Raw genomic sequence first — 47,177 nt, forward strand, 5'->3', positions numbered from 1 at the left:
GACCGTGACGAGCGGCATCCACCACATCACGCTGATTGCCCGCAAGGTCCAGGCGAATGTCGATTTTTATGTGGGCTTCCTCGGCCTCCATCTCGTGAAGCGGACCGGCGGCTACGAGGACCCCAATCAGTTGCATCTCTTTTACGGCGATGCCGCGGGCTCGCCGGGCTCGCTCGTCAGCTTCCTGATCTGGGAGGACGGCTCTCCCGGGCGTGTCGGCCACGGGCAGCCAAGCGAGATCGCCTTCGCCATTCCGCCGGAGAGTATCGGCTTCTGGCTGACGCGGGCCCTGCAGTTCAACTTCCAGACAACCGGACCGGCACAGGAATTCGGCGAGCCGGTCCTGAGATTGAAGGATCCGGATGGCGTGATCGTCAAGCTCGTCGGGACCAACGCCCTTTCTGAGCCGGCTCCGTGGGCGAGCCGCGACATTCCCGAAACGGACTCGATCCGGCGGTTGCGCGGAGCAACCGTGCTTACCGAAAAGCCGAAGGAAACGGCCCACTTTCTGCAGAACCATTTCGGCTACAGGGAAACGGCCGCGACGGAGACCATCCGCCGTCTCACCTCGTCGTCCGGAGACGTGGTCGACGTGCGCGATGCCGCCGGCTTCTGGAGCGCCGCCCCCGGCACCGGCACGATCGATCACATCGCTTTTCGCGCGCCTGACGAGGCGACGGTGCTTGCAGTGCGCGCCGATCTCGAGCAGGAGCATGCCGGCGCGACCAATGCGCATGACCGGAAATACTTCTTCTCCATTTATGTGCGCGAACCGGGCGGTTCGCTTTGCGAGTTCGCCACCGAAGGGCCCGGCTTCGCGGTCGACGAGCCTCCGGACGCGCTCGGCTCGACGCTGTTCCTGCCTCCGCATCTTGCGAAAGATGCCGCGGCCTTGGTCAAGCTGCCGCAATTCGCGCTGCCGGGCGAGCCGCGTCCGGCGCAGCGGGACCTGCCTTTCGTCCATCGCCTCTACTATCCGGAGAAGGCGAGTGACCGCACATTCGTGCTGCTGCACGGCAGTGGCGGCAATGAGATCGACATGCTGCCCTTCGGCCATCAGGTCGATCCGCATGCCACGCTGATGGGCGTGCGCGGCCGCAGCACCGAGGAAGGCTTTCCGCGCTGGTTCCGGCGCCTCTCGATGACGACCTTCGACCAAAGGGACATCCGCTCGGAGGCGGAAGCCTTCGTCGCCTTCGTCGAAGACGCGCGCCAAGGCTACGGGCTTGATCCGGACCGTACCGTGTTCATCGGATACTCGAACGGTGCGAACCTGCTGGCGGCCGTGATGCTGCTCCATCCGGGCGCGATCAGGAACGTCGTGCTGATGAGAGCCATGGCCGCGCTCGAGAACGCGCCGAAACCCGATCTCGCCGACACGAAAGTCCTGATGCTCACCGGCAAGGACGATCCTTACGGCAAGCATGCACCTGCGTTGAAGCTGGTTCTCGCGGAGGCCGGCGCGCAGCTCGAAGCCTTGGACATCGACACGCACCACGGAATCGGCGACGAGGACGTGGCGGCGATTCGCCGCTGGCTCGATGAAAACGGTCTTTAGAAGCCAGGAAAAGTTAGCTCGCCTTCGTCGTAGCGACGTGGGCGGCGAAGGCTTCGACGAAGCCGCGCAGTCGTTCGCGGGTGTCGTCGTCGGTCAATTGCCCGGCATCGTCGAAGAGCGTAGCCGCTTTCGGCACCATCAACCGCTTGCCCGACCAAAGCTGGGCGCCGAGGGTCCGCATCACTGAAAGCCAGGCGTTCTGGCTGAGAATCGTCCCGAAATTCCCGGAGGAAGCGCCGGCAAGCGCAAAGGGCCGGCCGCCGAACACCTTGCGGATATCGGCGGGCGGGCGACTAAGCCAGTCGATCGCGTTCTTGAAAACGCCAGGGATCGAATTGTTGTATTCCGGGGTGAACAGGATCACGCCATCCGCAGCGATGATCTTCTGCTTGAGCGCCGTTGCCGCGGCGGGGACGCCGCTCTCGGCCTCCACATCGCCATCGTAAAGCGGAATGCCGTGCAGGGTTGCCGTTTCAAATTCGACACCGTCGGGCGCGACCGCTTTCGCCGCATTCAGCAATCCCGTGTTGAACGACGCCTTCCGCAGACTGCCTGATATGCCGAGAAGCTTGGTCATCGATAAACACATCCTTTCACACACGCCGAATTCAATGAAAGAACTAGAAATGTGGAAAGAAAAGGAAAGCCGGAAATCGACCACGGCTTCCGCATATCGTAAACAACCGCCGCTATCCGAGCGGCTTCAATCTCGCCTCGATCTGAGCGCGTCGCGGCTCGAGGAAGGGCGGCAGCGACAGGCTTTCGCCGAGCGTCTCCATCGGCTCGTCGACTGCGAAACCGGGTCCGTCAGTGGCAATCTCGAACAGGATGCCGTTCGGCTCACGGAAATAGAGCGAGCGGAAATAGAAGCGCTCGACCTCACCGCTCGAAGGCAGGCGGAAATCGTTCAGCCGTTCCGTCCATTGATGCAGCGTGTCGATATCCGGCGCCCGGAAGGCGACATGGTGGACGGCGCCCGCTCCCTGGCGTGCGATCGGCAGGCCCGGCTGGACCGCCACGTGCAATTCGGCCGCCGGCCCGCCCTCGCCCATCGAGAAGACATGCACCTCTCCGACCCCGTCGGGTGACGGATAGCTGCGCACCTCAGTCATGTTCATCACATGCGTCAGCACGAGCGCGGTATTGGCGATGTTCGGCACGCTGATGGTGATCGGACCCAGGCCCTTGATCTGATGCCCGGCGGGTATCGGGCTCTTCTGCCAGGGATGCGAAGGCTGAAGCCCGCCATCGTCGACGAGCCGAAAGCGCTGACCTTCGCCGTCCTCGAAGTCGAGCGAAACCCGCCCGTCGATTTCGCCAACATCGCCCGACGTAACCTTCAGTTCATCGAAGCGCCGTTTCCACCACCGGACGGTTTCGGCGCTGCCGACGCGAAGGCCGGTGCGCGAGATGCTGTGCGTTCCCCGCCTCTCGGGCCCGACAGGCCAGTCGAAAAAGGTCAGGTCAGTGCCGGGCGTCGCCTGCCCGTCGGCGTAGAAGAGATGATAGGCGCTGGTGTCGTCTTGGTTGACGGTCTTCTTGACCAGCCGAAGCCCCAACGTTTTCGTGTAGAAGCGCAGGTTTTCGGGCGCGTTCGCAGTGATCGCAGTCAAATGATGGATACCGGTCAGTTGCAAGCTCATGAGTGCCTCCTAGATCACGATGATTTTAGGTCGGATCGGCCTAAAATCATGAACGTGATCGATTCTAATGGGTTAGCGCGGGATGCGGGCGGAAAACCGCGCACACTTTTCCTCATCCCGCGCTAAGCCAATGTTGCGGCGCCTTTACGCTTTCTGGGCGCGCGGCGCCGTGGGCGGGCATTTCGTTGAGCACAATATCAGCCCGAGCGGATTGTTTCTCAAAGAGCGGCGAGAGGACCGGAATGTTCACTTAGAGCGAACGATCGGGCGATATCCGACGCAGGTCCTCAAGATAGGTATTATCCGCCCGCGAAATGGCGAAAGCCTTCGGGTCGATTTCGGCGAAGATCAGCATTTCATCGGCCGAGTTCGCCCTTGCCAGAACCTGCCCGTCCGGCGAGGCAACGCGCGACAGCCCGGCAAATGAGAACAGCGCGTCGGAGCCGCAATGGTTGATGTAGGCGACGAAGACCTGGTTTTCGAAGGCGCGCGTCTGGATCATGTGTTCGGTGATGAAGGTGCCCGACCAGCCGGCCGGAAGCGCGGTCGGCACAATGACGGCGTCGGCACCTGCGAGGGCGAGCCGGCGCACGTTTTCCGGAAACTCGACATCGTAGCAGATCAGCATGCCGCAGGTGACGCCGCGATGCTCGAAGAGACGCGTCGACGGTTCGGACGGCGTGAAAAGCGAGCGCTCATAGTCGCCGTAGAGATGCGACTTGCGGTAGACCGTCGGGTGAGCATCGCCGTAGACGTGGACGGCGCTGTTATAGACGGCGCTGCCCTCCCGCTCGGCGAATCCCGCGATGATGGCGATGCGGGCCTGCCGCGAGATACGCTGCAGCTCTCGAACGATCGGCCCGTCGGCCGGCTCCGCGAGCGCCGCAATCGCCTCTCCCGCACCATAGCCGGTAATCCCGAGCTCGGGCGTGACGAGCAAAGTCGCACCCTTGCCGGCGGCCTCGCTCGCCGCCCACTCGATGCGGGCGAGATTGGCGGCAGGGTCGCCGCCAACGCTCCTCATCTGCAGGGCCGCGAGCTTCATCACTTTCCGTCCGATGACATGGCGCCGAGCAGCTTCGGCAGGTCGCCGAAGCGCGCGACGAGGCCGAAGATAATGGCGGCGGTGGTAACGAAGAGGATCGTCACCGAAGCCATGGTCGGCGTGTAACCGTAGCGCAGCGCGTTGAAGATCTTGATCGGCAGCGTCTCCATCGTGAAGCCGACGGTCATATAGGCGACGATATATTCGTTGAGCGAAAGCACGAAAGCAAAGGCGTAGCCGGAGACGATGTAGGGCAGAATCAAAGGCAGCACGATCGTGCGGAAGATTTTGCGATCATCCGCCCCCATCGTCGCAGCCGCCTCGACCAGCGAACGATCGATCGAGGTGAAGCCGAGCGATAGTGTTACGAGCGGCAGGGTGACGAAGAAGATCGCGTGGCTGACGACCGCCGTCCAGGGTTGGCCGTAGAAGCCGGCGGTCGCCCAGAAGGTCAGCAGGCCGAGCGCTGTAATGACCGGCGGCAGCGTGAAGGGGGCGACGCCGAGGAGCTGGAAGATGTTCGCCCAAGGCGCCACCCGTCGCCAGAGGAACCAGGCAAGCGGCAGCGCGATCGCGACGGCGAGTGCGGCCGAAAGAAGCGCGAGTGTGACCGAGGCGACAAGAGCGTTGCGCCACTCGGGGTTCAGGAAGATTTCGCCGTACCAGGAGGCCGAGAAGCCCTCCGGCGGAAAGGCGAGCGTCTGCTTCTGGTTGACCGAGACGCCGGCGACGACGATCAGCGGCAGGGCGAGAAAGAGGGCCACCACGAAGAAATAGAATTTGCGGAAAACGGAGGTCATGCCGCTTCTCCTTTCCGTCCCGCAATCACCGTCAGCGCCACCAGTCCGAGCGTCACAAGCACCAGGAACACCGCCATCGCCGCGGCAAACGGCATGTTGGACTGATAGATAGCCTGATCGGTGATCAGCACCGAAAGCGTCCAGTGCTGCGGACGGCCGAGCAGTTGCGGCAGGAGGTAGGAGCCGAGCGCGAAGATGAAGACCATGATCAGCGTCGCCGTGATCGTGTTGCGGAGCGCCGGCACCACGACCGTGAAGAAGGCCTTGAGGGGCGAGGCGCCGAGCGTGCGGGCGGCCTCCGTCAGCGTCGGGTCGAGGCGTACGAGCGCGGGGAAGAGCACCAGCACGGTATAGGGAAAGGCCTGGTACACCATGCCGGTCAGCACCGCCGCGAAGCTCGGCGTGAGCGCTTTCGCCTCACTCATGAGGCCGAGCGCGACGAGAATGTTGGTGATGCCGGCCGTGCGCGAGAACAGTGTCGACCAGGCGAAACCAATGATGACCTCGGAGAGAGAGAGCACCGAGAGAAGCGCCACGAGCCAAACCACCTGGACGCTGCGCGCCATGCGGGTCAAGAGATAGGTGAAAGGGAGCGCCAGCACGACGCAGCAGATCGCGACGGCGATCGCCAGCATGAGCGAGAAGCCCAGCACGCCCCCGAAGAAAGCCGAAAGAAAGCGGGCATAATTGTCGTAGACGAAGGCAGGCGTGTAGAAGCCGCCCTGCTGGCGCTGGAAGAAGCTGACGGCGATCATCGTGCCGAAGGGCACGACGAAGAAGATGGTGAGCATCGCCGCGGGGAAGAGAAGCGGCGAGTAGTCGCCGAGGGTCTGGGGCGGTTCGCGTCTCATTTGCTGAGCACCACGCAGCAATCCGGGGTAAGCGCAATGCCGACCTCCTGACCGACCGTGACTTCTGGCCGGGCCCGCGGCGTCGAAACAGCGACGATCTGGCGCCCTGCGACGTCGACAAAGGTCTCGATCGTGCCGCCGAGATCGCGCACGAAGGTGACCTTGCCGGAAAGCGCACCGGCACCGGGCGCCGTCAGGTGCACGTCCTCCGGGCGGATCGAAAGCGTCGCCTTCGCGGCACCCGGCGGCAGTTGCAGCCCCGGCACCGGCTGACCCAGCACGGTCACGTGGTTCAAGGTGTCCTGTTCCGCTTCGATCAAATTGGTCTGGCCGATGAAGTCGGCGACGAAACTGTCGGCCGGCCGACGATAGATTTCGATCGGCGAGGCGGCCTGGCGAATTTCGCCGCCGCTCATGACGACCACCGTATCGGCCATCGTCATCGCCTCGCGCTGGTCGTGGGTGACGACGATCGTGGTGATGCCGAGCTTCTGCTGCAATTGCCTGAGTTCCACCTGCATCGCCTCGCGCAGCTTCGCATCGAGCGCCGAAAGAGGCTCGTCGAGCAGGAAGAGCTTCGGCGAGATCGCCAGCGCCCGGGCGATCGCCACGCGCTGGCGCTGACCGCCGGAAAGCTTCGAGACCGGGCGGTCAGCATAGCCCGACAGATGGATCATCGACAGGAGCTCGTCGACCCGCTTTCTCTGGTCCTCCTTCGGCGCGCCGCGGATGCGCAAGGGGTAGGCGATGTTCTCGCCGACGGTCAGATGCGGGAAAAGCGCCAGCGACTGGAACACCATGCCGAGATTGCGCTTGTGCGTCGGCACGCGTGTAATGTCCTCGCCGTCGAGCCGTATGGCGCCCGAGGTTGGCAGGTCGAGTCCTGCGATCATGCGAAGCAGCGTGGTCTTGCCGCAGCCCGAGGGGCCCAGCATGCAGACGAATGTGCCATGCGGCACCGTGAGGTCGACGTCGTTTACGGCCCTGAAGGCCCCGAATTCCTTGACGACGCTTTGAAGGGCAAGTCCCGACATTTGTTCCCCGTCCTACAGCGCGCCCGCGTCTTCTCGGCCAGGGCGGCCGCTGTGATCTTTTGAATTGCTGCGTCGGCTCCGATTTCGAGAACCGTGCAGGAGCGCTTCGTGCGCAGCTTCCACCGGCCGGCGTTCTATCGGACACGCAACGGCCGCGGTAGTATCCTTGAACTCCCGTACAAGGTTATCCTTAAACCGTCAGCGGTTTAAGGGATATGTGTCAAACCGCGTTGATCCCGCTCCGCAAATCGGAGCGGGGTCCGGCCGGTGAACATCGTCAGCCGACGATCAACTCCGTCCACTTCTGGTTCAGCCAATCCGACTTCGTCTGATAGAGGTCGTAACGCGGAACGATCGGCTCGATATCGGAAGAGACGGCCGAAAATTCCTTGTCGGTCAGGTCGGTCGATTCCCGCTTGACCGTCGGCGAAGTGCCGACCTTGCGCGAGAGCGTCGCCTGGATCGAGGGCTGGCACATATAGTCGATGAAGATATGCGCCTCCTCGGCCTTTTGCGAGGCGCGCGAGAGCGCCCAGCAGCCGGAATCCTGGATGCCGCCTTCCTTCGGGAAGGTGGAGCGGACCGGATGCCCGTCGGCTGCGGCAAGACCGGTGACGTCGTGATAGTACTGGCCCATCGGAATTTCGCCGGACTTCAGCGCCTGCTCGAACTGCGCTTCGTCGCGGTACCAGAGGCGGACGTTCGGCTTTACCTCGGCGAGCTTCTCGAATGTTTTCAAGATGCCCTCTTCGGTGTCGAGCGCATTGGTGCCGCCCATGAAGGTCTTGGCGGTCACTTCGAGGAGGAACGAGTTGGAGACCAGCGCCAGCAGGCCGAGCTTGTCGGCATTCGCCGGATCCCAGAATGCCGCCCAGGAAGTCGGCGCTTCCTTGTAGACATTGGTGTTGGTCACCAGCGTGATGTACCACGAAACCGCCCCGACGCCGGCGACGCGGCCATCCGGATATTTGTTGACGAAGCGGTCGAGCAGGTTCGATGCGTTTTTGATCTTCGCCATGTCGATCGGCGTCCAGAGCTCGGTCGCCTGCCCTTTGAGCATCGCGACCTGCGACATCATCGAGACGTCGGCAGGCGCCTGGCCGGCTCGGGCCGCCTGCTCCAGCTGCACCAGCCAGGCCTCGCCGGTGGGCTCGGCGACGGATTCGACTGCGATGCCGGTTGCCTTGGTGAATTCCGGGAAGATGTTCTTGTCGAAGGAGTCCTTGAAGTAGCCGCCATAGACGCCGACCTTCAGCGACCTGTCCTGCGCCCGAAGCACCGTCGGCATCGCCAGCATCGATGCGCCGGCGAGCCCCGCACCGAGCAGCGTGCGGCGCTTGATGGAATTGATGTTCATTGCATGTCTCCTTTGTTTTGCGGTCGTTGCCGCGTTCCCTGTTCCAGTTGATTCTTTATGTCTTCTAGCCGCGATGGGCGGGATGAAGCGAGCCTCCGCCTCTGTTCCGCCCGCACGCTGCGATCGCTCCCGCCCGGTCCCGAGGACTCGGGCCTTATTATCGCGCTGCAATCGCTCGGTCGTCACGCAAGATCATGGACCTTCATGCTTCCCATCATGCCTTGCCGGCAACGGTGGGGCTGAAGACCATCAGGCTCAGGATCTCGAAGAGCACCTGGGCGCCGGCGTGAGCGGTGTTGGTCGTCGCGTCGTATTGCGGCGCCACCTCGACGACATCGCCGCCGACGAGATTGACGCCCTTGAGGCCGCGGATCAGTTCCAGCACCTCGCGAGTCGTGAGCCCGCCGACTTCCGGCGTGCCCGTGCCCGGCGCGAAACTCGGATCGAGGCTGTCAACGTCGAAGGAGAGATAGGTCGGACCGTCGCCGACGATCTTCTTCGCCTTCTCGATGATGGCGGGAATGCCGAGGCCCGTGACTTCCTCCGCATGGATCACGGTCATGCCCGACTCATAGGAGAACTCCCAGAGATACTCGGCCGCGCCGCGGATGCCGATCTGGATGACGCGGGTCGGGTCGAGCACGCCGTCGAGTACTGCATTGCGGAACGGCCCACCGTGGTGGAACTTGGTGAGATCGAAGGCGCCGCCGGTGTCGCAATGCGCATCGATATGGATCATGCCGACGGGCTCTTTTTTCCCGACGACCTTCAGAATCGGATGCGTGATCGAATGGTCGCCGCCGACGGAGAGCGGCACGACGCCTGCCTCGACGATCTGATCGATGCGCTTCTCGATGTCCTCGTGGCTGAGTTCCAGGCGGTAGCGGCTGCGGAAGGGAATGTCGCCGATATCGGCGACCCTGAGATCATGCACCGGCGCGCAGCCGAGAACATGGTTATAGGGACCGATGCGCTCGATCGCACGCAACGCCCGCGGTCCGAAACGCGAGCCCGGGCGGTTGGTGACGCCGAGATCCATGGGAATACCGACGATCGCTACCTGGAGATTGCCGAAGTCCGGGCTGTCGGCGTCGACCGGCATGTACGGGGCGCTCAGAAACGTCGGCACGCCGGCAAAGGGCGCGAGCCGCGTGCCGCTTTTCGTGAAGATCTTGTCCGCGACCTTGCGGAACGTCGGATCGAAGAGCTCGCCGCCATGGCTTTCGCCGTATTTCGCCCTCAAGTCGTTGAGCTTCTTCTCATCCCAAGCCATGCGCGGAATCTCCCGTGTCTACAGTGCGGAACGCGGAAAGCATGCGGTTTTCCGCCAATCCCGCTCTACTTGTTAGAATCGATCCGGGGCAGGCCCATGACACACCGCGGATCCTTATCTGCGGATTTTCGCAGAGCTGACATGGCGCGACCAAGTTCCCCGGGCATTCGTTTTAATTGGAGATATTAGGGACAAATCTTCTGGAAAATCAATTGACATTGTTATAGCGTTTCGCGTGAGAAAAATTCACATAGACGCCACCCCTCCGGAGCCCGTTCTTGTCGAGCCGCCTGCCCCCGCTGAACCCGCTGCGCGCCTTCGAAGCGACGGCTCGGCGCGGCTCCGTTTCCGCCGCGGCGCGCGAGCTCAACGTGACGCACGGCGCGATAAGCCACCAGATCAAAGCGCTCGAACAGTCCTTCAACGCACCGCTTTTCGAGCGCGGCGGCAAGCGGTTGAGGCTGACGCCCCAGGGCGCTTTGCTCTTGCCGGCGGTCACCCACGCCTTTGCCGAGATAGCCGCGGCCACGGCGGCGATGACGCGACCCGCAACGAGCGGCGAACTTCGGGTCACCTGCGTACCGGCACTGCTCTCCTTCTGGATGATCCCGCGCCTGCATCAATTCACCGAGCAGTTCCCCGACGTGCGGTTGAAGCTGATCGCCTCCAATGACGAGGCAAACCTCCATTCCCCCGATGTCGATGTCTGCCTGCTCTATGGAGACGGCAACTGGCAGGACTGCTGGGCGAGGCTCTGGAGCCGGCTCGAGCTCTTTCCCGTCGTCAGCCCGACGCTGCTCAACATGCGCCCTCTGCGCTCCATCCGTGATCTGCGCGACCACGTGATGCTGCACGGCGACGATGGTCGTGAGTGGAACACCTGGCTCACTGCCGCCGACGCGATTGATCTGCAGCGCGGCCGCCAACACTTTATGAGCGATGCGCGCCTGTCGACCGAGGCGGCTCTGCACAATCAGGGCGTCGCGCTCGGCGACACGATCACCGCCGGCAGTCTGATCGCCCGCGGCGAACTGATCGCACCCTTCGATCTGACCGTTCCGGCTAATGACGCGTTCTTCGTCGCCTGCCGCAATGAGGTCCGTGCGGCGCCGATCGTCCGCGTTTTCATCGACTGGCTCTTTGCCGCCCTTGAAAGCGACCCCATGCCGGAGCTGCAGATGTCGGCCCGCACCATCATCCGCAGCCGCGTGTCGAAACCGGAAGACACCGGCCGCAAGGCGCCGCAGACTTTCCAGCCCGTTTCCTCGCCACGCAGCCGGCGTCCCGAACGCCCGCAAAAACGCAAGGTCAAGCCATAAAGCGGGGACCGAAAATCCCGCGTCCCGTTCAACAACAGGAAATCCGCCATGCCGCATTTCAACCCCCTCGTCGAAAAGCTCTCGCCGCCGCCGGTTCCCTCGGTGCTTGCATGGGCGAAGGCCTATGATGGGGCAAAAGGTCCGTTGATCGATCTCTCACAGGCCGTTCCGGGCTATCCCCCCCATCCGGACATGCTCAAATGGCTGGGTGAAGCCGCGGCGTCGACTGAATATACGGGTTATGGTGCGATCGAAGGCGAGCCGGAATTGCGCACGGCCTATGCCGAACAGGTTGCGGCGCTCTACGACGCGGCGATCACCGCCGACAACATCCACATCACCTCCGGCTGCAACCAAGCCTTCATCGCAGCCGCGACGGCGATCGCCCGCGCGGGCGACACCGTCCTGATGACCAATCCTTACTACTTCAACCAGGAAACGACCTTGGCGATGCTCGGGATCAATGTCGAGCTGGCACCCCTCGACGCCGGCGCCGGCTTTCTGCCGGAAGTCGACACGGTCGCTTCCGCCCTCCGGCCGGGCATTCGCGCGCTCACCCTCGTCTCGCCCAACAATCCGACCGGCGCGGTCTATCCGCCGGAATTGCTCCAGCGCATCTACGAGCTGTGCCGGGCAAACGGTACCTGGCTGATCCTCGACGAAACCTATCGCGACTTCCTGCCGGATGCGGTTGCTGCGCCCCATGGCCTATTCCGGGCCCAATGGTGGCAGGACGGCTTCATCGCCCTCTACAGCTTCTCGAAATCCTTCTGCATCCCCGGCCATCGCCTCGGCGCGATCACCGCCGGCCCTGCGTTCATCGCGCAGGTCGCCAAGATTATGGACAACCTGCAGATCTGCGCGCCGCGCTCAGCGCAGGCCGCCGTCGCCAGGGCCATTCCGGCTCTGACCGACTGGCGTCTTGCGAACCGCGCCGAGATCGCCGCCCGCGCGAATGCCATGAGGGACGTCATGAGCCGCCTGCCGCAATGGAAGCTGCAGGCCGCCGGCGCCTATTTCGCCTACATCCGCCATCCCTTCCCCGACATTGACTCGCAATTCGTCGCCGAGAAGCTCGCGAAGCTCGCCGGCGTCATCTGCCTGCCGGGCGACTATTTCGGTGAAGGCCAGGAAAACTACCTGCGCTTCGCCTTTGCCAATGCCGACGTGCCGACGATCTTGAAGCTCGAGGAGCGGCTCGTAGGCTTTGCCCTGCCGGGTATCTAAGCGGGTTTAGCCTCTACGGGCGATCAGGATGCCGATCAGCACGATCGCGCCGCCGATCGCCTGCATCAGGCCTACAGGCTCGCTCAGCAAGACCCAGGCGAGCAGCGCAGCGACCACCGGCTGCAGCAGCAGCGTCAGCGAAGAAAAGGCCGGCGGCAGATAGGCGAGCGCATAGGTGATCGCCACCTGCCCGCCGGCATGGCTGACGAAGGCGAGACCGATGAGCATGGCCCAGCCGAAGGCGCTCGGCGGCAGCAAGGAGGGCTCGGTGAACAAGGCGAGCGGCAGCATGCAAACGGCCGCCGATGCCGTGCTCCAGAGCATGATGCGGTTGGTGCTGAAACGGCTTCGCAGTCGGCCTATGGCGAGAATGTAGCCAGCATAGAACATAGCAGCGATGATCGCGATGCCATCGCCGGCGAGATCGCCGCCGCCAAGCGCCGCCGGGCCGCCTTTCAGGACCACGACACCTATGATGGCGGTGGCGAGGCCAGCTACGAAGATACCGCTCACGGGCGAGCGGAACAGGACCCAGCTTGCAAGCGTCACGAAGACCGGTGCGACATTGGCAAGCAGCGTCGCGTTGGCGACGGACGTCATGGTGAGCGACAGGTGCCAGGCACCAAGATCGATGGCGAGAAAGATGCCAGGCAGGACGAGCAGAGCGTAGTCGGCGAGTCGCTGTGGAGGCTTGTCGGTAGCCGCACCGTTGCGGAGCTGAGACCAGACGACCAGCGGTATCAATGCCAGCGCCACACGCCAGAAAGCGGTCGCCATCGGCCCCACTTCCGAGAGCCTTACGAAGATCGGCGATCCGCCGATGGCGGCGCCGCCGATCAGCAGTGCGGCCATGGCAAGCGAGTTTTGCGAGGGGGCGGAGCTGACGGCTTGGGTCACGGCGGTATCCGATCGAAGGGGGGAACGCCGCGAGATCGACGGCGCCGTCAAGCGAGCTACCAGAATCGCAGAGTAAACGACAGTCGGATTTCGCCGCAAAGGTGCTGAAAACGGCCGCACGCCAAAAAGGTGCGGCCGTGCCCCGGAGACATTCTATCAGGCTGCGTCCGGCAGATGCACCGTCTTCACCTCCAGGAAATCCTCAAGGCCGAACATGCCGCCTTCCCGGCCATTGCCGGACTGCTTGTAGCCGCCGAAGGGGCTGCCATAGCGGTGCGGACCGCCATTGATGTGCACCATACCGGCACGCAGCCGCGCGGCCACCCTTTGCGCCCGCTCGGGATCGCCGGTCTGGACATAGGCCGCGAGCCCGTAATTGGTGTCGTTGGCGATCTCTATCGCCTCCTCCTCCGTGTCGAAGGGAATGATCGAAAGCACCGGACCGAACACTTCCTCGCGCGCGATCCGCATGGTATTGTTGACAGCGGCGAAGATCGTCGGTTTGACGAAGTAGCCGGTCTCGAAGCCTTCCGGCTTGCCCGGACCGCCGGCAAGCAGGATCGCCCCCTCGGCGACGCCCGCTTCGATCAGCGCCTGCACACGCTCGTATTGAATATGGCTGACGAGCGGCCCGATATGGGAGCCTTCCCTCGTCGGATCGCCAACTCTCGCCTCCCTGCCGACGCGCCGGGCGATCTCCACCACCTTGTCGTAGACGCTGCGTTCCAACAGCATGCGGGTGGGCGCATCGCAGGATTGGCCGGAATTGTTGAAGCATTCGAGAATGCTGGCGGTAACGCGTTCCTCGATATCGGCATCGGCGAAGACGATGTTCGGCGACTTGCCGCCGAGTTCGAGCGTAACGCGTTTGACCGTATCGGCGGCGTCCTTGCTGACGGCGATGCCGGCCCGCGTCGAACCGGTGAACGACATCATGTCGATGTCCTTGTGCTTCGAGAGCGCCGCCCCGGCATGGATGCCGTCGCCGTTGACGAGGTTGAAGACGCCGGCCGGGAAACCCGCCTCGTGGATCATCTCTGCGTAGAGCATGGCATTGAGCGGCGTGAACTCGCTCGGTTTCAGGACGCATGTGCAGCCGGTCGCAAGCACCGGCACCACCTTGAGCGCGATCTGGTTGACCGGCCAGTTCCACGGGGTGATGAGCCCGCAGACGCCGATCGGCTCGCGCAGAAGCGTGTCGCCGTTCGGCAATTTCTCGCGCAGCTTAAGGTTCTTCAGCGCATCGATATAGCCCTGCAGATGGCCGACACCGACATCGGCCTGCTGCTCGCGGCTCATCGTTTTCGGTGCGCCGAGCTCGGCGGTGATCGTATCGGCCATTTCGTCGTAGCGGCGCTTGTAGATCGCGAGCAGCTTTTCGAGCAGCGCCAGCCGTTCCTCGACGCTCGTCCGGCTGTAGCTTGCAAAAGCCTTCCTAGCGGCCGTAACCGCGCGGTCAATGTCTTCCGCTGTGCCGAGCGAGACGACCGCGATGGGTTTTTCGGTTGCCGGGTTGAGCACGTAGAGATCGTTTTGCGTGATCGGATCGACCCATTCGCCGTTGATATAGAATTTCCGCTTGTCGAGCATTCGCTCCTCCTTCCCGTCAAAGTGTCTTTTGCTTGTCAGTGAGCCAATCCTTGATGAGCTGCCGGTAACGTTCGCCGGAGAAGCTCTGGAAATGCCCGCCGTGGACTAGGCGCACAGGTATCTTCAAGAGGCGCTCCATCGATGAGAGATAGTGCTCCGCGTTGGAGTGGTAGGTGTCCTCGACGAGCGGCCCGTCGTAGAGTATGTCGCCGCTGAAAAGTACACCCGTCTTCCTCTCCCAGAGCGCGATGCCGCCAGGCGAATGTCCCGGCGTATGGATCACCTCGAAGACCCGGTCGCCGAGATCGATCGTGTCGCCGTCCTCGAGAATGCGCGTCGCCCCAGCACCTTTCACCGCATAGCACTCAGAACAATATGGTTCCGGCGGCAAGGCGTCGAAGATCTCGTCGGTGACGTAAGGATCGGCAAGCGTGTTCGCCCGCGTCGGATACGCCAGCAGATCGGCCTCTGCCGCATGGACGGCGCGGCACTCGAATTCGTGGTGACAGCCGATGTGATCGAAATGCGTATGGCTTGCGATGGCAATGAGGTCGCGTTCGGTGACGATGGGTACCCATCGCCTGAGCGACACCACGCCCATGCCGCTGTCCACCAGCATGTCGCGCTCGCGGCCGCGCACATGCCAGATGTTGCATCGATAGAATTCCTTGATGAAAGGCTCCGATATGGCGGTCACGTCGTCATCGAGACGCTTCACCGCATACCAGTCTTCCGGAGCAATCCGACGCATCGATCACGCATTCCCGCTTGCCGGGGGCAAGGCTACGACGTCGGCCGCACGCACCGCAAGGGGGATGATCTCCCCCTCGCCGACGTCGGCGGATTGCGGAAGATGCGCCACCAGCGTCCTGTCCGCCGCTCCCTGTGGCTCGAGATGGCAGCGGTAATGCGTACCGAAGAAGGCGCTGCCGACAACACGCGCATCGCCGAGGGCAATCAGCGGACCATCCGTCCTATCGGAAGTGCGGAAGTGTTCCGGTCGGATGGTGAGGGTGATCGCATCGCCGGCGTTCGGCGCTGCCGCGGGGAAATTCGCCGCCGGCAGGGCAATGTCTCCGAGCGAAGTCTCTACCTGCGCCGATCGGCCATCGGCCTCTCTGATACGTCCCGGCACGAAGTTGACTTCGCCCATGAAACCAGCCGAAAACAGCGATCTCGGGCGCATGTAGACCTCGGACGGCGGGCCGAAATCCTCGATCCGCCCCTGGTTCATCACGACGATCCTGTCGGCGATCGCCATCGCCTCCTCCTGATCATGGGTGACATGGACGAAGGTCGTGCCGACCCGCTTCTGGATCGCTTTCAGTTCATCCTGCATCTGGCGGCGGAGCTTGAGGTCCAGGGCTCCGAGCGGCTCGTCGAGAAGCAGGACGTCGGGGTCGACGGCGAGCGCCCTTGCAAGCGCCACGCGCTGGCGCTGGCCGCCGGAAAGCTCGTGCGGCCGCTTGCCCGCAGAGGCTTTGAGACCGACAAGCTCAAGGAAGCCGAGCGCTTTTTCGTTGCGCTCGACCTTGGCGAGCCCACGCATCCTCAGGCCGAAGCCGACATTATCGACGAGCCGCATGTGCGGAAACAGCGCATAGTCCTGGAACATCGTCGTGGTCGGCCGTTTGGCAGGCGGCACATAGGTCATGTCACGGCCACCGATGACGATGCGGCCGGCGCTCGGCGAGAGGAATCCGCCGAGGATGGAGAGCAGCGTGGTCTTGCCGCAGCCCGAGGGGCCGAGCAGCACGATGAACTCGCCTGCCCGAATGTCCAGCGTAACATTGTCGAGCGCGGTGAAGCCCCCGAACGTCTTGGTGACGTTCTCGATCGAGACGGGTGCGGTCATTGTTTCCTCGTCCTTCCGAACAGGAATAGTTCCAGGATCAGGAGCAGCGCCACCGAGACCAGAAACACAAGCGAACCGACGGCGTTGGTCTTGGGATTGAGGCCGGAGCGCAGCATGCTCCAGATCTCGACGGGAAGCGTCACGTCGAAACGCGAAAGCAGAAAGGCGATGATGAATTCGTCCCAACTGAAGGTGACCGACAGGAAGAAGGCGGCGAGAATCGACGGCATCAGCATTGGGGCGGTAACCAGCACCATCACTTTGAAGTCGTTGGCGCCGAGGTCGCGCGCGGCGCGCTCGATATTGATGTGGTGGTCGCCCATAGAGGCATAGATGATGGCGAAACAGAGCGGCAGGTTGATCACCACATGGCCGATCCCGACCGTCATGAGCGACAGCGGGACATTCAGCGCATTGAGCACGGCGAGCAGGCCGAGCGCGATGATCAGGTAACTGACGGTCATTGGTGCGATCAGCAACCCCCGCTGCAGCGCCGAGGCCGGCAACCTGTAGCGCGCGAGACCGTAAGCGGCGAGAAATCCGAGAAGGCAGGCGACGATAGAGGATGCGAGCGCGACCAGCAGCGAATTGCCGAGCGCCGCCATCAGTTTGCGGTCGGCAAAGACCGCCTCGTACCATTGCTTCGAGAAGCCGTTGAAGGGCGGCACGGGCAGCCTTCCGTCCTGGAAGGAGAAGAGCACCAGCACCACGACGGGCAGGAAGATGAAGGCGTAGGCGCCGACGAGATAGGTCCAGGAGAGGCTGCTAAGAAAGAGCCTGCGCATCGTCACGCCCTCTCGATCTTCAGCCAGCGGGCGCAAAGAACATAGGCGAGCGTAACCACCAGCATCAGGATGATGGAGAGCGCCGCAGCCATCGGAAAGTCCGCCCGCCGTCCGAGCTGCAGCATGATGATTTGCGGCAGAACCAGCTCATTGTTGCCGCCGAGGATCTGCGGCGTGACATAGTCGCCGATGCAGAGCACGAAAGTCAGGAAAGCACCGGTCATGATGCCCGGCAGTGTCAACGGCAGGACGACATGCCAGAAGGTCTGGAACGCATTGGCACCGAGATCGGCGGCGGCACGCCGGTAATTGGGAGAAAGCTGTATCAGGTTGGAATAGATCGTCAGCGTCAGCAGCATGACGAAGAAATGCACGAAGCCGAGCACGGTCGCGCTGCGCGTGCTGGCGATCTCGATCGGCTCGGCAACGACGCCGAGACCCATGAGAGCCTGGTTGATGACACCGTTCTTGGACAGGACGAGGAGCCACGAATAGGACCGCACGACATAGGAGGTCCAGAACGGCAGGATGGCGAGGATCAGCGCCATGCGCTGGAAGCGTCTCGGCACGCGTTCGGCGATGATCCAGGCGAGCGGATAGGCAAGCAGCACCGAGAGTACGGTGACGGTCAGCGTGATCTCGACCGAATTCGTCAGCCCTTTGAGGAAAGCGCTCTCAGAAAAGAAACGCAGGTAATTGTCGAGGCTCCAGACCCGGACGATCTCCCGCCCCTCGCGCTTCCAAAGGCTCATCGCCGCCATGAAGACGAAGGGGGCGACGAAGAAGGCGATGATCCACAGAAGCGCCGGGGCGACAAAGCCCCAGGCTCTCCGGCGATCGACGTCTTCAAGGGTGATGACTGTCATGAAGGCTCCATGCGGAGTTTAGCCCGCGACATCTGCAAACTCGACGCCCATCCTGACGATCAGGCGCTCGGGGCCTCGCGCGGGTATGCACACATCAGCGAGGGTCCCCACAGGAGAGGACCACCGGCGCATCCTATTGCTGCAGCATTTCGGTCCACGCATCCTGGAACTGCTGATCGAGTTCCGCGCTCGGGATCGGATAGAGCTGTGTCTTCTTGAGGTACTCCGCCTGATCGTCGAACCGCAGCGCCGTCTTCTGCGCCTCGGTCAGATGCGCCCCGGCCTTGCTGTTGGCAGGCATCGCCCAATAGCAGGAGGATGTCGCCAGCCGTGCCTGCCCTTCCGGACTGAGGATGTACTGCACGAATTTCAGTGCAAGCTCCTGCTTGCTGGAATCCTTCATCACGCCGATCGACTGCGCCCAGCGGACGGCACCCTGTTCCGGGATCGTCCAGTCGAGGTTCGGCTTGTCGGTGGAGAGGCCGGCCGTGAGCCACTCACCGCCGCCGACGAGAATGTCGACTTCGCCGGTCGCGAGCGCCGTCTGCGAGGAAACCACATCGCTCACCTGCTTGGACACGGCCCGCATCGCCGCGAGCTTTTCCTTGATCGCCGGCATGTCCGCCTCGGAGAGCTCGGCCGTCTTTTTGCCGAGTCCCAGCCCGACAAGGCCGATCACCGGCAGATAATAGTCATAGATGGCAACCCTGCCCTTGTATTTCTCGGACCACATGACCGACAGGTCCTGCATGTCCTCCGGATCGACCTTCGTCTTGTCGTAGGAGATGGTGTTGTAGCCGAACTTCTCGGTGACGGCGTAGGTCTTGCCGTCCTTCATGTTGTTGGCCTCCATCCGCACTTCCGGGAAGATGTCCGCGCTCGGCAGCCTGTCGGCCGGCATTTCCGCCAGGAGGTCGAGCTCGATCGCGCGATGGACATCGACTCCGTCGATCACCAGCACGTCCCAGTCACCGGGCCGCGATTGATCGAGGATCGACAGCGCCGCGCCGGTGCCCTCATAGACCTTGAAATTCACCTTGACGTCGTTGGCTTTCTCGAAGGGCTCGAGCAGCGCCGGATCCGTGTGGTCGCACCACACCAGCGCATTGAGCTCCTCCTGCGCAAAGGCCGGCACCGGAGCGGAGCTAATCGATGCGACCGTGACGGCAAGTGCCGCCGCCGAGGCGAGCAGACGGCGCGCGCCCGCGCCACCGTGGACTGACTTCATCATGCTGTTGCCCTCTGTTTGTGACGCTCGTCTTGGCGCCTTCGAAAAAAGATTGAATGAACTCATTTTTTAAGTCAATCTCAATTTTGAGGACATTCATAATTCCAGGAAACATTTCATGGCGGGCTTGCGAGCACGACAAAAGGCAGACCGGAATCGACGCATTTTGGAAGCGGCCACCGACCTCTTCCGCGAGGTCGGCTACGACAGCGCCCGCATCGAGGACATTGCGGAACGTGCGGAGGTCTCGGTCGGCACCTTCTACAACTATTATGAGAACAAGGGCGATATCCTGGTCGCGACCGTCTCGATGGAGGTCGAAGAAGTCCTGGCGGCCGGCAAAGCAATCGTGGACGACCCGCCGGCTTCGGTCCAACGGGCGCTCGATGCGTTGATCGGCCAGTATTACGGCCATTCGCTCGTCTATCTCAGCAAGGAAATGTGGCGCACGGCGATGGCGATTTCGATCCAGCAGCCGGCGAGCCCTTTCAGCAAGCGCTACACCGAACTCGACCGGCGGCTTTGCGATCAGGTCACAACCCTCATCCGCAAGCTGCAGTTGAAAGGCCTCGTCGCGCCGGACCTCGACACGCAGGCCGTCGGCGAGATGTTCTTCAACAATCTCAACATGGAGTTCACCGAGTTCGCCAAGGACGAGGCGATGTCGCTCGATGAGCTCAAGGCGCGTGTCGCGCGGCAAAATCGGCCGCTTGCCACATTGATCGTGAGCCGCTGATCCAGCCTTCAACGGGATGACAATGACGCATGATCAGACCCAAGCGGTGCTTGCCGCCGCCGACCGGCTCGTGGCCGCTTTCGCGCGCCACGACAGCCCTGCCTATTTCGCTGCCTTTGCTCCGGCGGCCACCTTCGTGTTCCACAACCTCGATCGGCCGTTGCTGAGCCGTGCCGAATACGAGGCGGAATGGGCTTTATGGGAGGAGCGTGACGGCTTCCGCGTCCTCGCCTGTCGGTCCAGCGACCGGCATGTCCAGATGCTCGGCGACGTCGCGATCTTCACGCACCGCGTCGAAACGGAGCTTGAATTCGCTGGCGAACCGACAACGACGAAAGAGCGGGAAACGATTGTGTTCGAGAAGACAGCAGCCGGAGAATGGCTGGCAGCGCATGAGCATTTGTCGCCGCTGCGCTGACCTCAGATCGCGCCGATGACGAGTGCGCAGACGAAACAAAAGGCGGCGGCCACCGCAATGGAATGGGGAATGAGCTTGGCCGATGGGCGCCGGGCCGGTTGAGGCCGGTAGACGGTGTAGCGGGATTGGGTCATCGCCTTGGTCGCGTTCATCTCATCTCTCCGCTGTTATGGCGTTGGCCTGTATCCATGTTCTCCTATATTCTCGATTGAGTTTGTAGATATTATTTTCTGCAGATCGCGCGAGGGATGAAAAATCCGTTTACGCCGGTGTTAATGGCTGTTGTTGCGCTCGCGCTCCTGCAGGTGGCGCGACCAGGTTTCGCTGAACCAGGGCTTCAGCAACGACACGTCGGCCGAGCGGTGCGAGCGGCTGAGCCCGCTGTCGGGCTCGACCAGGGTCCAGATCGTGAAGGCGGTTAGCTGATGCTTGCCGAAGGTCTGGATCAACGGGATATCGGCGGCATCGCGGCCGCGCGCGACGGGAATGCGGCCTGCTCGCCGGGCATTGTTCTTGGCATCGAACGTGTACCAGCGGCCACCCAGGAAGACCTCGAACCAGGCGTTGAAATCCATCGGCGCCGGAGTCTCCGGCATGCCGAGATCGGCCATGTAGCCGTTGACGTAACGGGCGGGCATGTTCATGCAGCGGCAAAGCGTGACGGCGAGATGCGCATAGTCGCGGTTGACGCCGAGCCGGTCCTCATGCGCTTCGAGTGCCGTGCACATCGCCTGCGCGTAGCCGTAGCTGAAGAGCAGCCGGTCGTGCACGTAATCGCAGATTGCCTGCACGCGCTGCCATCCCGCCGACACATCGCCGAAGAGCTTCCACGCCAGTGCACCGAGCCGGTCAGTCTCTCAATAGCGGCTGGCGCAGAGATAGGGCAGCACGGCCGGCGGAAGCCTCTCCACCGGCACCGCTTCGGCGAGCGGGTCGAAGGCGTCGAGCTTTCCCTCATCCCTGATCACGGCGTCGTAATCGAAGCGCGTTTCCCCCTCGGGCAGGATCATGCGCAGACAGACATTGCCGTGCGGATCGGTAACTTCCTCCATCGGGACGACGGGCGACGCCACTGGCCCGCGCTCGCGCACGACATCGTCGCGTCGTTCGGGCACAACTGAAAGATAGGTCATCATCGGGGTCGGCTGCGCACATTCGATACCGATTTGGTAACCGAAGCGAATGAACATGTTCCGACCTCCCCTGATGGGCGCGACGATCCGGCACTCTCCTTGCCGTGGCATCGGATGGCGTTTGGGCCCAGATGCCCCCGATCCGGATGCTCCCTCTTCGCCTCAACCCGCGATCTCGTCGAAGACCGGCCAGGAAGCCGCCACAGATGCCTGCGAATGGGAAACTCTAGCGCAACATCCACTGCAGCGGAATCGATCTCGAAGAGAAACGCGCGCCCGCCGCAACCGGGTGCGCCGAGCGCTGCTCGGAACGCTCAGGGAGCCTTCGCGGCGGTTACCAGCCGACCGCATCCTTGAACATGTACCACCAGGAGCCGATCGTCGAGTATTGCGCCCGGAACATCCTCCCGCCGGGGAACGGAAACCAGGGCAGCTTCGCAAAGACGTCGAAGCGGGTCGCGTCGCCGTCGATCGCTTCGGCAAGAATGCGGCCGAAGAGATGCGAACCCGTGACGCCGTGGCCGCTGTAGCCGTGCGCGAAATAGGTGTTGGCGCCGCTCCGGCCCATCTGCGGCACGCGCGTGAAGGAGAGTGCGAAGTTGCCGCTCCAGGCATAGTCGATCTTCACGCCCCTGAGGCGCGGGAACACCCTTTCCATATTGGGCCTGAGCTTGGCCGCGACGTCCGCCGGATCGGTACCGCCATAGACCGTGCCGCCGCCGAAGATCATGCGTTTGTCGGCGGAAAGCCGGAAATAGTCGAGGATATAGCGCACGTCCTCGACGCACATGTCGCTCGGGATCAGCGAATGGGCGAGTTCCTCGCCGAGTGGCGCTGTGGTGATGATCTGCGTCGAAACGGGCATGACGCGCGACACGAGCGCCGGCACCGCATCGCCGAGATAGGCGTTTCCGCAGAGCACGACGATGCGAGCGGAGACCTCGCCCTGATCCGTGTAGACTGTCGGCCGCGCCGCCTCGTGGTCAACACGCGTCACCGGCGATATCTCGTAGATGGTGCCGCCGAGGCTCTCAAAGGCCCGGGCCTCGCCGAGCGCCAGATTGAGTGGATGCATGTGGCCGCCGGTGGTGTCGAGCATGCCGCCGCAATAGGCCTCGGAATTGACGAGTTTGCGCAAGGCCTCGCGATCGAGAAGCTGGTGATCGTCCATTCCGTATTTGCGCCAGAGCGCCCGCTTTGCCTCGAGCTCCTTCATATGCGCGCCGGTATAGGCGGCGTAGATGTTCCCCGGCTTCAGGTCGCACTCGATCTGGTATTGGCTGACGAGCCGGCGGATGATCCGCCCGCCCTCCTGCACGAGGCCGCCGATGAAGCGCGCGGCATCCTCGCCGTAGCGGCGCTCAATCGTCGACAGGCTGGCATTAAGGCCGTTGACGATCTGGCCGCCATTGCGTCCCGAAGCGCCCCAACCCACCTGGGCGCCTTCGACCACGGTGACCTTGTAGCCCTTTTCGGCGAGATGAATGGCTGTCGACAGGCCGGAATAGCCGGCGCCGACGACGCAGATGTCGGTTTCGGTCCGGCCCTCAAGTTTAACGGGCGTGCGGATGATGTTGCGGGAGGCCGCGTAATAGCTTGTCGGATAGCGGCCGTCCCCGGCATAGGGTTTCTTCGCGCTTGCCATCATACGGTTTCCAGAGAGGCGCTGAGCCGTTCGGTCGGACTTTGCAGGCTGTCGAGCTGTCGGCAGCAGGAGGCATATCGCAAATCTTGCCCCTTGACCATGCGGCGCCCTGGCTGCCATATTGCTCAGATGTCAGACCAATTCTGGTCCCGGAGAACCGGATGCCTCAGCAGGATAGAGCGACGCTGCTACCCTTGCCGCCCCTCGATCGGGCGCAGCAGGTGATATCCGCGCTTGCCGACTACATCCAGGAAGCCGGCCTGAAACCGGGCGACCGGCTGCCGGCCGAACGCGAGTTGATGACGGCACTTGCCGTCGGACGCTCGACGGTTCGGGAAGTCCTCAGCCATTTCCAGGCACTCGGCGTCGTCGAGGCGCGCAAAGGCAGCGGCACCTATCTCCTGCGTGCTATTTCCGGCGCGACCATCCACATGCCGCTGGCGCTCGACACCGAGCATCTGCGCGACGCCCTCCTGCAGACGCTGGAAGTGCGTCGTGGTATCGAGGCCGAGGCCGGGATGGTGGCGGCTCGCCGTCGCACCGATGCCGACCTCATCAATATCGAGACGAAGCTCGACGAAATGGAACGCGTCCATCTCGCCAAGGGCACCTCCGGCCCGGAGGACCTCGCCTTTCATCTCGCGATCTACGACGCGACCCACAATCCGCTTTTCCGGCAACTGCTCGAGCAGATGCGTGAGGCCTTCGAGCGCTTCTGGGAGAAACCGTTCGACCGGCCGGATTTCGCGCGGCGATCCTTTCCGTTTCACCGCACGCTCTTCAACGCGATCGCTGCGCAGGATGCCGACGCCGCGCGCCAAGAAACACTGAAAATCCTCGCAATCGTCGAGGAAGACATCAAGGAAATGTCCAGATGAACGACGGCTTCGATCCGTTCGACAGAGCCTCCCTGATCGTCGCCCATGACGACGGCCACGCCTTCGATGCCGTCGTGCCGCCAATCGTCCAGACGTCGCTTTTCACGTTCAAGGACTATGATGAGATGATCGCCTCCTATCGGGGCGAGCGCGTGCGGCCGATCTATACGCGCGGCCTCAACCCTACGGTCCGGGCTTTCGAGGAGATGCTGGCCACGCTTGAAGGTGCGGAGGACGCGATCGGCTTTGCGAGCGGCATGTCGGCGATCTCCTCCACCGTCCTCTCCTTTGTCGAGCCGGGCGACCGGATCGTCGCGGTGAAGCATCTCTATCCCGATGCCTTCCGCCTGTTCGGCACGCATCTGAAGCGCATGCGGGTCGAAGTCACCTATGTCGACGGACGCGACGAGGAAGAGGTCGCCAAAGCGCTCCCCGGTGCCAAGCTCTTCTACATGGAAAGTCCAACGAGCTGGGTGATGGACACCCACGACGTGGCGGCGCTGACAGCGCTTGCCAAGAAGCAAGGGATCGTCACCGTCATCGACAATAGCTGGGCGAGCCCGGTGTTCCAGCAGCCGATTTCGCTCGGTGTCGATCTCGTCATCCATTCCGCCTCAAAATATCTGAGCGGCCATAGTGATGTCGTCGCTGGCGTCGTCGCCGGCTCGAAGGAATTGATCGGCCGTATTCGCTCGGAAGCCTATCCCTATCTCGGAGGCAAGCTCTCGCCTTTCGACGCCTGGCTGCTGATCCGCGGGCTTCGCACCCTGCCGATCCGGATGAAGGCGCATGAGCGCTCGGCGCTCGTCATCGCCCGGCGCTTGGCCGAGCATCCGCTCGTCGAAGCCGTCTGCCATCCCGGCCTCGGGAACAAGCTGCCGCCCGGCCTTTCGGGCACGTCGGGGCTCTTCTCCTTCGTCTTCCGCGAGAGCGTCGATATCCGCCGCTTCGCCGATCACCTCGAATTCTTCAAGCTTGGCGTCTCCTGGGGCGGTCATGAAAGCCTCGTCGTACCTGGCGAAGTCGTCCTCGCGCAGAAAGCTCAACCCAATTCCGCGGTCGCCTTCGGCATTTCTCCGCGGTCGGTACGGCTCCATGTCGGCCTGGAGGGAACGGAGGCCCTCTGGAGCGATCTCGAAGCGGCGATCGCCGCCGCTTCGCAAGGCTGACGAACAAGCAACCAGCGAGAACAAAAGGGAACAAAAAATGAGGAAACTGATCACAGCTACCCTGCTCGCCACGCTGATGGCCGGCAGCGCCCTTGCCGACACGAAGCTCCAGCTCGTCGAGGTCATCACCAGCCCTGAGCGGACCGAAACGCTGAAATCGATCGTTGCCAAATTCGAGGCGGCGAACCCCGGCACGACCGTCGAGATCATTTCGCTCCCCTGGGGCGAAGCCTTCCAGAAATTCGCGACCATGGTCTCCGCCGGCGAAATCCCGGACGTCATGGAGATGCCGGACACCTGGTTGTCGCTCTATGCCAATAACGGCATGCTCGAAAGCCTTGAGCCCTACCTCGCCAAGTGGGAACACACCTCGGGCCTCACCGAACGCGCGCTCGAGCTCGGCCGCGACGTCAACGACACCGCCTATATGCTGCCCTACGGCTTCTATCTTCGGGCGATGTTCTACAACAAGAAGCTGCTTTCGGAGGCCGGTGTCGCCGAGCCGCCGAAAACGATGGACGATTTCGTCAAGGCTTCCGAAGCGGTGTCCAAGCTCCCGGGCAAGGCCGGCTACTGCCTGCGCGGCGGCCCGGGCGGGCTCAACGGCTGGGTGATGTTCGCCGCGACGATGGCCGGCGACAACGAGTTCTTCAATGAGGACGGCACCTCGACGATGAACAGTGAGGGCTGGGTCAAGGGCCTTACCTGGGTCATCGACCTCTACAAGAAGGGACTGGCGCCCAAGGACAGCGTCAACTGGGGCTTCAATGAGATCGTCGCCGGCTTCTATAGCGGTACCTGTGCCTTCCTCGACCAGGACCCGGATGCGCTGATCGCGATCGCGGAGCGTATGAAGCCCGAAGACTTCGGCGTCACCACCATGCCCAAGGGCCCGAGCGGCAAGACCTTCCCCACGATCGGCTATGCCGGCTGGTCTATGCTGTCCGCCAGTCAGAACAAGGATCTCTCCTGGAAGCTGATCGAGACGCTTGAAGGGCCGGAGGGCAATATCGAGTGGAACAAGCGAACCGGCGCACTGCCGGTCCACAAGTCGGCCGAGAACGACCCCTTCTATTCGAGCCCGCAGTTCAAGGGCTGGTTCGATGAACTCGCCGACAAGGACGCCATTCCGACGGTCATGCCGACCTATCTCGAAGAGTTCGCCTTCTTCAAGGACTCGCTCGCGATCAAGACCAGCCAGGAGGCGCTTCTCGGCGACATCACGCCGGAAGAGCTCGCCAATCAATGGGCCGACTACCTGACCAAGGCTCAGCAGAAATATCTGGCGAGCAAGAAATAACGCCACAGAGGGCGGCGGCGTTCGCGCCGCCCCCTGCTCGACAGGGCGAAAGACAAGGCACGCCAAGCGCGACGAAGAGGAACTCCGATCGATGGACTATGCCGTACGCCCGGGTCTGCCGGCGGTCCGCCCGCCGCTGATGAAGCGCATCGCGGATGCCTCTGCTCCCTATCTCTACACCGCGCCGGCACTGATCCTGATCGTCACGGTGATGCTGGTGCCGCTGGTGCTCGGCGTCTCCTATGCTTTCCGCGACGTCCAGCTCCTCAATCCCTTTTCCGGCGCCTTCATTGGGCTGGATCATTTCCGGGCTCTCTCTCAGGACGAGGCCTTCTTCCGCTCGCTCAGAAACACCCTCTGGTGGACCGGTGCATCGGTTCTTCTGCAGTTCGCCTTCGGCCTCGTCCTGGCGCTGCTGCTCGATAAGCCGTTTCGCGGCCGTGCGATCGCTCAGGCCCTCGTTTTCCTACCCTGGGCGGTTCCGAGCTTCCTTGCCGGCCTCAACTGGGCCTGGCTCTTCAACCCCGTCGTCGGACCGTTGCCGCATTGGCTCTACGCGCTCGGGATCATGAGCCAGCCGGCCAACATCCTCTCCGATCCGCAGCTTGCCATGTGGGGGCCGATCGTCGCCAATATCTGGTGGGGCATTCCCTTCTTCGCGATCACGCTCCTGGCCGCGCTGCAGGCGATCCCGCGCGACCTCTACGAAGCCGCGAGCATCGACGGAGCGGGAGCGTTCCAGCGCTTCCTCTCGATCACGCTTCCCTTCCTGGCGCCGACGATCGCGATCACCATTCTGCTCCGTACCGTATGGATCTCGAACTTCGCCGATCTCATCATCGTCATGACCAATGGCGGCCCGGCCGATAGGACCCAGATTGTCGCCAGCTACATCTTCACCCAGGCGTTCAAGCGGCTCGACTTCGGCTATGCCTCGGCGGTCGCGCTGGTGTTGCTCGCACTGCTCCTCGCCTATTCGCTGCTGATCGTCATCTTGAGACAGTGGCTCCTGAGCAAGGATTGAACCGATGCGCGTAAAGCCAGCCCTCCTCACCATGGCGCACCGCCTGGCGATCCTCGCCTATATTGCCTTCGCGCTCTTTCCGCTCTTCTGGCTGCTAAAAGTGGCGGTGACGCCGAACGACCTGCTCTATTCCGAGGGAATCCGCCTCTGGCCGTCGAGGGCGAGCCTCGAACATTTCGATTTCGTGCTCAGGCACAGCGCCTTCCCGGTCTTCTTCCGCAATAGCCTGATCGTCTCCGGCTCGACCGCCGTCGTGGTGACGATCCTTGCTTCGCTCTCCGGCTATGCGCTCTCGCGTTTCCGATTCCGTGGCAAATACTGGCTGGTCACGCTGATGCTGCTGACCCAGATGTTCCCCCTGGTGATGCTGGTTGCCCCGATTTTCAAGATCCTCTCGCCACTGGGGCTCACCAACAGCTTGACCGGACTCGTCATCGTCTACACCGCCTTCAACGTGCCCTTTGCAACGTTCCTAATGCAGTCCTTCTTCGACGGCATTCCGAGGGATCTCGAAGAGGCGGCGATGATCGATGGGGCCACGCAATTCGTCGCCTTCCGCCAGATCATCCTCCCGCTGACGTTGCCCGGCATCGCCGCGACCCTCGGTTTCGTCTTCACCGCCGCCTGGAGCGAACTGCTCTTCTCGCTGATGCTCATCTCCGGCAACGAGCAGGCGACCTTCCCGGTCGGGCTTCTGTCCTTCGTCTCGAAATTCTCGGTCGACTTCGGTCAGATGATGGCTGCCGGCGTGCTCGCGCTGATCCCGGCCTGCCTCTTCTTCCTGCTCATTCAACGCTATCTCGTCCAGGGCCTCACGGCCGGTGCGGTCAAAGGCTGAGGATCACGCTATGGCTTCCATCGATATCGCCAATATCCAGAAATCCTACGGCGTCCACCCGGTTCTGCATGACGTCGACCTCAATATCCGCGACGGCGAATTCGTCGTGCTCGTCGGCCCCTCCGGCTGCGGCAAGTCGACCCTCCTGCGCATGATCGCGGGGCTCGAAAGCGTCACTGCCGGAGAAATCCGCATTGCCGGCAAACGGGTGAACGAGCTTGCGCCGAAGGACCGCGACATCGCCATGGTGTTCCAGTCCTATGCGCTCTATCCGCATATGTCCGTCGCAAAGAATATGAGCTACAGCCTTCGACTGAGGAAGACGCCGAAAGAGAGGATTACGGCCGTGGTCGTAGGCGCTGCAGCCAAGCTCGGTCTCGAGCCGCTCATGGAGCGCCGTCCACGCGCACTTTCCGGCGGCCAACGCCAACGCGTCGCCATGGGCCGCGCCATCGTGCGCCAGCCGAAGGCGTTCCTCTTCGACGAGCCACTGTCGAACCTCGATGCGCGCTTGCGCGAACAGATGCGCGCCGAGATCAAGAAACTGCACAAGGACTTGGGCGCGACATCGATTTATGTCACGCACGACCAGATCGAGGCCATGACGCTTGCCGATCGCATCGTCGCCATGAACGCCGGTGTGGTGCAGCAGGTGGGAAGCCCGCTCGATCTCTATGATCGTCCCGCCAATCTCTTCGTCGCCGGCTTCATCGGCTCGCCCGGCATGAACTTCTTCGAGGGAACGTATCATGGCGGCGCCACGCCTCTTTTCGAGATCGAGGGCGGGGTGCATATTCCACTCGACGCGCCCGCGCCCCTTCCCGAAGGCGCCGCCGCCACGCTCGGCATTCGTCCGGAACACGTTGTGCTTGCCGGCCACGGGCCGCAAACGCTTCTCGCTACCGTCGATCTGGTCGAGCCGACCGGCTTCGGCATCATCCTGCACCTGTCACTCGGGCGGGCCGGCTTCAAGGCCTTTACCAACGACCGCTCGTTCCTCACGGCTTCCGGCACGATCCCCGTTCGTTTCCCCACGCACCAACTGCATTTCTTCGATGGCGAAGGCAGACGCGTCTGACGCCGCCCGGAAGACCGCTGCCCGGCGCCTACTTCGAAGAGGCGATTGACTTCTCTCCCCCGAGGACTAGCTTCTTCTTTGTCGCAAGTATCAACCGCCTCGGCGCGCCAATCCTCGAGAGAAGCAAGCACCGCCAACGCCACCATTTGACGATATTCTTCCTTTGCCCCGCGCCGAGCGAAATTGAGGAAGTATGATGCGAAACCTTGTTGTTGCCCTGTCTTTTTCGGCACTCGTTCTCTGTCCGGCCGCGGGCCTTGCCCAGGAGGGCGATGCCGAAGCCGGCGCCACCGTCTTCAAGAAATGCGCGACCTGTCACGTTGTCGACAAGGACCAGAACAAGGTCGGACCGTCGCTCCAGGGCGTCATCGGCAGAACGGCCGGAACTCACCCGGATTTCAAGTACTCGCAAGCCATGGTCGAGGCGGGTAAGGGCGGCCTCGTCTGGGACGACGCGACGTTGAGCGACTATCTCCGTAATCCCAAGGCCAAGGTCAAGGGCACCAAGATGGTCTTCCCCGGCCTCAAGAAGGACGAGGAGATCGCCAACGTGATTGCCTATCTCAAACAACACCCGAAATAGGAGCTACCCTCGGGATGGGAGAAATCCACGCCTTCCCGATGATTTGCCAGTATTTTCCGTTCGTGCAATAATTGTGATCGGAACGCTGCGGATTGCGCATTCGTCTCACGGCCGATCATGGCGAGGAGGGGACAGAAAATGGCCGTGGTTGTAATTCTGGTTCTGTTGGCCGTCGGATCGGTGTTGTTCCATTTGTTGAGTCCTTGGTGGTGGACACCAATCGCCTCCAACTGGAATTACATAGACAATACCATCATCATAACATTCTGGATCACCGGCATCGCCTTCACCGCCGTCGTCCTGTTCATGGCCTATTGCGTGCTGCGCTTCCGCCACCGACCCGGCAACACCGCGGCCTACGAGCCCGAGAACAAGAAGCTCGAAGGTTGGCTGGCGACGAGCACGACGCTTGGCGTCGCCGCAATGCTGGCGCCTGGCCTGTTCGTCTGGAACCAGTTCATCACCGTGCCGCAGGATGCAGCGGAAGTGGAAGTCATCGGCCAGCAATGGCTGTGGAGCTTCCGCCTCCCTGGCGCAGACGGAAAGCTCGGAACGACGGAGACGCGCAATATCGCGCCTGAAAATTCGCTCGGCCTCAATCGGAACGACACCGCCAGCCTCGACGACGTCATCATCGAGGGCGGCGAGCTTCACCTTCCTGTCGGCAAACCGGTCAAGGTCGTGCTCCGGTCCGTCGATGTGCTGCACGACTTTTACGTGCCGGAGTTTCGCGCCAAGATGGATATGATCCCCGGCATGGTGACCTACTTCTGGCTCACCCCGACGCGGACGGGAACCTTTGAAATCCTTTGCGCGGAACTCTGCGGCGTCGGCCATCCGCAGATGCGCGGCACCGTCGTGGTCGACACCGAGGAAGACTATCAGACCTGGCTCGCCGAGCAGCAGACCTTTTCGCAACTATCCGCATCGTCCGAAACAAGCCCGGCGGCAACTGCGATTACCGCCTCAGCGGCGCAGTAGGAGGCGCCGTGGAGTAGCAACCTGGGAGGGCATATGATGGTCGACGTCCGGTCCGGTATTGGCGAGGCGCTCCCGCCTCCCGAAGTCGAGGATGTTGAGCTTTATCATCCGCATAGCTGGTGGACGCGCTACGTCTTCAGCCAGGACGCGAAAATTATCGCCATCCAATATGCGACAACCGCGATCGCGATCGGCATGGTGGCGCTGGTTCTGTCCTGGTTGATGCGCCTTCAACTCGGCTTTCCCGGCACATTCCAACTGATCGATGCCGAGGCCTACTATCAGTTCATCACCATGCATGGGATGATCATGGTGATCTACCTGCTCACGGCGCTCTTCCTCGGCGGTTTCGGCAATTACCTCATCCCCTTGATGGTCGGCGCCCGCGACATGGTGTTCCCCTATGCCAATATGCTGAGCTACTGGATCTACCTGCTGGCGGTCCTCGTGCTCGTCGCGAGCTTCTTTGCACCCGGCGGGCCCACCGGCGCCGGCTGGACGCTCTATCCGCCGCAGGCGGTGCTCTCCGGCACGCCGGGCGGAAAGGATTGGGGCATCATCCTAATGCTCTCGTCGCTGATCATCTTCATCATCGGCTTCACCATGGGCGGCCTCAACTATGTCGTCACCGTGCTTCAGGGCCGCACCCGCGGCATGACGCTGATGCGGATGCCCTTGACGGTCTGGGGCATCTTCACCGCGACCGTCATGGCGCTGCTCGCCTTCCCTGCCCTTTTCGTCGCTTGCGTGATGATGCTCTTCGACCGGCTGCTCGGCACGAGCTTCTTCATGCCGGCGATCGTCGAAATGGGCGAGCAACTGCAGCATGGCGGCGGCAGTCCGATCTTGTTCCAGCATCTTTTCTGGTTCTTCGGCCACCCGGAAGTCTACATCGTCGCGCTGCCCGCTTTCGGCATCGTCTCCGACCTCATCAGCACGCATGCGCGCAAGAACATCTTCGGTTATCGGATGATGGTCTGGGCGATCGTGATCATCGGCGGCCTCTCCTTCATCGTCTGGGCCCACCACATGTATGTGAGCGGGATGAACCCGTATTTCGGTTTCTTCTTCGCCACCACGACGCTGATCATCGCGGTGCCGACTGCGATCAAGGTCTACAACTGGGTGCTGACGCTCTGGCGCGGCAACATCCATCTAACCTTGCCGATGCTCTTCGCGCTCGCCTTCATCGTCACCTTCGTCAATGGCGGGTTGACGGGACTCTTCCTTGGCAATGTCGTCGTCGACGTTCCGCTCTCCGACACGATGTTCGTCGTCGCGCATTTCCACATGGTCATGGGCGTCGCACCGATCATGGTCATCTTCGGCGCCATCTATCACTGGTACCCGAAGATCACCGGGCGCATGCTCAACGAAGTGCTCGGCCAGATTCATTTCTGGGTCACCTTCATCGGCGCCTATGCGATCTTCTTCCCCATGCACTATGTGGGCCTCGTCGGCGTGCCGCGCCGCTACTACGAACTGGGCGAGATGGCCTTCGTGGCAGACTCCGTCCACAGCCTCAACGCCTTCATCAGCGTCATGGCGCTGATCGTCGGCGCGGCGCAGATCGTCTTTCTCTTCAATCTCGTCTGGAGCCTGCGCCATGGCCGAGAGGCCGGCGGCAATCCCTGGCGTGCGACGACGCTCGAGTGGCAGACGCCCGAGACGCCGCCGCCCCACGGCAATTGGGGCAAGGAATTGCCGGTCGTCTATCGCTGGGCCTATGACTACAGCGTCCCGGGCGCTCCGGAAGACTTCATCCCCCAGAACCAGCCGTCGCCGGGCCGCGTCAGCCATGAGGCGGCCTCATGAGCGTCGTCGTGCTCTTTCTGGCGACGGTCGCCGCCGTCATCGTCTGGTGGCTTGCCGGGCAGCGCGTGACTTCGCGGCCGTGGCTGGAAGTCGGCCACGCCCATGATCGTCGCAGCGGCGCCCCGATGCCCCCGGCGAAGGTCGGTCTCGGCGTCTTTCTCGCCGTCGTCGGCGCACTCTTCTCGCTTGCCATCAGCGCCTATTTCATGCGCATGACCTCCTCGGATTGGGGAGCACTTCCCTTGCCCGGCTTTCTCTGGGTCAACACGGGCATCCTCACAGCCGGCAGTATCGCCCTGCACTGGACGAAGGTGGAGGCGGAGCGGCGGCACGACGAAGCGGCGCGAACGGGTCTCCTCGCAGCCTTGGCGGCGGGCCTTGCATTTCTCGCCGGTCAACTTTTCGCCTGGCGTATCCTTTCGGGCGCCGGATATCTCCTGGCCGACAATCCCGCCAACAGCTTTTTCTATATGCTCACCGGCATGCACGGCCTGCATATCCTCGGCGGACTCCTTGCGCTCGGTCGAGTAACCGCGCGCGCCTGGAACACGCCCTTCGACCGCAGACTGCGCCTGTCGATCGAACTTTGTGCCGTCTACTGGCATTTCATGCTGATCGTCTGGCTGGTTCTCTTCGCTCTCTTTGCCGGCTGGGCCAGCGACGTCATCGATTTCTGCCGCCAACTGCTGACATAGGAACGCTGAACATGTCTGCACCGATCAAGAACCCCGCAGCAGAAACGCTCCCTCGCCCGCCCGGCTTGGCGGGGCTGGCGGCGGACTGGGCCTCGGACCAGCGCACCTTCAAGAACGTCTCCTGGGGAAAGGCCATGATGTGGATCTTTCTCTTGAGCGACACCTTCGTCTTCGGCTGCTTCCTGCTCGCCTACATGGCGGCGCGGATGGCGACCACCGTTCCATGGCCGAACCCGAGCGAGGTCTTCGCCCTCGAGATCGGCGGAACGCACCTGCCGCTGATCCTGATCGCCATCATGACATTTGTTCTCATCTCCTCGAGCGGCACCATGGCCATGGCCGTCAACTACGGCTATCGCCGCGACCGGCGGAAAACCGCGGCGCTCATGTTGCTGACCGCCCTTTTCGGCGCCACCTTCGTCGGCATGCAGGCCTTCGAATGGTCGAAACTGATTGCCGAGGGTGTCCGGCCCTGGGGCAACCCTTGGGGGGCGGCGCAATTCGGCTCCTCCTTCTTCATGATCACCGGTTTTCATGGCACCCACGTCACCTTCGGGGTGATCTTCCTGTTGATCGTCGCGCGCAAAGTCTGGCGCGGCGATTTCGATACCGAGCGGCGCGGCTTCTTCACCAGCCGCAAGGGCCGCTACGAGATCGTCGAGATCACCGGCCTCTACTGGCACTTCGTCGACCTGGTTTGGGTCTTCATCTTCGCATTCTTCTATCTGTGGTGAGGAGGGCATCATGGCTCACGCGGAGGTCCATGCGGCACAACATTCGGTGCATACGGAACAACAGCAGCATCCGATCAAGCTCTACCTCCTGGTCTGGGGTCTGCTCTTCGTCCTCAGCGCCTTTTCGTACCTCGTCGATTACTTCGGATTGCAGGGCTATCTCCGCTGGTCTCTGATCCTGATCTTCATGATGCTGAAGGCCGGCCTCATCGTCGCCGTGTTCATGCACATGGCCTGGGAGCGCCTGGCGCTGATCTATGCCATCATCCTGCCTCCGCTTCTGGTCCTGGTCTTCGTGGCGCTAATGGTGTCGGAGTCGAACTATATCCTCTTCACGCGCCAACTTTTCTTCGCAGGCGGCGAGTAAAAAGCCGCCGCCGAAGGTCGCGTTCCGGCGACACGGTCTGCGGCTGCCTGCCTCGTCGACGAAAAGCCTGTTCTTCGCCGTCGCGCGGGATGGATTTTCTCGTGATATCAGCTAGATGAACGTTCACGTGACCGCGGCCCTCCCCATCCGCGGACCGCATCATTCTGGTCGTGCAGCACGATGATTATGTCGTAGACAGGCTCAAGTCGCGGCGCCGCAGGCTCTAATATCCGGCTTCAAAACTAAACCAGGGTCGCAATCAATGGCAGAGTTTCCGCAAAGGGCGAAGGTCGTAATCGTAGGACTGGGTGGCATCGTCGGCGCATCGGTCGCCCACCACCTGATCGAGCGTGGCTGGGACGATATCGTCGGTATCGACAAATCCGGCATCCCGACCGACATCGGCTCCACGGCGCATGCCTCGGACTTCTGCTATACGACGAGCCACGACTATCTTTCGGTCTGGACGACGCAATATTCGATCGAATTCTTCGACAAGATGGGCCATTACGCCCGCATCGGCGGCCTGGAAGTCGCACGCACCGGCGACGACGCCTGGATGGAGGAGATCAAGCGCAAGCTTTCCTCCGCCAAGGCCTTCGGCACCCGCGCGCACTATGTCTCGCCGGCCGAAATCAAGAAGTTGTTCCCGCTGATCGAGGAAGATCAAGTGATGGGCGGCATGTTCGATCCGGATGCCGGCCTTGTCGTCCCGCGCTCGCAGACGGTCGCCGGCAAGCTGGTCGATGCGGCGGAAAAGTCCGGCAAGCTGCAGATCTTCGGCAATACGCCGGCAACTTCGCTCCTCGTCGAAAACGGCCGCATCAAAGGTGTCGTCACCCATCGGGGCACGATCATGGCCGACCATGTCGTCGTCTGCGCCGGCATCTGGGGCCGCCTGATCGCCGAAATGGTCGGCGAAGACCTGCCGGTCATGCCGGTCGACCATCCGCTCACCTTCTTCGGCCCCTACAACGAATTCGAAGGCACCGGCAAGGAAATCGGCTGGCCGCTGCTGCGCGACCAGGGCAACTCGGCCTATATGCGCGACACCGGCGACCCGAAGACCACCGAAGGCGGCCAGATCGAGTGGGGCTATTACGAGACCACCAATCCGCGCCTCTGCCATCCGCGCGACATTCTCGAAAAGCACGAGGCACGCCTGTCGCCCTCTCAGCGCGACCTCGAGATGGAGCAGATCATCGAGCCCCTCGAGCGCGCCATGGAACTGACGCCGATCCTCGGCGAGCTTGGCTATAACGAGGGCCACTCCTTCAACGGGCTCCTGCAGGTATCGGCCGCCGGCGGACCCTCCTGCGGCGAGAGCCAGAAGGTCCGCGGCCTCTGGTACTGCGTCGCCATCTGGGTGAAGGACGGCCCGGGCTACGGCAAGCTGATCGCCGACTGGATGACGGATGGGCGCACCCATACCGACCATGCCTCGATCGACTACGCCCGCTTCTACCCGCACCAGCTTGAAGAGAAGTTCATCGAGGAGCGCTGCTTCGAGGCGGCGCAGAAGATCTACTTCCCGGCCGTGCATCCGCGCGAGCCCTATGCGGGCGGCCGCAACGTCAAGCGCTCGCCCTTCTACGAGCGCGAGAAGGAGCTCGGTGGCTACTTCATGGAACTCGGCGGCTGGGAGCGCGCGCACGGCTATGCCGCCAACGAGCACCTCCTGGAAAAATACGGCAACCGCGTTCCGGTGCGCGAGAACGAGTGGGACAACCGCCATTTCTGGCGCGTTTCCAACGCCGAGCATCTGGCGATGAGCGAGGATTGCGGCATCGTCAACCTCTCGCACTTCCACATGGTCGACATCGAAGGTCCGGACCATGTCGAGCTTCTCGAGTGGCTTTGCGCCGCCAAGATCGGCGGAGACGGCAATATCGGCAAGGGCATCTACACCCACTTCCTCGATGACGAGGGCATGGTGCGGGCCGACTTCACCGTCTTCCGCATGGCCGACCGCTGCCGTCTCGTGAACGGCGCCGATGCCGGTCCGCGCGACTTCCACTACATGCGCCGTGTCGCGGAAGACCGGGGCCTCGACGTCACCATCACGGACGTTTCGGAGCAGTTCATCACCATCGGCATCTGGGGCCCCAATGCCCGCGAAACGCTGAAGAAGGTGGTTGCCGATCCGGCCGGCCTCGATCCTGAGAACTTCCCCTTCGCCGCGATCAAGCAGATCGAGATCGCCGGCAAGCCGGTCTCCGCCTTCCGCATCTCCTACGTCGGCGAGCAGGGCTGGGAACTGCACATGAAGTACGAGGACGGCCTCACCGTTTGGGATGCGCTGCGCGCAACGGGCGTCATGGCCTTCGGCGTCGAGACTTATGCGAACTCCCGCCGCATGGAAAAGAGCCTGCGGCTGCAGAACGCGGATCTTCTCACCCATTACAACCTCATCGAGGCCGACCTTGCCCGTCCGAAGGTCAAGGAAGCGGACTTCCGCGGCAAGGCGAAGCATCTGGAGTACAAGGCGCGCGAGCACCAGCCCGCCATGCTCTGCACGCTCGTCATGACGGAGAACACCGACAGGAACGGCGTGAAGCGGTACCCGGTCGGCACCCTGCCGGTCATGGACCCGGAGACCGGCGAGGTCCTGGTCGACGAACTCGGCCGCCGCTCCTACACCACTTCCATCGCCTACGGCCCGACGATCGGCAAGAACATCGCGCTCGCCTATCTGCCCTGGTCCTATTGCCAGGTCGGCCGCAAGCTGCAGGTCGAGTATTTCGCCGAGACCTACCCGGTCGAAGTTGCCGGAGTGGGCTACAAGCCGCTCTACGATCCGGAGAACCTCAAGCCCCGCACGTGATGACAAGGCCTTGACCTATTGACTGCAGGTGAGCCCGCTCAGACCGAGTGGGCTCACTTCATTTTCGCCCGCCATCCGGCAAACGACTGAGAGAAGCCCGTCGCCGTCACACGCGCATAGCGATCGATTTACTTCTCGGCCTCGGCTGAAGCCTTTGCGGCTTCCGCTTCACCAAGTGCCGCGGCGCACTCCTCGCAACAGACTTCTACCGTCTTGCCGCCAAGTTTCACCTTAATACTCTGCTGATCGAGCTCGCAGTCGCAAGCTGCACAGGTCCTCTGGGTCATCGTTTCATTCCTCGTCCGTGATTTTGCTTCGACCACCGCAGAAAACCACGGCGCTGCCCGCGGCGCTGTCAGATTTTTTAGCAATATGAAAGGCGTTAGCGCGGGATGAGGAAAACTGTGCGCGGTTTTCCGCCCGCATCCCGCGCCAACTTATTAGAATCGATCACGTTCATGATTTTAGGTCGGTTCGACCTAATATCATCGTGATCTAGCGAAGACGAAGGCTGCGTTGAAACTCGGCCGGCGTACGTCCATAGGCTTGCTTGAAGGAGGAGCTGAAATGACTATGGCTGGAAAAGCCGAGCTCCAACCCGAGCGCGGTAAGATCATGGTGGGAGCCAAGCAGATCGAGCGCCCGCGCCAGCCGCAGGCGCAACTGGTAGCGGTAAAGAGGCATTGCCTCGACCTGTTGAAAGACCTGGGTGAGATAGACCGGTGAGACGCCAACCTCCCTTGCGACCTCCCCCAGCGTCCAGCGGCGGGCAAGATCGCTCGATAGCACGAGTTTGGCCCGGTCCACCAACTTTTCTCGGCCGTAGGTACCGGCCGCACCATGCGACGTCCGCTCCCCGAGAGAGCGCCGGATGAGCGTGAGCGTGAGCGTTTCGGCTTCGAGGGGCTCGGCAATACCCCGACCGAGGCTGTAACGCAAAAGAGCAACGAGCGCCTGGGCGCGCGCGTCGATGCGCCGGCGCTGGCGCTTGAAGGATACACCCGAGCCGGAACGCAACTGCTCCTTCGGCGCGAGCTCGGACAGCACCTCTTCGCCAACCTTTACGTCGAGACACGCATCTCCGCCCGCGACCGGGTGGCTGATGCGATATCCTTCGCCGCCATTGAAGAAAATCACCTGATTGGGCTCGGCCACCGCGTCGCTCCTACCCACATGGCGCATAAAAACGCCGCGATAAGGATAAGCCAGGCTCGTCGAATGCGCGCTTTCTTCAGCGCTCCGGTGGGCACATGCCCCGTTGCAGATGACGTCCCGAAGTCTGACGGTCGATGTTGAAAGAATTGTCTGACACGAAAACTGGGACATTCCGATCCTACAAGTCGCGTTTGTAGAAGTCGTTATATGCTTCCGCACGAGACAGGCCAATGTCCTTGAGCTGATAGTCCGAGAGTTCGAGCAGGTCCAAGCGACCGCGCCGCGTGTCCATCCATCGAGCAAGGCGCGCGAGCAATCGCATGGGCAGGCCGCGCCCTTCGAGCGGCGTGAACGCGGTGATCCTGCGCTGCGGCCCAATCAATTCCGTCGCGACATAAGCTTGGCTGCCTGAGATCGGCCTATTGTCCGTCATCGTATCATCTCCTCTCTTGCCATTTGCATGAGAAGAAATTGACGCAAAGCCATGAGTGGCGCTGTCAGATTATTTAGGGATCATCGCCGCAACGGACACAGCAGGTGAGAAGTCATCGCGCCTACGGGCGATCGCCGGCGTCAGCGGCGATAAGTGACTTTCAACGGTCGCTTGGTGGAGCGCATTGTGCCTACTTAACCGGCCAAGAGCTCGCGCCTCTCGGGCTGCCGTCACGCCGATCTGCAGCACGCCTGGTCTTGCTGAGCACTTTCGATGGTTGATCGCAGCAACCGCAGGATGTATATGATGTCCGTTGTCATCGTTCCATTGTGAGGCGCAAGTGCACCTCACAGGTGGCGAGTGGACCTGCTGCCGCTTGAGCCTCAGACGCAGGTCATGCCACTTCAAACTTGCAATACTGCGATGAGGCTCGGAAGCTCGGCTCTCCGTAGGAAGGCGAGCGACAGAAACGGCGACGTCAGCCGGTCCGGCCGCAGATATATGGCATACAGTTTGCAATCCCGGACGTCGGAGGTATCGGGGCCGTTCTCATAAAAACCAGGAGCATGCCATGACCACCCGAAGGACAATGCTCTCCGTCACATTTGCGACTATAGCCGCCATTTCGACTGGCTGCGCCACGGAACAGAACCAACGCGGCTTGGGCGGTGCTTTGATAGGGGCCGGAACGGGCGCGGTCGCAGGCCAGCTAATCGGCCGAGACACGACGAGCACCGTCGTAGGTGCGGCTGGCGGAGCTCTCGTCGGTGCAGCGGTTGGAACTGCAACGACCCCGGCTCACAGCCGTGGCAACTGCAGATACAGGCAACCGGACGGCACTATCATTATCGCGCGGTGCTGATTCACCAGTCCGGTCGGCCTTGTCGTCTTGACCTGCTTGCGTGCGTCCGCCCCATCGCGCGCGTGAATTGCGCCGACCACGATCGGCAACGTCGTCGGGGAGGTTTCCAAGGCGCGACGGCGCCGGGTGGCGATATCGGCGCGCGCATTCTCCTGCTGCCGTTGCGGACCTTCACCTCTCCGCTCCTTGGAAACAGGCAAGGTCAGTCAGCGAGAACAAAACAGCGTACGAAAAGTCGAACCGTGACAGAACCCGCGGCAATACTCAAAAGCGGGAAACTCCCGCGAAAGGCGAATACGGCGGCGGAGAAGGTGAAGAAGGCTTGACCACGTCTTGCGGCGGCCTTTGAGGAGCCGCGTAGTTCTCCAATCGTGCGTTCTTCCGAAGGTCATCCTAGCATTTTTCATGCCCCGGGGCCGGAACTTGATACGGAGCCCTCGCATTCTTCGTAACGACGAGCGAAGGAGGGCAAGGTGAAAACGGCGTTGGCGGTATTTGGCGGTTTCATACTTGCCCTCGCGTTATTCCTGAGCGGTGCGGCTGTCGGAATTTTGTTCTTCACCGGCAAGCCAGCGCGCGAGGCGCGGCTGGACATGAATCAGTCGGAAATATGGACCAGGAATCCGCGAGCAGTAAACACGGCGACCCAGCGATTCGAGCGGCTCCCCGCCCGCTCGGCGGCAACTGATCTCACGGCTTCGAGAGAACCTGGGGTGGCCGCAACGGGAAACGAGGCCGAGGAGGAACACCCTTCGGAGCCCTTGGACACGATGGCCACCGCGTCGATTCAAACGACGCCCAGCGAGGAGCAACCGAGGTTGCCGACCAGGCCACCTGCTGACCCCGACGCTTCCGGAGAACGCGAAGTAACTGCATTGGGCAGAGACGCCGAGGGGGAGCGCTTTTCGGAACCGTTGGACACGACCGTTACTTCCTCGACGCAACGGGCGCCCAACGATGAGGAGCCGACCTTATCGACCGAGCGGACTGCCCATGTGGAATGGTGTGCGAAACGGTATCGGTCTTACCGTCCAGGCGACAACAGCTACACGCCCTTCACTGGCGGCCGGCGGACCTGCATCTCACCCTACATCGATGCAGACCAGGTCCAGTCCGAGCATGCTTTGCCGCAACCAAGCGACAGCTATGCGGGGGGTGCCGGCGCCCCTTCAACCCGCACGGAAGATCTCTGGGCCGACACGCGGGCAGGCACGAATCTGGCGCCGGAACACATCAGCTATTGTTTCAGCAGATACCGATCGTACCGCCCCGAGGACAATAGTTACCAGCCCTTTAGCGGCGGACCGCGCAGACAATGCCGGTGACGAGGTAAGGTGGCACGCTCTGAGAAGAGATACCCGCACAGAATACACGGAATGCTCGTATCGACCGCTGCCGTTGACGCCGCCATGGACCGCCGCAAAAGTGCGACGGCATCGGGAAGCATGGGGTATTGCGCGGGGGGTAAAAAGCAAAGGCCCGCGTTGTTTGCGGGCCTTGAGTTTGGTTGCGGGGGGCCTGATTGCACAGAGACTTGTAATTTCATGTGTCTTTATGCGTTCAACGGGCAAACCAGTTTCCGGAGCGGACATTGCTTCGAATCCGCTGAATGACACGACTCGACCCGTTGCAGTCGTTCGCCACTAGTCGATGGACGTCTGCAAAGGGCGGGGAGCTGAAGTCACAGGTATCGTTGGCCGACCATGCGCTGTGAAACCGCGACGATCACGTAGTCGGCCCTGTGACACAGCCGGGGGACACCGGTAAATTTCGATAGGGCTACCGCTAACCACGCTGCGCGCTATCGCGAATATGTTCTTGCAGAATAGTCTTCAGGTCGGTGAACGTGCGAAGGCCGAGGTGCCGCGCCAGCCGCTGAACCGTACTCACCGAGACATTGCATCGTCTGGCGATCGTTGCGGCGCTCTCGAAGGCTGCCGTTTTGGGGCGATCGATGACCTCTCGCGCCACTCGCTCGAGAGTGCCCGGAAAGGTGATCTGCCGCTGGGCGATTTCGCACTTCAACTTCTGGAGGGTTTTCAAACGATTGCTTTGGGGTTCTTCCATTGCCCGTTTCTCACGTCATCGAGGGTGTGGATCGTGTCTGTTTGACAATCTGCAGGTGCCGCGAGCGTTTGCAGGCGGCACCTGCAAAATATCTTAGCGGCTGATCGTCGCCTGAAGCGCGTCAATCGAGGACTGGATCCCCGCCTCAGTGGACATGGTGAAGTCCTCCATCTGGAGGCTGACCCAGCCGTTGTAGCCGCACATGCGGACGACGGAGAAGAATTCCTTCCACCATTGCAGGTCACGGCCGGCGCCGACGGCAACATAGTTCCAGCTACGATTGGCGACGTCGGTGACCTCCTTCAGTTCGAGCAGGCCGTTCACATCCGCCAGGCCGCGTTCGATGCGGGTGTCCTTGCCGTGGCAATGGTGAATTGCCGAACCCAGCGCGCGGGCGGAGGCGATCGGATCCGCCCCCATCCAGATCAGATGCGAGGGGTCGAGGTTCATCCCGACCGTCGAGCCGACCTCATTGCGCAGGCGGAACAGTGTCTCGGGGTTCCAAACAAGCATTGCCGAGAAGTTCTCAAGCGCGTACTTCTCGACGCCGACCTCCTTGGCTAGCCCCACAAGATCGTGCCAGAGCGGGAAGGCGCGATCCTCCCACTGGTAGCGGTCGCGCTCGGGCATCTCGTCGGGCCAGCTCTTGGTATAGACGAGCCAGTTGGGGACTACGTCGCCAGCCGCGGCTTCAGGCAGACCGGACATGGTCACGATGGTCTTGACGCCGATCTCGCCGGCGAGGCGGATCGTGTCCTTCATCTCTTGCAGGTGGCGTTTGCCCATCTCGCCCGGATCGAGCGGATTGGCCGAGCAATTGAGGGCCGCGATCTCAAGGCCGCGCGCCTCGATCTCCCTCAGCTTCGCCCTCAGTAGCGCTTTGTCTGCCAGGAGCTCGTCGGCCCGGAAATGTGGCGCCCGCGACCAGCCGCCGCCGGTCATCTCGATACCCTCGACGCCGAGTTTGACGGATTTGTCGAGCATCTCCGTGAAGGAGAGATTGCCCATGACATCTGTGCAAATCGAAAGTTTCATCTTGTCTCTGTCCAAAAAAGGGGGGCGCACTGCGGTGCGCCCCAGTTGGGGAGGAGCTACTTGAAATCGACCCAGGCGGAGCCCGCGTCGGCCGAGCGGACGCAGTTCTCCAGCCAGCGGACACCTTCGGTGCCGGCCTTGATGCCCGGGTAGTGATGGGTTTTCAGAAAGGCTTCGTCGCCGCGGTTCTTGGCGTCGATCGCCTGCGCGATCCATAGGTAGATGTTCGACCAACTATCGCCGAGGCCTTCGGTGTGCAGCGCGCCCATGCGATCGATGGCAAGGCTTTCCTCCTCGAGGTAGGGCATACCGTGATGGAGGGTGCGGTTCGGCTCGCCCTGCACTTCGTAGATCAACTGATCGGGACGGCTGTCGGACCATTCGACGGAGGCCTTGGAGCCGACGAATCGATAGCGCTGGCTGCCCATGTTGCCCGCGTCCACGGACGAGACCCAGAGGCGGCCGCGCGCCCCGTTGTCGTAGTGCATCAGCACCGTGGCATGGTCCTCAAGCGGTGCGCGGGTCGGGATAAACGCCTTGCGATCGCAGAGCAGCTTCTCGATCTTCATATGCGGCAGCACGATCTCGGAGAGGTAGTAGAGATGCGTGCCGATATCGCCGAGGACGAAGGTGGGGCCGGCGGTCTTCGGATTGGTGCGCCATCTAACGGCCTCGCCCGCGCCAACATCGTCGCCCGCATTGAAGCCGTGGGTATATTGCATGTCGACAATGCGGATATCGCCGAGCATGCCCTTGTTGACCATGGCCGCCATCTGGTGAACCAGAGGGTGGCCGGTGAAGCCGTAGGTCACGCCGACGATCAGGCCCCTTTCCGCGGCAAGCTTTTCGATCTCCTCGCATTCCGCCACGGTGAAGAACAGCGGCTTTTCGCAGATCACGTGCAGGCCGGCCTCAAGGCACGCCTTGGCGATCTCGTAATGAGTGAAGTTCGGCGTGGCGATCGAGACCACCTCGACGCCGTCGGGGCGCCCGGCCTCGCCCGCGATCAGGTCCTGATAAGTGGGATAGCAGCGGTCCGCCTCGACGCCGAGCTTCACGCCGAAGTCTCGGCCTCGCTCCGCGTCGAGGTCGAAGGCGCCGGCGAGCAGTTGGTAAGTACCGTCCCTGAGTGCTCCGGTGCGGTGCTCGTAGCCCACCTGACCGGTGCGGCCGCCACCGACCATTCCCCAGCGGAGCGGACGGGAAATCGTTCTTTCTCCGTTGATCATCTGATTGTCTTTCCTGACATGACCGACCGATTCATTCCGCCGCCATGGCGGTCGGAGGTCCGTAAAGGCTGGGTTTCGCTATCATGTTGATTGATTCAAGGCCGCCGCTGGCCACGGCTCGCAAGGCGGCATCAGCCACCAGCGTAGCGGCGTAGCCGTCCCAGGTGGACGGACCGGTCGCGGTGCCCTCCGAGGCGGCCACGCTCCATTCCCGGAACTCCTGGTCGTAAGCCTCGATGAAGCGCTCGCGCCAATCCTCGGGGATCGCCTGGCGGATGCCGTTCGAATCCGAAATCACGGTTGCCGGACGGTTCGGCAGCGCGGCGACGCCCTCCTCGCAGCTGACCTCGCCGCGGATGTCGGAGCCATAGGCGATGTTGACCGAAATCTCGACGTCGACCAGCGCGCCCGAAGCCATGTGCAACAGCACGAAGACCGGATCGGGCAACTCGCCACCACGCGAGGACCGCCGCGGCACGCGCACCTCGACCCCAGAGACTTCGTCCGACAGGAGCCAGCGGGCGATGTCTGCGTCATGCACCAGCGTGTCGTTCAGCGGCATCTCCGAAGTGTAGAGGCCCTCGGGCACTGAGGCGTTGCGATGCACGGAATGGAAGATCAGCGGCGAGCCAAGTTTTCCGCCGTCGATCACCGCCTTGAGGCGGCGATAATCGGCATCGAAACGGCGCATGAAGCCCACCTGCACAACTCGCCGGCCAAAGGCCACTTCCGCCTCCATCACGCGCAGCGCGGCGGCCTCGGACGTCACCAGGGGCTTTTCGCAGAACACGGGCTTGCCGGCGGCGATGCAGGCGAGCAGTTGCTCCTCGTGCGCCGGCCCCCAAGAGCAGATGACCACCGCCTGCACTTTTTCCGAAGAGATCAATGCCGTGGGGGTGGCGAACACCTCCGCCCCTTCGGGGGCGGCGGCAGCGGCGCGGGCCTGGTCGATGTCGGTGACCCCCACGACCTCAACGCCGGACAGGACTTGCGTAAGGCGGCGGATAACGCTGGCCCGGCTAATAGGGAGGCAAATCGCTCGCGAGCTGAACGAACGCTCGGACCGAAATCCGTAGTCTCATGCGCAGGCCGGAGCTCACACATCGAGCTGGCAGAACCAAACGAAGCGACCTCCCGCCGCTTTGGCAGGTGGGCACCAAGAGGAGAAATCTGATGCGCGCTGTTCCTTACGCCCGTTACTCAACTGATCTTCAACGACCTGAGTCGGTTGAGGATCAATTCCGCGTCTGTCGGGATCTGATCGCACGTCAAAAATGGGAGGAGGTCGGCACTTACCACGACGCGGCTATCTCCGGTGACAATATGATACTTCGTCCGGGTATCCAGCAGCTCATAATGGATGCAAAACGCGGCAAGTTCGACGTCGTCGTGGCAGAGGCTCTCGATCGTATCAGCCGCGATCAAGCAGATTTGGCCAACCTGTTCAAGTTACTGAAGTTCCACGATGTGGCGATGCACACTTTGAGTGAAGGCGCCATCACCCCAATGCACGTTGGCTTTAAGGGCACAATGAACGCCATCTTTCTGGACGATCTCGTCGCAAAGATACGTCGGGGGTTACGAGGCCGAGTTGTAAGTGGATACTCAGGCGGAGGGAATTGCTACGGGTACAACGTAATCAGGCACCTGTCAGGCACAGGCGATCTCCTCTGCGGAGAGCGTGAAATCAACGAAGAGCAAGCAAACATTATTCGGAGGATATTTCGCGAATTCTCTGCCGGCGTATCGCCTACAGAGATTGCCCGCCGACTGAATGACGAGCGGATACCCGGCCCACGAGGAACAAGCTGGTCTGACGGCACAATTCGCGGACAGGGGGGACGGGGGACGGGTATATTGAATAATGAAATGTATCTGGGGCGCAGGATCTGGAATCGCTTACGCTACATCAAAGATCCCGAGACCGGTAAGCGCGTCTCCCGAAAAAACCCGCCGGGGGAGTGGGTAGTCTCAGAAGTCCCCGAACTTAGAATCGTGGATGACGATCTCTGGCAAGCAGTGAAGGAACGACAACGAGAGATCGCTGAGCGCATGGCGAACAATATTGCAGGCGTTCGCGCGTATCATGCGCAAAACAAGCTCAACGCGGCGCGGCGACCCAAGTCGTTGCTCTCCGGGTTAATCATTTGCGGCTGCTGTGGTGGACCCTTTTCACTACGTGGGGGCGGCCGGTACGCGTGTTCAAACCACATCAGTAAACGCACCTGCACAAACTCCCGGAGCATTCCACGCGAGGTGTTGGAGCGGCGAGTTCTGATCGGAATCAAGGACCAATTAATGGACGAAGGCGCCGTCGCAGAGGCGGTACGCGCTTGTGAGGTCGAGACCAACCGCCTGAGACAAGAAGGACGAGCTCATAGCGCAAGTTGGGAAAGAGAGATGGCAATGGTAAAGACGCAAATAGGCCACGTGTTGGAGGCGGTTGCAGACGGGATGCATCACATCTCATTAAAGGAAAAATTGACATCCTTGGAGACTCGCAGAGACGAACTCGCCGAATACCTTACTCAAGTAGAAGTATCGTATACGGTACGGAATATTCCTCAGAACGCCAGCAAGATTTATGCATCGAAAGTCGAGCGGCTTTTAGATGCCCTACACCAGCCTGAGGAGCAGTCGGCCGCAAGAGAGGCAATTCGTTATCTAATCGAGAAGATTGTTCTTACCCCGGGGCCTAATCGCGGCGATATGGACGCTGTGATGTACGGCGACTTGGGCACGATCCTAGGCTGGACGAGCCTACAACCTATTGAAAAGCCGCCAGAAACAGGTTTCATGGCACTGAGGAGAATGACGGTGTCTGAATCAGTGGTTGCGGGGGCAGGATTT

At 62.1% G+C, this 47,177-nt stretch carries 45 protein-coding genes and 1 pseudogene; 21 read left to right on the top strand and 25 right to left on the bottom strand.

All coding sequences use genetic code 11. The annotated features are described in order from the left end of the window. Positions 1-4: 4 nt before the first annotated feature. A complete protein-coding gene (locus tag AYK65_RS12465) occupies positions 5-1,558 on the top strand; it encodes a VOC family protein (protein ID WP_026618129.1) in 1,554 nt (517 codons plus the stop codon). Between the two features lie 13 nt (positions 1,559-1,571). On the opposite strand, the gene AYK65_RS12470 is transcribed toward AYK65_RS12465, so the two are convergent. The 8 genes from AYK65_RS12470 to speB all read right to left on the bottom strand — a co-directional run bounded on the left by AYK65_RS12470 (position 1,572) and on the right by speB (position 9,561). Next, positions 1,572-2,135: an NADPH-dependent FMN reductase gene (locus AYK65_RS12470; protein ID WP_046119689.1), complete on the bottom strand. Its 564-nt coding sequence runs from the start codon at positions 2,133-2,135 to the stop codon at positions 1,572-1,574. 112 nt (positions 2,136-2,247) lie between these two features. Beyond that, complete coding sequence (locus tag AYK65_RS12475) at positions 2,248-3,201, bottom strand: ring-cleaving dioxygenase (protein ID WP_081158545.1); 954 nt, start codon at positions 3,199-3,201, stop codon at positions 2,248-2,250. A 250-nt stretch (positions 3,202-3,451) separates the two neighbouring features. Then, entirely contained in the window at positions 3,452-4,249 is a 798-nt protein-coding gene (locus tag AYK65_RS12480) for a carbon-nitrogen hydrolase family protein (protein ID WP_081158547.1), read from the bottom strand. Continuing rightward, a complete protein-coding gene (locus tag AYK65_RS12485) occupies positions 4,246-5,046 on the bottom strand; it encodes an ABC transporter permease (protein ID WP_081158549.1) in 801 nt (266 codons plus the stop codon). The genes AYK65_RS12480 and AYK65_RS12485 overlap by 4 nt, the downstream gene beginning before the upstream one ends. Then, positions 5,043-5,897, bottom strand: a complete 855-nt coding sequence (locus tag AYK65_RS12490; RefSeq protein WP_026618134.1) for an ABC transporter permease — start codon at positions 5,895-5,897, stop codon at positions 5,043-5,045. Before AYK65_RS12490 ends, AYK65_RS12485 begins: the two co-directional genes overlap by 4 nt. Next, positions 5,894-6,931 (bottom strand): ABC transporter ATP-binding protein, encoded by a 1,038-nt coding sequence (locus AYK65_RS12495; RefSeq protein ID WP_046119686.1) that lies wholly within the window; start codon positions 6,929-6,931, stop codon positions 5,894-5,896. Before AYK65_RS12495 ends, AYK65_RS12490 begins: the two co-directional genes overlap by 4 nt. 277 nt (positions 6,932-7,208) lie before the next feature. Continuing rightward, positions 7,209-8,288 (bottom strand): ABC transporter substrate-binding protein, encoded by a 1,080-nt coding sequence (locus tag AYK65_RS12500; RefSeq protein ID WP_046119685.1) that lies wholly within the window; start codon positions 8,286-8,288, stop codon positions 7,209-7,211. Positions 8,289-8,502: 214 nt separating this feature from the next. Then, positions 8,503-9,561, bottom strand: coding sequence for an agmatinase (gene speB / locus AYK65_RS12505; protein ID WP_046119684.1), 1,059 nt, complete (start codon positions 9,559-9,561; stop codon positions 8,503-8,505). Positions 9,562-9,839: 278 nt separating this feature from the next. Here speB and AYK65_RS12510 point away from each other — a divergent pair, with 278 nt between their 5' ends. Together AYK65_RS12510 and AYK65_RS12515 are read left to right on the top strand one after the other, a co-directional pair. Further along, complete coding sequence (locus AYK65_RS12510) at positions 9,840-10,880, top strand: LysR substrate-binding domain-containing protein (protein WP_046119683.1); 1,041 nt, start codon at positions 9,840-9,842, stop codon at positions 10,878-10,880. Between the two features lie 48 nt (positions 10,881-10,928). Next, positions 10,929-12,107: an aminotransferase gene (locus AYK65_RS12515; protein WP_081158551.1), complete on the top strand. Its 1,179-nt coding sequence runs from the start codon at positions 10,929-10,931 to the stop codon at positions 12,105-12,107. Positions 12,108-12,113: 6 nt separating this feature from the next. Here AYK65_RS12515 and AYK65_RS12520 read toward each other — a convergent pair whose 3' ends face one another. From AYK65_RS12520 to AYK65_RS12550, 7 genes are all read right to left on the bottom strand, one after another. Beyond that, entirely contained in the window at positions 12,114-13,004 is an 891-nt protein-coding gene (locus tag AYK65_RS12520) for a DMT family transporter (RefSeq protein ID WP_420810244.1), read from the bottom strand. A 156-nt stretch (positions 13,005-13,160) separates the two neighbouring features. Further along, the gene (locus AYK65_RS12525; RefSeq protein ID WP_081158555.1) at positions 13,161-14,594 is read right to left on the bottom strand and encodes an aldehyde dehydrogenase family protein; all 1,434 of its coding nucleotides are present in this window, start codon (positions 14,592-14,594) and stop codon (positions 13,161-13,163) included. A gap of 16 nt (positions 14,595-14,610) precedes the next feature. Continuing rightward, positions 14,611-15,345 (bottom strand): MBL fold metallo-hydrolase, encoded by a 735-nt coding sequence (locus AYK65_RS12530; RefSeq protein ID WP_046119680.1) that lies wholly within the window; start codon positions 15,343-15,345, stop codon positions 14,611-14,613. 3 nt (positions 15,346-15,348) lie between these two features. Further along, positions 15,349-16,449 (bottom strand): ABC transporter ATP-binding protein, encoded by a 1,101-nt coding sequence (locus tag AYK65_RS12535; RefSeq protein ID WP_046119679.1) that lies wholly within the window; start codon positions 16,447-16,449, stop codon positions 15,349-15,351. Then, on the bottom strand, positions 16,446-17,234 hold the full coding sequence (locus AYK65_RS12540; RefSeq protein ID WP_139793173.1) for an ABC transporter permease: 789 nt from the start codon (positions 17,232-17,234) through the stop codon (positions 16,446-16,448). Before AYK65_RS12540 ends, AYK65_RS12535 begins: the two co-directional genes overlap by 4 nt. A 2-nt stretch (positions 17,235-17,236) precedes the next feature. Beyond that, positions 17,237-18,100 (bottom strand): ABC transporter permease, encoded by an 864-nt coding sequence (locus AYK65_RS12545; RefSeq protein WP_026618145.1) that lies wholly within the window; start codon positions 18,098-18,100, stop codon positions 17,237-17,239. A gap of 133 nt (positions 18,101-18,233) precedes the next feature. Next, positions 18,234-19,328, bottom strand: a complete 1,095-nt coding sequence (locus AYK65_RS12550) for an ABC transporter substrate-binding protein (RefSeq protein ID WP_026618146.1) — start codon at positions 19,326-19,328, stop codon at positions 18,234-18,236. Positions 19,329-19,446: 118 nt separating this feature from the next. On the opposite strand from AYK65_RS12550, the gene AYK65_RS12555 reads away from it, so the two are divergent. Next, positions 19,447-20,064, top strand: a complete 618-nt coding sequence (locus AYK65_RS12555) for a TetR/AcrR family transcriptional regulator (RefSeq protein ID WP_046119677.1) — start codon at positions 19,447-19,449, stop codon at positions 20,062-20,064. Between the two features lie 22 nt (positions 20,065-20,086). After that, the gene (locus tag AYK65_RS12560) at positions 20,087-20,482 is read left to right on the top strand and encodes a YybH family protein (protein ID WP_026618148.1); all 396 of its coding nucleotides are present in this window, start codon (positions 20,087-20,089) and stop codon (positions 20,480-20,482) included. A 2-nt stretch (positions 20,483-20,484) separates the two neighbouring features. On the opposite strand, the gene AYK65_RS32370 is transcribed toward AYK65_RS12560, so the two are convergent. The 3 genes and pseudogenes from AYK65_RS32370 to AYK65_RS12570 form a co-directional block, all read right to left on the bottom strand. Next, entirely contained in the window at positions 20,485-20,634 is a 150-nt protein-coding gene (locus AYK65_RS32370) for a hypothetical protein (RefSeq protein WP_026618149.1), read from the bottom strand. A gap of 120 nt (positions 20,635-20,754) precedes the next feature. Further along, a pseudogene (locus AYK65_RS33835) lies at positions 20,755-21,672 on the bottom strand (transglutaminase-like domain-containing protein). A gap of 277 nt (positions 21,673-21,949) precedes the next feature. Then, the gene (locus AYK65_RS12570; RefSeq protein ID WP_046119676.1) at positions 21,950-23,263 is read right to left on the bottom strand and encodes an NAD(P)/FAD-dependent oxidoreductase; all 1,314 of its coding nucleotides are present in this window, start codon (positions 23,261-23,263) and stop codon (positions 21,950-21,952) included. 158 nt (positions 23,264-23,421) lie between these two features. On the opposite strand from AYK65_RS12570, the gene AYK65_RS12575 reads away from it, so the two are divergent. From AYK65_RS12575 to AYK65_RS12635, 13 genes are all read left to right on the top strand, one after another. After that, complete coding sequence (locus AYK65_RS12575) at positions 23,422-24,138, top strand: FadR/GntR family transcriptional regulator (protein ID WP_026618152.1); 717 nt, start codon at positions 23,422-23,424, stop codon at positions 24,136-24,138. Continuing rightward, a complete protein-coding gene (locus AYK65_RS12580) occupies positions 24,135-25,307 on the top strand; it encodes a PLP-dependent transferase (protein ID WP_046119675.1) in 1,173 nt (390 codons plus the stop codon). Before AYK65_RS12575 ends, AYK65_RS12580 begins: the two co-directional genes overlap by 4 nt. A gap of 37 nt (positions 25,308-25,344) precedes the next feature. Next, positions 25,345-26,607, top strand: a complete 1,263-nt coding sequence (locus AYK65_RS12585) for an ABC transporter substrate-binding protein (RefSeq protein WP_026618154.1) — start codon at positions 25,345-25,347, stop codon at positions 26,605-26,607. Between the two features lie 91 nt (positions 26,608-26,698). Further along, entirely contained in the window at positions 26,699-27,631 is a 933-nt protein-coding gene (locus AYK65_RS12590; RefSeq protein ID WP_046119674.1) for a carbohydrate ABC transporter permease, read from the top strand. Positions 27,632-27,635: 4 nt separating this feature from the next. Then, positions 27,636-28,469 carry a carbohydrate ABC transporter permease gene (locus AYK65_RS12595; protein WP_026618156.1) on the top strand — a complete coding sequence of 278 codons (834 nt, stop codon included), beginning with the start codon at positions 27,636-27,638 and terminating at the stop codon, positions 28,467-28,469. A 10-nt stretch (positions 28,470-28,479) separates the two neighbouring features. Beyond that, on the top strand, positions 28,480-29,547 hold the full coding sequence (locus AYK65_RS12600) for an ABC transporter ATP-binding protein (protein WP_026618157.1): 1,068 nt from the start codon (positions 28,480-28,482) through the stop codon (positions 29,545-29,547). Positions 29,548-29,743: 196 nt separating this feature from the next. Continuing rightward, complete coding sequence (locus AYK65_RS12605; protein ID WP_026618158.1) at positions 29,744-30,130, top strand: c-type cytochrome; 387 nt, start codon at positions 29,744-29,746, stop codon at positions 30,128-30,130. A gap of 138 nt (positions 30,131-30,268) precedes the next feature. Further along, positions 30,269-31,111: a cytochrome c oxidase subunit II gene (locus tag AYK65_RS12610; RefSeq protein WP_026618159.1), complete on the top strand. Its 843-nt coding sequence runs from the start codon at positions 30,269-30,271 to the stop codon at positions 31,109-31,111. Positions 31,112-31,144: 33 nt separating this feature from the next. Then, the gene (ctaD, locus tag AYK65_RS12615) at positions 31,145-32,926 is read left to right on the top strand and encodes a cytochrome c oxidase subunit I (protein WP_026618160.1); all 1,782 of its coding nucleotides are present in this window, start codon (positions 31,145-31,147) and stop codon (positions 32,924-32,926) included. Then, complete coding sequence (locus tag AYK65_RS12620; protein ID WP_026618161.1) at positions 32,923-33,621, top strand: cytochrome c oxidase subunit 3; 699 nt, start codon at positions 32,923-32,925, stop codon at positions 33,619-33,621. Before ctaD ends, AYK65_RS12620 begins: the two co-directional genes overlap by 4 nt. An 11-nt stretch (positions 33,622-33,632) precedes the next feature. Further along, a complete protein-coding gene (locus AYK65_RS12625; RefSeq protein WP_046119673.1) occupies positions 33,633-34,355 on the top strand; it encodes a heme-copper oxidase subunit III family protein in 723 nt (240 codons plus the stop codon). A 10-nt stretch (positions 34,356-34,365) separates the two neighbouring features. Beyond that, positions 34,366-34,722, top strand: coding sequence for a cytochrome C oxidase subunit IV family protein (locus tag AYK65_RS12630; RefSeq protein WP_026618163.1), 357 nt, complete (start codon positions 34,366-34,368; stop codon positions 34,720-34,722). A gap of 262 nt (positions 34,723-34,984) precedes the next feature. Beyond that, entirely contained in the window at positions 34,985-37,546 is a 2,562-nt protein-coding gene (locus AYK65_RS12635) for a GcvT family protein (RefSeq protein WP_081158557.1), read from the top strand. Positions 37,547-37,674: 128 nt separating this feature from the next. Here AYK65_RS12635 and AYK65_RS32375 read toward each other — a convergent pair whose 3' ends face one another. From AYK65_RS32375 to AYK65_RS12645, 3 genes are all read right to left on the bottom strand, one after another. Continuing rightward, positions 37,675-37,833, bottom strand: coding sequence for a hypothetical protein (locus tag AYK65_RS32375; protein WP_167549758.1), 159 nt, complete (start codon positions 37,831-37,833; stop codon positions 37,675-37,677). Between the two features lie 208 nt (positions 37,834-38,041). Then, on the bottom strand, positions 38,042-38,872 hold the full coding sequence (locus AYK65_RS12640; RefSeq protein ID WP_081158559.1) for a helix-turn-helix transcriptional regulator: 831 nt from the start codon (positions 38,870-38,872) through the stop codon (positions 38,042-38,044). Between the two features lie 7 nt (positions 38,873-38,879). Then, complete coding sequence (locus AYK65_RS12645; RefSeq protein ID WP_046119664.1) at positions 38,880-39,134, bottom strand: DUF1127 domain-containing protein; 255 nt, start codon at positions 39,132-39,134, stop codon at positions 38,880-38,882. Positions 39,135-39,705: 571 nt separating this feature from the next. On the opposite strand from AYK65_RS12645, the gene AYK65_RS12650 reads away from it, so the two are divergent. Both AYK65_RS12650 and AYK65_RS12655 read left to right on the top strand, forming a co-directional pair. After that, positions 39,706-39,996 carry a YMGG-like glycine zipper-containing protein gene (locus tag AYK65_RS12650; RefSeq protein WP_077068265.1) on the top strand — a complete coding sequence of 97 codons (291 nt, stop codon included), beginning with the start codon at positions 39,706-39,708 and terminating at the stop codon, positions 39,994-39,996. 473 nt (positions 39,997-40,469) lie between these two features. Then, entirely contained in the window at positions 40,470-41,321 is an 852-nt protein-coding gene (locus tag AYK65_RS12655; RefSeq protein ID WP_081158561.1) for a BA14K family protein, read from the top strand. Between the two features lie 460 nt (positions 41,322-41,781). Here AYK65_RS12655 and AYK65_RS12660 read toward each other — a convergent pair whose 3' ends face one another. The 4 genes from AYK65_RS12660 to AYK65_RS12675 all read right to left on the bottom strand — a co-directional run bounded on the left by AYK65_RS12660 (position 41,782) and on the right by AYK65_RS12675 (position 45,363). Then, positions 41,782-42,063, bottom strand: a complete 282-nt coding sequence (locus AYK65_RS12660; RefSeq protein ID WP_046119662.1) for a MurR/RpiR family transcriptional regulator — start codon at positions 42,061-42,063, stop codon at positions 41,782-41,784. A 93-nt stretch (positions 42,064-42,156) separates the two neighbouring features. Further along, complete coding sequence (locus tag AYK65_RS12665; RefSeq protein WP_081158563.1) at positions 42,157-43,098, bottom strand: sugar phosphate isomerase/epimerase family protein; 942 nt, start codon at positions 43,096-43,098, stop codon at positions 42,157-42,159. 56 nt (positions 43,099-43,154) lie between these two features. After that, a complete protein-coding gene (locus tag AYK65_RS12670; RefSeq protein WP_046119660.1) occupies positions 43,155-44,327 on the bottom strand; it encodes a Gfo/Idh/MocA family protein in 1,173 nt (390 codons plus the stop codon). A gap of 31 nt (positions 44,328-44,358) precedes the next feature. Then, complete coding sequence (locus AYK65_RS12675) at positions 44,359-45,363, bottom strand: Gfo/Idh/MocA family protein (protein ID WP_081158565.1); 1,005 nt, start codon at positions 45,361-45,363, stop codon at positions 44,359-44,361. A 137-nt stretch (positions 45,364-45,500) separates the two neighbouring features. On the opposite strand from AYK65_RS12675, the gene AYK65_RS12680 reads away from it, so the two are divergent. Beyond that, positions 45,501-47,177, top strand: a 1,677-nt coding sequence (locus AYK65_RS12680) for a recombinase family protein (protein ID WP_081158567.1), incomplete at its 3' end; no start/stop codon positions are given.

It is taken from the genome of Ensifer aridi (assembly GCF_002078505.1).
Classification (GTDB): Bacteria; Pseudomonadota; Alphaproteobacteria; order Rhizobiales; family Rhizobiaceae; genus Sinorhizobium; species Sinorhizobium aridi.

Excerpts from the sequence above, each read along its gene's own strand:
- AYK65_RS12500 (WP_046119685.1), bottom strand. The coding sequence starts at position 8,288 with ATGAACATCAATTCCATCAAGCGCCGCACGCTGCTCGGTGCGGGGCTC.
- AYK65_RS12665 (WP_081158563.1), bottom strand. The coding sequence starts at position 43,098 with ATGAAACTTTCGATTTGCACAGATGTCATGGGCAATCTCTCCTTCACG.
- AYK65_RS12485 (WP_081158549.1), bottom strand. The coding sequence starts at position 5,046 with ATGACCTCCGTTTTCCGCAAATTCTATTTCTTCGTGGTGGCCCTCTTT.
- AYK65_RS12495 (WP_046119686.1), bottom strand. The coding sequence starts at position 6,931 with ATGTCGGGACTTGCCCTTCAAAGCGTCGTCAAGGAATTCGGGGCCTTC.
- AYK65_RS12670 (WP_046119660.1), bottom strand. The coding sequence starts at position 44,327 with ATGATCAACGGAGAAAGAACGATTTCCCGTCCGCTCCGCTGGGGAATG.
- AYK65_RS12570 (WP_046119676.1), bottom strand. The coding sequence starts at position 23,263 with ATGATGGCAAGCGCGAAGAAACCCTATGCCGGGGACGGCCGCTATCCG.
- AYK65_RS12580 (WP_046119675.1), top strand. The coding sequence starts at position 24,135 with ATGAACGACGGCTTCGATCCGTTCGACAGAGCCTCCCTGATCGTCGCC.
- AYK65_RS12530 (WP_046119680.1), bottom strand. The coding sequence starts at position 15,345 with ATGCGTCGGATTGCTCCGGAAGACTGGTATGCGGTGAAGCGTCTCGAT.
- AYK65_RS12620 (WP_026618161.1), top strand. The coding sequence starts at position 32,923 with ATGAGCGTCGTCGTGCTCTTTCTGGCGACGGTCGCCGCCGTCATCGTC.
- AYK65_RS12535 (WP_046119679.1), bottom strand. The coding sequence starts at position 16,449 with ATGACCGCACCCGTCTCGATCGAGAACGTCACCAAGACGTTCGGGGGC.
- AYK65_RS12650 (WP_077068265.1), top strand. The coding sequence starts at position 39,706 with ATGACCACCCGAAGGACAATGCTCTCCGTCACATTTGCGACTATAGCC.
- AYK65_RS12630 (WP_026618163.1), top strand. The coding sequence starts at position 34,366 with ATGGCTCACGCGGAGGTCCATGCGGCACAACATTCGGTGCATACGGAA.
- AYK65_RS12470 (WP_046119689.1), bottom strand. The coding sequence starts at position 2,135 with ATGACCAAGCTTCTCGGCATATCAGGCAGTCTGCGGAAGGCGTCGTTC.
- AYK65_RS12590 (WP_046119674.1), top strand. The coding sequence starts at position 26,699 with ATGGACTATGCCGTACGCCCGGGTCTGCCGGCGGTCCGCCCGCCGCTG.
- AYK65_RS12645 (WP_046119664.1), bottom strand. The coding sequence starts at position 39,134 with ATGACGGACAATAGGCCGATCTCAGGCAGCCAAGCTTATGTCGCGACG.
- AYK65_RS12595 (WP_026618156.1), top strand. The coding sequence starts at position 27,636 with ATGCGCGTAAAGCCAGCCCTCCTCACCATGGCGCACCGCCTGGCGATC.
- AYK65_RS32375 (WP_167549758.1), bottom strand. The coding sequence starts at position 37,833 with ATGACCCAGAGGACCTGTGCAGCTTGCGACTGCGAGCTCGATCAGCAG.
- AYK65_RS12560 (WP_026618148.1), top strand. The coding sequence starts at position 20,087 with ATGACGCATGATCAGACCCAAGCGGTGCTTGCCGCCGCCGACCGGCTC.
- AYK65_RS12555 (WP_046119677.1), top strand. The coding sequence starts at position 19,447 with ATGGCGGGCTTGCGAGCACGACAAAAGGCAGACCGGAATCGACGCATT.
- ctaD (WP_026618160.1), top strand. The coding sequence starts at position 31,145 with ATGATGGTCGACGTCCGGTCCGGTATTGGCGAGGCGCTCCCGCCTCCC.
- AYK65_RS12540 (WP_139793173.1), bottom strand. The coding sequence starts at position 17,234 with ATGCGCAGGCTCTTTCTTAGCAGCCTCTCCTGGACCTATCTCGTCGGC.
- AYK65_RS12605 (WP_026618158.1), top strand. The coding sequence starts at position 29,744 with ATGCGAAACCTTGTTGTTGCCCTGTCTTTTTCGGCACTCGTTCTCTGT.
- AYK65_RS12475 (WP_081158545.1), bottom strand. The coding sequence starts at position 3,201 with ATGAGCTTGCAACTGACCGGTATCCATCATTTGACTGCGATCACTGCG.
- AYK65_RS12545 (WP_026618145.1), bottom strand. The coding sequence starts at position 18,100 with ATGACAGTCATCACCCTTGAAGACGTCGATCGCCGGAGAGCCTGGGGC.
- AYK65_RS12575 (WP_026618152.1), top strand. The coding sequence starts at position 23,422 with ATGCCTCAGCAGGATAGAGCGACGCTGCTACCCTTGCCGCCCCTCGAT.
- AYK65_RS12640 (WP_081158559.1), bottom strand. The coding sequence starts at position 38,872 with ATGTCCCAGTTTTCGTGTCAGACAATTCTTTCAACATCGACCGTCAGA.
- AYK65_RS12490 (WP_026618134.1), bottom strand. The coding sequence starts at position 5,897 with ATGAGACGCGAACCGCCCCAGACCCTCGGCGACTACTCGCCGCTTCTC.
- AYK65_RS12635 (WP_081158557.1), top strand. The coding sequence starts at position 34,985 with ATGGCAGAGTTTCCGCAAAGGGCGAAGGTCGTAATCGTAGGACTGGGT.
- AYK65_RS12525 (WP_081158555.1), bottom strand. The coding sequence starts at position 14,594 with ATGCTCGACAAGCGGAAATTCTATATCAACGGCGAATGGGTCGATCCG.
- AYK65_RS12550 (WP_026618146.1), bottom strand. The coding sequence starts at position 19,328 with ATGAAGTCAGTCCACGGTGGCGCGGGCGCGCGCCGTCTGCTCGCCTCG.
- AYK65_RS12585 (WP_026618154.1), top strand. The coding sequence starts at position 25,345 with ATGAGGAAACTGATCACAGCTACCCTGCTCGCCACGCTGATGGCCGGC.
- AYK65_RS12660 (WP_046119662.1), bottom strand. The coding sequence starts at position 42,063 with ATGGAAGAACCCCAAAGCAATCGTTTGAAAACCCTCCAGAAGTTGAAG.
- AYK65_RS12515 (WP_081158551.1), top strand. The coding sequence starts at position 10,929 with ATGCCGCATTTCAACCCCCTCGTCGAAAAGCTCTCGCCGCCGCCGGTT.
- AYK65_RS32370 (WP_026618149.1), bottom strand. The coding sequence starts at position 20,634 with ATGAACGCGACCAAGGCGATGACCCAATCCCGCTACACCGTCTACCGG.
- AYK65_RS12625 (WP_046119673.1), top strand. The coding sequence starts at position 33,633 with ATGTCTGCACCGATCAAGAACCCCGCAGCAGAAACGCTCCCTCGCCCG.
- AYK65_RS12610 (WP_026618159.1), top strand. The coding sequence starts at position 30,269 with ATGGCCGTGGTTGTAATTCTGGTTCTGTTGGCCGTCGGATCGGTGTTG.
- speB (WP_046119684.1), bottom strand. The coding sequence starts at position 9,561 with ATGGCTTGGGATGAGAAGAAGCTCAACGACTTGAGGGCGAAATACGGC.
- AYK65_RS12600 (WP_026618157.1), top strand. The coding sequence starts at position 28,480 with ATGGCTTCCATCGATATCGCCAATATCCAGAAATCCTACGGCGTCCAC.